This is a genomic window from Streptomyces sp. NPDC043812 (genome assembly GCF_056436245.1).
The window spans coordinates 1-53,481 of record NZ_JBWKCY010000007.1 but is presented as its reverse complement, the minus strand read 5'-3'; the positions used below and the strand labels follow the sequence as shown (position 1 = coordinate 53,481).

Genomic DNA, 53,481 nt, shown 5'->3' with positions numbered 1-53,481 from the left:
GGGCGGCCGGTTGACCCCCGGCCCGTGCCCCCGAGCGCCACGGCTTCACCGTGCGGCAGCGGACCGCCTGCGCGCCTCGTCGGCATCAGCCGGCCAGGCGCAGCCGGCGTCACATCCCCAGTGCCGCGACCGGCCCCATCACCACGACCGGGTCCTTGGCCGGGTCGAGTGTGCGCACCAGGTCGCGCATGTTCTCCCGCGGGAGCGAGACGCACGCCTGGGTGGGGCCGTTGTGGTCGACGTGGATCCACACCCCGCCGCCCTTGCCCGCGCCGAGCGGCCGCTCCTTGTCCAGAGGGCTCGTGCCCGGGATCCGGTTGTAGTCGATGGCGACGACGTAGTCGAACGAGCCTTCCAGGGGCTCACCGTCGAATCCGGTTCCCGACGCGACGAACTCCTCGTCCTGGTCGTAGGGCAGCAGCGAGCCGGGGTCGGGCAGCAGCCCGCCCGCATCGCCGAGGTCGAAGATGCCGATCGGTGTGCGCAGGTCTCCGGCCTGGTGGTCGTCGGTCCAGCCGTTCAGGGCGTTGCGTGCCGGCCACGGGCCGCGGACGGGCCGCCAGTGCTGCTCCGTGTCCTTCTCGTAGAGCACCGCCGTGGCCATGTTGCTGTCCTGCGTGTCACCGGACACGACCAGCGCCTGCCGTGTTTCGTTGCCGAGGCCGGAGCGGAACACCGGACCGAGTCCGGGGAGGGTGCCGGCCCGTGCGGCATGCCGCTCGACGTCGGCGTGCTTGTTGGAATCGGCGCCGGCCCGCGGCCGGGGGTCCGGTGCCGTACGGGACGGTTGGTCGGCACAGCCGGCGGAGCCGGCGAGGAGCAGTGCCACACACATTCCACGGGCCAACAGCCTCGTGGCTGCCTCGCTTACGGGCATGGGAGAGCATCCTCCGCGTTCGGGAACAGTGCGGCATGGGTACCCGGTCTGCGCCGCTGTCGGTCGCGTACTGCATGCACTCACTCCACCGGGGCATCAACCGGGTGCCATCAGCGGGTCTCGGCGTTCTCCGCAAGGGTGAGGTTCACGCCTGTCGTGGGGTCGAAGAGGTGCATCCTGGAGGTGTCGACCCACAGTTCGGCCTCGCTGCCCTCCCGGACGCGGGTGTCGCTGCTGAGCCGGGTGACGATCTGGTGCTCGCTGATGCCCGTCTCGCTCACCCCCGAATCGGCGGCCAGCTCCTCCAGTTCCGACGTGGCGGTGGGCTGCCAGTCGTCCTCCGTGAAGTAGGCGTACACATCGGATCCGAGGGATTCGACCACACCCACCGTGACGGTGAAGGCGACCCCCGCACGGCCCGGCTCGACCAGGCTCGCGTCCTCGAATGCCTCGGGCCGCAGGCCGGCGATGAGGTCGCGTGGGGCGTTCTGCCGTTCGAGGGCGCGCAGCACACCCGGTTCCAGGGCCAGTTCGCCGACGGAGGTGTGAAGCACGTTCTCCTCCAGCGTGGCGTGGAGGAAGTTCATGGCGGGTGACCCGATGAATCCTGCGACGAAGAGATTGCGCGGCTCGTCGTACAGATGCTGGGGAGTGCCGACCTGCTGGACGACTCCGCCACGCATGACGACCACCCGGTCGCCGAGCGTCATCGCCTCGGTCTGGTCGTGGGTGACGTAGACGGTGGTGGTGCCGAGCCGCTGCTGGAGGCGGGAGATCTGGGTGCGCATCTGCACCCTCAGCTTGGCGTCCAGGTTGGACAGTGGCTCGTCCATGAGGAAGGCCTTCGGGTCGCGGACGATGGCCCGGCCCATGGCCACGCGCTGGCGCTGGCCGCCCGACAGGTTGGCAGGTTTGCGGTCCAGATGCTCCGTCAGGTCGAGGATCCGTGCCGCTTCCTCCACCTTGCCGCGGATCGTGGCCTTGTCCGTCTTCGCCAGGCGCAGCGCGAAGCCCATGTTGTCGCGCACACTCATGTGGGGGTACAGCGCGTAGCTCTGGAAGACCATGGCGATGTCGCGGTCCTTGGGCGCCTTGTCGTTGACGACCTGGCCGTCGATGCGCAACGTCCCCTCGGTGATGTCCTCGAGACCGGCGATCATGTTGAGGGTGGTGGATTTGCCGCAGCCGGACGGACCGACCAGGATGACGAACTCCCCGTCGGCCACGGTGAGATTGACGTCGCGCACCGCCAGGGCACCGTCGGGGTACCTCTTGGTGATGCCCTCGAGAATGATCTCGGCCACTGGTCGGTGCTCCTTGTCCTGACGGCCGGCTGATTGCCGGTCAGCCCTTCACGGCGCCGGAGGTGAGTCCGGCGACGATGCGCCGCTGGAACAGCAGCACGAAGACGATGATCGGAATGGTGATCACCACGGCCGCCGCTGCGATGGAACCGGTCGGCTGCGCGAACTGGCTGCTCCCGGTGAAGAAGGCGATTGCCGCGGGAACCGTCCGCGCCGCAGTGGTCGAGGTCAGAGAGATCGCGAAGAGGAAGTCGTTCCAGCAGAAGATGAAGACCAGGATCGCCGTGGTGAACACACCGGGGGCGGCCAGCGGGGCGATCACCAGCCGGAACGCCTGGGCGGGAGTGGCGCCGTCGACCTTCGCCGCCTTCTCCAGGTCCCACGGGATCTCACGGAAGAACGCGGACAGCGTGTAGATCGCGAGAGGCAGGGAGAAGGTCATGTACGGGATGATGAGCCCCAGCCAGGTGTCGAAGATGCCCAGGATGCGCTCGATGTTGAACAGCGGGGACACCAGCGAGATGGGCGGGAACATCGCGATCAGCAGGGACATCCCGACGAGCAGTCGTTTGCCGGGGAACCGCAGCCGTGCCACGGCGTACGCCGCCATGGTGCCGAGGACCACAGCGATCACGGTCGCGATGAGCGCGATGCCGATGGAATTGATCAGGGCGCGGGTGAATTCGGACGTCTCGAAGATGCCGCGGTAGTTGTCCCATGTCCATTCGGTCGGGATGAAGTTGCCGTCGGTGATCGTCGACGGGGCCTTGAACGACAGCGCCGCGATCCACCACACCGGGAACAATGCGTAGGCGATGACCACGATGTTGGTGACGGTCCAGCCCGTCGCATGCCGTTTTCCTGCGCCGGCCATCAGCGTCCCCCCTCTTGAGAGCCGGGGGCGGAAGCCCCGAAGAGTTTGATGAACACGAAGGCGATCAGCGCGACACACAGGAAGATGAGCACCGAGATCGCCGACCCGATACCGAGGTTGAGCGCGGTGAAGAGGTTGTCGTACCCGAGGATCGACACCGAGCCCGTCCCGTGCGCGCCCGAGGTCAGGATGTAGATGTTGTCGAAGATCCGGAAGGCGTCCAGGGTCCGGAACAGCAGTGCGACGAGGATGGCCGGTTTCATCAGCGGCACCATGACCAGGAGGAACCGCTGCCAGGCGGTGGCTCCGTCCACCTGCGCGGCGCGCAGGGTCTCCTCCGGCACCAGGGCGAGCCCGGCGAGCAGGAGCAGCGCCATGAACGGGGTGGTCTTCCACACCTCGGCCAGGATGATCAGTCCGATGGCCGGCCACTGCTCTGTCAGTGGGGCGTCGCCCGACGGCAGCAGCGCGGCGAGATATCCCGTGTCGGGTGTCCAGGCGTACTGCCAGGAGTAGGCGGCGACCACGGTCACGATGCCGTACGGCACCAGGATCGCTGTCCGTACGGTGCCGCGGCCGAAGATCGTCCGGTGCATGACCAGGGCGAGCGCGAACCCGAGGACGAGCTCGACGGTCACGGAGACGGCGGTGATGACCAGGGTGACCCAGACCGCCTCCCACCAGAACTCGGAGGAGAGCACGGCACCGTAGTTGCTCAGCCCGACGAAGTCGGCCCGGCCCGGGAAGCGGAGGTCGTAGCGTTGCAGCGACAGGTAGAAGGCGTATCCGATGGGATACGCCGTGACGGCGACCATGACCACGACGGCGGGCGCACACAGCAACCATCCGAGCCGCCGCTCCTGGCGTGCCCCCTCGGACATCGCCTCGGACCTGCCCGGTGCGGGGGCAGCTGCAGTGGAGTGTGCCGGGGCCGGTTGGTTCACGGGATCAGCCCCTTGGACTCGAGGGCGTCCTCGATCTGGCCTTCGATGAGCGCGACGTCGCTGCGCGGCTGGATGGCCGAGGGCGGCGAGAGGGCGTGCGAGATCGTGATGGACACGTTCTGATAGGCAGGGGTCTTGGGGCGGATACTGGCGTTCTCCAGGGCGTCGAGCACTGCGGATGCGAACGGGTAGTCCTTGGCCAGCGCGGGATCCGAGTACAGCGAGCGCAGCGTGGGCGGCAGTCCGCCCTTGAGGGCGGCGGCGATCTGGTTCTCCCGGTTGCGCAGGCACAGGGCCGCCTCGAAGGCGAGCTTGGGATGGCGGGAGAAGGCACCGACGGCCAGGTCGATGCCGCCGATGGTGGGCTTGGCGGGCCGGTCGGGCTCCACTCCGGGGTAGGGCGCCCAACGGAAGTGTTCGAACAGGTCCGGGTTGTTCGCCTTCATCGACGGATAGACGAACGGGTAGTTGAGTTCGAAGGCGGCGGCGCCCGATTCCATCGCGAGCCGGTTCTGGTCCTCCATCTGATTGGACAGGGACGGGTCGGCAGCCGGTGATCTGGCGAGATCCCGCATGATGGTGGCCGCTGTGACGGCGGGAGGGCCGAGGGAGGGTGCGGTGGCAGCGGCGTTGAGGATCGAGCCGCCCGCGCTCTCGACGAGCGTGTTGAACCAGACCGTGAGCCCTTCGTACTGGGCGCCCTGGATCTCGACGTAGTGGGGCTTGCGCTGCCGGGCGAGGTCGCGCGCCATGGTCAGCATCTCGCTCCAGGTCTTGGGCGGCCTGGGCACGAGATCGGTGCGGTACCACAGCAGTTGGGTGTTGGTGTTGTAGGGGACGGCGTAGAGGCGCCCCTTCCAGGTGGCCGTCTGCAACGGCACGTCGAGGGTTCCCTCGGTGGCACGCCGCCGGTTCTCGCCCGTCCACGGCAGGATCCACTCGGCCTCGGCGAACTCGGCCGGCCACGTGACGTCGAGTCCGATGATGTCGACGGTGTCGTCCTCTGCTGCCAGCCTGCGGACCAGCTGCTGGCGCTGGCCGTCCGCGGTGCGTGGCAGCTTGTTGTACTCGATGCGGTACCGCCCGCCGGAGGCGCGGGTGCAGTTGACCGCGGCGCTGTCCAGCGCGCCCGAGTCGTCGGGGAAGTTGTACCAGTTGAGGGTGACGGTGCCGGATTCCTCGGAGCCGCAGCCGCTCAGCAGCACGGCGAGCAGCGGCAGCGCCGCGAAGGCCCGCAGCATCCGTGCGGCGCCGGACCGTCGCCGGCACATGGGGTCGGGCCGTGCGGGGTGGGTTTCTGCCGCCGCACGCTCCACGCGATTCACGCCCCTCCGGTCCGGTCAGGATGTCGGGCCCGGGCCCGGGCCCGTTCGGAAGTCCTGTGCCGCCGACCGTAAGGGGCTCGGCGCGGCGGCCCACGGCCGCGGTCACGTGTCGCGGCAGCTGTCACCCGCACGGCGGCCCCGGGTGTCGGACCGCCGCGGGCGCGGGTCGTGGCGGTAGGGTCCGGACGGCCTCTACCCCGCCCGAGGTCCGGAAGGTCCGCCCGTGCAGCAGCCGTTCCTCGCGTTGTTCCTCAGCCGTCTGTTGAGCAGTCGCTGGTGGCGGGCGTTCCATGTGAGGGCGGCTCTGTTCGTGTCGCTCGGGGCCGGGGCCGTCCTGGTGGCGGGTTCCGCCCTGACTGTCACTGCCGAGGAGGGCGCCGAAGGCGCGACCATCACGTCGTTCCCGAGGGCGCTGTGGTGGTCCGTGGAGACGGCGACGACGGTCGGGTACGGGGACATGTATCCCGTGACCTTGTGGGGCCGGGTCATCGCCGCCGTGGTGATGCTGGCCGGGATCACCGCCTTCGGCATGGTCACCGCGGCTCTCGCGACCTGGTTCGTCAGCAGGGCGCAGCAGGACGCTCATGCCGTGGGCTCGGCCGTGCACCGGGTGACCAAGGAGGGGGAAGTGGCGGTCCATGGCGAACTGCAGGCACTGCACGAACGGTTCGACCGCGTGGAGCGGCTGCTCGCCGATCGGGACGAACGCTGAATCGGCAGCGGCCGGGCCGTGCCCGCCGGACACGCCCTAGGACAGCGTGATCTGGTACGCCTTGCGCAGCGTCCGGTGCACGGTCCAGGTGGTCCGGTCCCCCTCGCGCAGCACGCAGGCGTCGCCCGGGCCCACGTCGAAGGTGGCGCCGTCCGCTACGGCGATGGTGGCCGTGCCGCTGACGACGACGAAGAACTCGTTCGCCTCGGTGTCGGTCACCACGCCGGGTGTGATCTGCCAGATCCCACGCAGCTGCTTGCCGTCTGCGGACTCCCACAGGACCTTTCCCGACACTTCGGGGGTGCCGCTCACGATCTGCGAGGGGTCGAGAGGGTCGGGCTCGAGGTCGGCATCGGGGATGTGCACGGCGAAGGAGCGGAAGTCGTTCATGCCCGTGACGCTATGCGACAGCTGCGGCGACGGCACATGACCACAGTGTCGCGGAGCCGGGCGGGCCGGGCGACGAAGCGTCGGTACCCGGGACGGGCGGTGCCCGCAGGACACGCTGCTCGACACGTCGACGGCGATTTCCGGTTTACACCGGCAGGTGCGGGCTACGCGGACCGGCAGAGGTGTCCTGCTGTGCGAAGGAGGCGGCTTCGATGAGTGCGAAGGACACGTTGTCCGAGTACCGGCGCAAACGGGACTTCTCCAGGACGCGGGAGCCGCAGGGCGAAGCGCGCCGCTCCCGTGCGCAGCCCGTGTTCGTGGTGCAGATTCACGACGCGACGACGATGCACTTCGACTTCCGGCTGGAAGTGGAGGGCGTACTGGAGTCGTGGGCCGTTCCCAAGGGTCCCTCGGACGATCCGCACGAAAGGCGACTGGCCATGCCCACCGAGGATCATCCGATGGAGTACCGCGATTTCGAGGGTGTCATCGCCGCGGGTGAGTACGGCGGGGGAACCGTGATCGTGTGGGACGAGGGAACGTACCGCAATCTCACCAGCGACCGCTCGGGCGACGAGGTGCCCCTCGCGGACGGTCTGCGCGACGGTCATGTCTCGTTCTGGCTGGACGGCACCAAACTGCACGGCGGCTACTCCCTCACCCGCCTCCGCCGGGGCCAGGACGACGCGTGGCTGCTGGTCAAGCGTGCCGACGAGCGAGCCGGCCGGCACGGCACCACCGACCCGGTGCGCGCCCGGTCGGTACGCAGCCGACGCACCCTGAAGCAGGTGGCCCGGAACGCGGAGGCGCAGGACTGACCACCGGCCGATGCGTCCACGCGAATCCGCTCCCGACGGGAGGACCCATGACCCCCGAGACGGCCCGGCTGCACATCGGACGCCATGACGTCCGGATCAACCGCCCGGACAAGCTGCTGTTTCCCGACGACGGCATCACCAAGGCCGATCTCGCCGACTACTACGAGACGGTCGCCCCGCTGATGCTGCCCCATCTGCGCGGACGCCCGCTGATGATGGTGCGCCACCCCGATGGCATCGCCGGCAGTCACTTCGTCCAGAAGGACGTTCCGGAGCACTTCCCGGACTGGGTGCACCGCGCCGAGCTGGCGAAGGAGGGCGGGACGGTCACCCACGCCGTGTGCGACAACCGGGCGACGCTCGCCTACCTCGCCGGCCAGGCGTGCATCACGCCGCACCGGTGGCTGTCCCGGGCCGACCGGCCGGACGAGCCCGATCTGCTGATCTTCGACCTCGATCCGCACGAGGACGGCTTCGAGCCGGTGCGAGAGGCGGCGAAACTGGTCCGCTGCCTGCTCACGGACGAACTGGTGCTGCCCTGTGCCGTGATGACCACCGGCTCGCGCGGACTGCACGTCATCGTGCGGCTCGACCGACGTGCGGGCTTCGACGACGTGCGCGCCTTCGCCCGCGACGTGGCGGGCCTGCTCGCCGCCCGTCACCCCGACCGGCTCACGACGGAGCCGCGCAAACAGGCCCGGCGGGGCCGTCTCTATCTGGACGTCCAGCGCAACGCCTACGCCCAGACCGCGGTCGCCCCTTACGCCGTCCGCGCGCGATCCGGTGCTCCTGTGGCCGCGCCACTGGCGTGGGCGGAACTCGACGACCCGGACCTGCATGCCCAACGCTGGACGACGGCGACGATCGGTGAACGGATCGCGGACGACCCGTGGCACGACGCGTTGCGCCGCGGGCGCGGCCTGGGCCCTGCGCGCCGCCGCCTGGAGGCCCTGCGGAACGCGGAACCGGGACCGACTGCGTGAACAGCGGCGCCCGCCGATCCGGTCGGATCGGCGGGCGCCACCGGTGTCGTCGGCTCCGTCGGCCTGTACGGCAGCCCTGCAATGTCAGATGCGGCCGCGCGCAAGCCTGGTCAGCGGTCCGGTCGGCGGTTTGGCTGTGGAACGGCCCAGGGCGAAGGCGGCGCCGGCGACGCCTGCGACACCCGCGGCGGCACCTGCCGCAACTGCCTTCCTGTGCTTCACGACCGTCCAGGCGGTGGTGGCCGCCGACGCGGCCTTCGTGGCGCCGGCGGTGACAGCCTGCTGGCCGCTGTGGAGACCGGCAGCGGCCGCCTGGCCCACGCGCTTGGTCGCATCGCCTGCCGCTCGTGCGCCCGATGCCACCGACGTCCCGGCGTCCCGTGCGGACGACTGTGCCGTCGCGGCGGCCGCCTTGGCCTTCTCCGCGCTCTGCTTGCCCGCTGCCCCGTTGGCCGCCGTCGCCGTCCGGGCCGTGCCTTGGGCGGCCTGCCGACCGGCGGCAGTGGTGGTCCTGGCACTCGCGTTCTTCCTTCCGGCGGTGCCTGAATTCTTGGTCTTGCCACTTTCTGCAGTCATGTCATGCTCCTTGCCGTTCAACTCGACGGGAAACAAGGCGATTTCCTCAGCCGCCGCCCTCCCTGGGAAGCAGGGACCCCAGAGGTCCCAGATCCAGATTCAGATCGTCCATCGACAGGCCGTATCGCTCGCACAACTCGTCCATTCGCTCATGCAGGATCATCAGCGTGATTCCTATGTCTTCCTCCTGGTCCTCGCTCAGATCACCTGCGTCGACCCGGTGCATGGCCGTGCGCTCCATCAATTGGCGCAGCAATTCGACGATGGTGAGGACGAGTTTGATCAGGTCCCGTTCCACCGTTTCCGGATCGGTTTTCAGCCGCTCGCGGATCCCCGACTCCGTTCTCTGCGTCACTCCGGCCTCCTTCGGCGCGGTTCCGTGAGACACCGGGTCACCATGGCGCCGGCTCGTCCGAGGTGATCGACCGGATGACGGCCCGAAGGTTGATGTGCACCAGATCGACGTCGGCGACGGACAGGACAAGATCACCTGTGAGCACCGCACCCCCGTTGAGAAGGCGGTCCAGGAGATCGATGAGGGCAACGGGCGGTCCGGTGAGTGAGTCCCTGTCGTCGAGGGTCCTCAGGTCGAGCGGGCTCCGGCGGTCGGCTTCCGTGCTCATCCGGTTCCACCGCCCTCGTCCGCCGCCTCATTCGCGAACGAGTAGGGCGCCCAAGGGCCGGTGACCTCGATGCGCACGCCCGGAATGTCGAGAGCCAGCGCATCGATCGCTGCCCGGAACCGGTCCTGGCCTGCGAGCGGCACGAGATACGCCTCGTTGGCGATGTTCTCCCCCCGCTGGGCGGACAACTCCCCCTGCTGCGGCCGGTGGACGACCCTGGCCCGGGCCAGATGCTCCGCCACCCGTACGGCTTCTGCCGCGACGGCCGCGGCCGCCCGTTGGACGTCCAGGCTGCCGCGACGCTCCGCCCGGCGCTGCTGGAGATAGGCACGGCCCGGGGAGCCGGCGGTCGCGGGCGACGCTGCCGGTTTCGCAGGCGCGGCCGCGCGGGGGTCGGCATAGACCTTGAGCCCCAACTCCACGTGTTGGTCGAGCCGTTCGAGCAGCTCACCGAAGTGCCGACGCTGCTCGCGCAGCATCGCGGTCACCCGGTACTCGTCCAGGTACACGGTGGCGAGTCGCATGGGCAGCACGGTCGTCTCGCGGAAGGCCGCGTCGACCACGGCGTGATGGGCACGGGCGACCGTTTCGAGCCGTGGCAGGTCCTCCATCAGGTCGTGCAGTCCCTGCTCTCCGAACGCGTCGGCCGGTACGGGCGACACCAGCGCGGCGAGGCCGTCGGCCGTGATCACCTCTGTCCGTCGATCCGCGATGCCGGTGACGAGGGGGGCCGCCCGGTGCAGTGCCGCGTCGTCGCGGCCCACCGCGTACACGTAGGCCATGTCCGTGGTGGCGCCTTGTGCGGGATCCGCATGCCTGTCCTGTCCGAGGCTCACTGTTCTGCTCGCCCTTCCTGCTCGGTGCCGCGCTGCTCCCGGTCCGTACGCGAAGAGGCCGCCGGAAGCCCGACTGCCGCTCGCAGTTCGGCGAGCTCTGCCCGCAGTTGCTCGTTCTCCTCCGCCAGTGCGTCGGCCGGGGCCCCCTGCCCGACGCCGTTCCGGCGCGGTGCAGGGGGCCGGGAGGAGAGCGAGGGGTCGTGCTCCCACCAGTCGATCCCCATCTCCTTCGCCTTGTCCACGGAGGCCACAAGCAGGCGGAGCTTGATGGTCAGCAGCTCGATGTCGAGCAGATTGATCTGAATGTCGCCCGCGATGACGATGCCCTTGTCCAGGACGCGTTCGAGGATGTCGGCGAGGTTGGCCGATGAGCCCTGCTGACCGTAGGGAGCGGCTCGCGGTGCTGTCGGTATGCGGCCGGCGAGTGAATCGGTCACGACGTCACTCCTGTCTGCGCTGTCGGTGTCCGCGGAGTCGGCATGCGTCGGTCATCGGCGGGCCGGTTCGAGTTCTTCGTCCATCTCGTCCTCGAGGGGCTCGTCGGCGAACTCGTCGCTGTCCTGCACGTCCTCGTCGGCGTAGGACTCCTCGTCCGTCCCGTCCCGGAGCTCGTCGTCCTCCGCCGGCTCCTCGTCCGCGGGGTCCGCGGACTCCTCCGGCAGCTCGTCGTCGTAGCCGTCGTCCTCGTCGGCCTCGTCCTCGTACTGGTCGGCGCCGTCCTCGTACTCGTCGGTGGGGCGGCCCTGCTCGTCGGCTTCCTCCGCCTCGATCGCCTCGTCGTGGCCGACCACGATCTCGCCGTCCCGGATCTCACCGCGCCAGCCGTCGGTGGCTTCGCCGCGCATCATGATGAACCTGCGGTACAGCTTGAGATCGAGCCGGGCGCGGCGGCCCTGAGCGCGCCAGATGTTGCCGGTCTTCTCGAAGAGCCCCTTGGGGAAGTACTCGAGGACGAGCAGCACGCGGGTCAGATCGTCCGTGAGGGGGTGGAAGGTCACCACGCCCTTGACCGTGCCCTTCGCACCTTCCGTCGTCCAGGTGATGCGCCGGTCCGGCACCTGCTCGGTGACGTTCGCCTTCCAGCTGCGGGTGGACTTGGCGACCTTCACCCTCCAGTTGCTGGTGGTGTCGTCCGCCTTCTCCACACTCACGACGCCCTTGGCGAACGTGCTGAACTCCTGGAACTGGGTCCACTGGTCGTACGCCTCGCGCACGGGGACACCCACGTCGATGTCCTCGACGATGGTCACGCTCTTCGACTTGCCGCCGCCCGCCTTGCGGCCCTTGCCGAACATTCCCTTGACCTTGTCCTTGAGGGTGTCCTTGAGGTGGGTGGCGCCCGCGGTCAGCGCCGCCTGCGCGGGCGACTTGCCCTCGCCGAGTGCCTGGCCCCCCTTGGCAAGGCTCTTGAGAGCCCCGCCGGGTGCCCCGCCCGGTTCCCCGAGCTTCGCGACACCCTCGCCGAGGCGCTGCCCGAGTCGGGTCACCGCATGCTCGGCGCGGGCCCGTAGATAGTTCTGCAGTTCTTCCTTGAGCCGGTCCGTCGCGGGATCACCGGCCACTTGGTCCTTGATCCTGCCGAGGGTGGAGTCAGCCATTGCCGTCACCCCGGCTCGTGCGTGAGGCGGTCGCCGCGGTCTTCTTGGCGCCGCTCGTGCGCTTGCGCGCGGCGGTGGAGGTCTTGCGTGCGCGGTCCCCGGTCGAGCGTGTCCGCGCCGACGCGCTGCGGGCGGCGTCGGCCGGCGCCTTGGCCTTTGCCTTGCCGGCACCCGACTTGGTGGCACGGGACCTGGCCGCGGACGACTTGCCCTCGGACGACGTACGTCGCCTCGCCGGCTCTTCGTCCTCCTGTGCGGCGTCGGGAGTGCGCTCCTCGGGCTCGTCCTCTCCCTCGTCCTCGTCCTCCGTGCGGTCGAGAGCCAGGGTGCGCTGGTGCAACGAGTCGGCCAGGCCTGTCGCCCGCTGGGTGAGTGCCTTGGTGGCGGCGGACTTTGTGGCCTCCACCAGTTCCTTGCGCACCTGGTCGTTGAGCGAACCGACGAGCGGTGAACCGGCGAGGAGTTTCCCTATGTGCCTGGGGTCCAGGTCCAGCTTCCTGCCTGCGAGGAACATGCCGAACCCGATGGCCAGTCTGGCCTTCTTCGTCCGTCCCAGCAGGTACCCGCCTGCCAGGGCGACACCGATCTTGACGTTGTTCATCTGCGTGCTCCTCGTTCTCCCTGTGAGGGTTCCTTTCGTCAGGGGCCGTTCCGCAGCCCCTGACGATGGGCCTCGATCTCCTCGAGGCGGTCGAGCAGTTGGTCCTCGCGCCGGTCGAACTCCTCGTCCCCGATGCGTCCGCTGGTGAGTTCCTGTTCGAGTTGCGCGAGTTCCCTGTGCACCGGCCCCGGGTCGTAGTACTCGCGCTCCGCGGCGAGCAGCACCTGATCGAGAACCCATGCGGTGCCGCGGACGGGCGCCAGCGGGAAGGTCAGAATGCCGGTGATGAGGCCCATGAAGGACACCTCCGGTGGTGCGGGGCGGGTTCAGACGAAGCTGTACGGCGGCAGCGGCCCGGTGAGCGTGACCGTGCTGGCGTCCCCGCGCCGTTCGGCATCCGCCGTCACGGCCTGCACGAAGCCCGTTTCGCTCTCCCGGCGCACGAGGAACGACGCGTTGATGAAGTGGTTCGCGCCGGGCTCTGCGACGGAGGAGCGCGCGGCGAAGGGGCTGAGCGTCTCCATCAGCTCGTCGGCCGCCCTTCTGCGACGTGCTGCCACCTCGTTCGAGATCGTCTCGCCGAGGGTGATCCGTTCGTCGTGGGCCCCGTCCGTGTCCCTGGTGCGCTCGTTTAGGCGGCGCACCTCTTCGGACTCGGCCACGATCTCGCGCAGCAGGTCGTCCTCGTCCCGGACGATCTTGACGTTGTACTCGACGTGGCCGTCGAGCTCGGTGAGCCGTTCCCGGTAGCCGGCTTCGTCCTGGTCGAGCGCCGCGACCACCTGGTCGTCGTCGAGCCCGAGAAGTCCGAACCGCATCGGCAGGGTCGCGCCGTCGCCCATCAGCTGTTCGAGAACGCTCTGATGTGCCATCACATCACGTCGTTTGGGCCGGAGTCCGGGCGGTGCGTCGCTGACGACCGCGGCCAGGGCCCGTGCGCGGACCGTCCGCAACGGGGACGGCGGTTCGCCGACGCCCCCGAGTCCGTCCAGGCGCAGGGGATGGTCGGCTCCGGTGATGGCGTACACGTAGGTCGTCACCGGCTACTCCTCCCGGCGCTGGGCCGACTGGCGGCTGCTGGACGTCTTGCGGGCGGGGCGCTTGCGCGGCTCCTCATCGGGTTCGTCGCGGTTGCCCTGCAACGATTCCGTGAATGCCTCCACCGCTCCGCTCAGCGCCCCTTTCGACTTTCCTTTCGCCCCGCTCTCGGTCATGTCGCCGACGATGTCGGTGAGCTGACTGGGTGCCTTGCGGCCCGATTCGAGATCGAGCCTGTTGCATGCCTCGGCGAATCGCAGATACGTGTCGACGCTGGCAACGACCACGCGCACGTCGATCTTCAGTATTTCGATTCCGACGAGGGAGACGCGCACGAACGCGTCGATGACCAGCCCTCGGTCAAGAATGAGTTCGAGTACGTCGTACAGATTTCCCGAACCGCCTCCGCTGGGCGGTGCTTGGGTCTGTTGAACGAGTGACACAGTGCGCTCCTTCCGGAGTTCGGATTCCGGATACCGGGTGCCGGCCGCGGTTTCCGCGGCATCGACCACACCGGTGCCCGTCGATGTCAGCGCCGGTCGATCTGCCCCCTGGCATACCGGCGCAGGCGTTCGTAAGCCAGGAGTCGGCCTTCGGCGTCGAGGGAGACGTGATAGGAAGCCATCACGCTCATGGTGTCCGGAACCCTTTCGAGTTCGACCACCTCCACCTGCGCCGACCACCCTTCGTCGGTGGCCTTGACCGCGGATACGGAGCCGGGCTCGCACTGGAGCAACTCCGCGAGCTGGGCCGAGGCACGGCGCATTGCGCCGGCAACATCGGTGCGCTTGCCTGCGGCTTTTTCGCTTTCGCTGTCAGTGGTGTTCATGATCCCGCCCTGTCGCGCCCCGGGCGATCCACCTTCGAATTCTTCTTCGGCCGCCCGCCGTGGCTCCCGATGCGCGTGCCCCTGCCGACCGAACATATGCGTGACTGAAGCGAATTGGGCGTGGCGCGGCAAGAGTGCACCGGATCGGACGCCCTCACCTCTTCGGCGATCCGTCCCAATGCCCCTCGCCCACAAGGCGGATGAAGGCACGGTCCGCCGGGCGAGCTCTCGGCCCCGCGCGCGGGATGACGCGCGCGTGGTGAACAGAACGGGGGGTATTCGCGGTTCAGGACGCATTGAAGGGGGCAGTCGTGGAAATCTCCGGAATCTTCAGCGCCTTGCTCATCGGTACGGCCGTAGGCCTGTCGGGACGGCTCGTTCTGCCCGGCCGACAGCACATCGGCGTTCTGTGGACGCTCGTCGTCGGAATCGCGGCGGCACTGGTCGGCTCGTTGATCGCCATGGGATTCGGCGTGGCGGACACGCGCGGCATCGACTGGACGGAGTGCCTCATCCAGATCGCGCTGGCAGCGGTCGGCGTCGCCGGGCTGGACCGTGCCCTGCCACGCACCTAGGGTCCTTCGTTTGGATCTTGCCGGGCTCGCGCGGCCCGGTACGAGAAGGACCCTGGGTGTGCTGTCCGGGCGGAGCGGGACGCCGGTGCCGGGCACCCACCGGGCGTGGCATCGGCACCGGTGTGGCAGGAACGGGCACCGGGGTGAAGCATGGGGAGCGTCAGCCTGGCAGCGGCCCGTGGCCTCGGGCTGCCCGGAGAGCGGGGAAACGTGCAACCACAGCGGGTAGCGGCGTCCGTCCCAGCGGCGGTGGGGCGGTAGGACCGTGAGCAGCCGCCCCGACCACCGATCGGCGTCCTCGTTCCTCGAGGGGGTTTTCGCCGCCCTCGGGGCAGGGGTGTACGTCACCGACGCCGAGGGCCGCCTCCTCGCCGCCAATCCCTGGGCGGGAAAGATCACCGGGCTTCCGCAGGACCGGGTGCTGGGCCGCGATCTGCACGACCTGCTGCACCGTGACGCCGAGGGCAGGAAGGTGAGCCGTACCGAGAACCCGATCCTGGATGTTCTCGCGAGCGGCCGCCCTGCCGAAGGCAACGACGAGTTCTTCCTGCGCGCGGACGGCACGGTGACACCGGTCATCTGGGCCGCCACGCCACTGAAACAGGAGGACGGGACGCAGGGCCTCGTCGTGGTCTTCCACGATTTCACGTTGCAACGCAAAGCCGCGGAGCAGACTGCGGCGCATCTGACGGCTCTGGAGGAGCTCACCACCCGGCTGACCACGGTGGCGGGAATCTCGGAGGTGCTCGTCTCCACCCTGGACGTTCCGGAGATGCTCAGACGGCTCGTGCGGCTGCTGGTCCCCGAAATGGCCGACTGGGCGGCAGCCGATCTGATCACGGCCGCGCAGACCGGGGAGGTCCGGCGTCTGGCCGTCCTCAGCCGGGACCGGAACGACACCGCATTGTCCCTGGAAGGCCCCTTGCCGCCGCTGCCGGAGGCCGCGCCCGGGGTCCTGGCACGCGTCCTGCGCCGGGCACGGCCCGCGCTCCTGGACGCGGACGAGCTGGCCGCCGAGGCCGCGTCGCCGTTCGCAGGCGGACACGGGGAGCTGTTCCGGCGCCTGGGTGGTCATTCGGCGGTGGTGGTCCCGCTGCACACCCGCCGGCAGGTCTTCGGCGCGCTGACGGTTGCTCGCACAGGCGATTCTCAGGGCTACACCGAGGCGGATGTGCTACTTCTGACCGACATCGGCCGACGCGTGGGGCTCGTCATGGACAACGCCCTGCTGTTCGACCAGCAGCGACATGTCGCCGAGACCATGCAGCGCCAGCTCCTCACGCCGCTGCCGCAGGTGAACCACCTGCGGATGGCGGCACGCTACCGGCCGGCGCAGACTGCCGCCGAGATCGGCGGCGACTGGTACGACGCCTTCCTCCTCGAGGACGGTGTCACGACCATGGTCATCGGGGATGTCGTCGGCCACGATCTCAAGGCCGCCGCGCACATGGCGGAGGTGCGCAACATGCTGCGCGCCCTGGCCTGGGACCGCCAGGAGCCACCGAGCCTCATCATGCGGCGCCTGGACGAGGCCATGACTCACACCAGTGACGCCCCCATGGCCACTGCCGTGTTCGCCCGCATCGAAGGGCCCGACGGCGGCCCGTGGGAAGCGCACTGGGTCAACGCCGGTCACCCTCCGCCGCTCCTGGTCACCGCTCAGGGCCAGGCCCGCTACCTGGAGGACGGTCACGGACCCCTGCTGGGAATGAGTTCCGCCCTGCACCTCGGTCTGGACTGGCCCGACGCACGCCAAAAGCTTCCGCCCAGCTCCACGCTGCTGCTCTACACCGACGGACTGGTGGAGAGCCGCGACCGCCCCATCGACGTCGGAATGGCCCACCTCCGGCAGCACGCCGCCGCACTTGCAGGGCGCGACGTGGAGGATTTCTGCGACGATCTGCTGGAACGTATCGACCCGAGCGGGGACGACGTCGCACTGCTGGCGCTGCGCCTGCCCGCCGCGGGCGAGGGCGCCGGCGAGGACGAGCCTGCTCCTCCGTCGCTCCATGCACACAGCCCGGCCGCCCCCAACCGGGCGGCGCCCGGCTCCCTCGTCGAGGACTCGCCCGTGCGGGACGCGTCCGGTGACAGCCACGTGGACAGTCCGAGCCCCGAGGGCAGACCGCCGCTCACGTGATGCGGTATCCGGCGTTGGTGAATACATGAATCCATGGGCACCAGCGCGGTCATCGTGATCGACATGATCAACACGTACGAACACGCCGACGCCGAGCTGCTTCTCCCGTCCGCGGGGAAGGCTGTTCCCGCCATCCTCCGGCTCATCGAACGGGCCAGGCACGACGACGTCCCGGTGATCTACGTCAATGACAATTTCGGAGTGTGGCGCTCCCACCACGGCGAGATCGTCGACACCGCCCTCGCCGGGCCGCACAGGGAGCTCGTGGAGCCCGTCCTGCCCGACGACGATTCCCTGTTCGTCGTGAAGGCACGGCATTCGATCTTCTACGAGACGCCCCTCGCGTACCTGCTGTCCCAACTTGCCGTGGATCACGTCGTGCTCTGCGGTCAGGTCACCGAACAGTGCGTGCTGTACTCGGCACTCGATGCCCATATCCGGCATCTGCGGGTCACCGTGCCGGACGACGCCGTCGCGCACATCCATCCGGAACTGGCGGATGCCGCGCTGGAGATGATGCGGCGCAACATGAACGCGGAGATCGTCAGCGCCGACGCGGTCGAGTTCGGGAAGCGAGTTCGGGAAGCTGTCTTCCGCGCGTGAGGACTAGACACCGACGCAGGCCGCCGCGCAGGGCGGCTCCACGTCACTCCTCCTCGTCCTCGTCCTCCTCCTCTTCCTCGTCGAACTCTTCGTCCTCGTCGTACTCCTCCGGCTCTTCTCCCTCTTCGCCGTCCTCCTCCTCGTCCTGCACCTCGCCTGCCTCGTCCTCGTATTCGTCCTCCTCGCCTTCCTCGCCCTCCTCGGCCTGCTCGGCCTCCTCGTCCTCCAGCGCCTCCTCGTGGGTGCGAACCACCTCGCCGTCCCGGATCTCGCCGCGCCAGCCCTCGGGCTCCTCGTCGGTGAACGTGACGTACCGCTGGAAGTGCTTGAAGTCCAGCCGCAGCCGCCGGCCTTGGGCGCGCCAGATGTTGCCGGTCTTCTCGAAGAACCCGGAGGGGTAGTACTCGACGACGAGCACGATCCGCGTGAGGCTGGGCGCGAGTTCGTGGAACGACACGCATCCACGGGTCGAGCCCTTCGCCCCCTCGGAGGTCCACACGATGCGGTCGTCCGGCACCTGTTCCTGAACCGTCGCCTTCCAGCCTCGGGTCGAGGGTCCGACTTTCACCTTCCAGTCGCTGGTCGTCTCGTCACCCTGGGAGACGCTGCGCACACCCTTGGTGAAGCCGCTGAACTCCTCGTACTGGGTCCAGTGGTCGTATGCCGTGCGGATCGGCACTCCGACATCCAGCACTTCGACGATGTTCATCACCTTGGTGGTTCCCGCCTTCCGGCCGCCCCCGCCTCCGCCTCCGTCTCCGCCCCCGAACAGGTCCTTTGCCTTGCCGACCACGCTGTCCTTGATGCCCTTCGTCTTCTCGCCCACGAGCGCCTTCAGCGGGGAATCGCCCTGGAGGATGCGCAGGCCGGCCTTCGGAAGGGTGCCGCCGTTCTCGGCGACGTCGAGGAGCTGGTCCGTCAGATCCGACAGTTTGTCGCCGGCTTTGTCGGCCAGGACTTCCACCTGAGCGCTGAGATGGTCGATCAGCTCGTCACGGAACTGCTCCAGCCCCGATGCCTCGTCGCGGTCGGTTTCGCGATCTTTGGTGGCCATGGCCCTACCTCCGCCGCGTCGCCGTCTTCTTGGCCGGCGCCTTCTTGGCCGGCGCCTTCTTGGCGGCAGTCTTCTTCGCCGCGGCCCTCTTTGCGGGTGCCTTCTTCGCCGCGGCCCTCTTTGCGGGTGCCTTCTTCGCGGGCGCCTTCTTCGCGGCAGTCTTCTTCGCGGGTGCCTTCTTCGCCGCCGCCTTCTTCGCGGGTGCCTTCTTCGCGGCAGTCTTCTTCGCCGCGGCCTTCTTGGCCGGCGCCTTCTTGGCAGCGGCCTTCTTCGCCGGAGCGGGACGCTTGGCGCCCGTCGCGCGGCGCGACGCCGTCCTGGACGTACGAGTGCCTGCACCGGCGCTCTCGCGGCTCTTGCGGCGCGGCCGTTCCTCCTCCTCGGGCTCTTCCTCCTCCTCGGGCTCTTCCTCTTCCTCTTCCTCCTCCTCTTCTTCCTCTTCCTCCTCCTCGGGTTCCGTCTCCTCCTCCTCGCCCTCCTCGTCGGTGTATTCGTCGGCATCGCCGCCCTTCGGCGGTTCGCCTTCGTCCTCCTCGTATTCGTCCTCGTATTCGCCCTCGTCCTCGTCCTCCTCCTCGCCCTCCTCGCCCTCCTCGCCCAGTTGGAGCGTGCGTTCGCGAAGCGAGTCGGCCATGTCCGAGAGCTTCCGGTCGGCCGCGGCCGACAGCGCCTTGCGACCCGCATCAAGGAGTTGGCCCCGCACCTGATCGTTCAGATCGGCGACCTGCGGTATCTCGCCGAGCCGCTTCACGCCCTCCGTGATCAGCTGCTGAGGGTCGAGCCCGAAGCGGCGGCCGGCCAGATAGGTGGCCATGGCGAAAGCGAGGCGCCCCTTCTTGGCCCGCCCGAGTGCGTATCCGCCCGCGACAGCGCCCGCCAGGGCAATTTTGGTCGTGTCTTTCATGGACTGGTCCCTTCGGAAGCGCAAGAAGCCCTCTGACTCCAACGCTCCTTGCACGGCCCGCATTTGGTCGGCGTTCGCACCTCGATACGCCGCGGGACGGTTGCGGACCGCAACCCGTCGGCGTCCGCCGATTCGCCCGTGCGTCGGCGAGTGCACCCGATCGTGATGGGTTAAACGCCCCTATATGATGGAATTCTATGTTCATGCGTTGAATGTGGCTTCCGCTCCCAATCATCGGTGACGTCATGGCCGCTGAAGAACCCGCCAAACGCCGGACCACCGGCCGCAGCACCCGCCGGGACACCGCCGGCAGGTCTCGACAGGGTTCGGGCAAGGACAAGGCGGCTCGTGCCATGCGGTCGGCCGCGGAGCAGCTGCAAGAGCTGCTCGGTCGGGCCCCCGAATCCGTCTCCGCGCTCAAACCCACGGAAGACGGTTGGGAAGCCCAGGTCGAGGTACTGGAACTGGAGCGCATCCCCGAGACGACGAGCGTGATGGCGAGCTATCGCGTCACGCTGGACAAGGAAGGCGATCTGGTGGGTTACGAGAGGACGCAGCGCTATACACGTGGGCAGATCGACCGTCGGGGCTGAGACGCACCTGTCGGGTGAAGGGAGGCACCATGACCATGGTGCCGCAGAGCGGCAGCAGCGTTTCCCGAGGCGGTTCGGGCAATCTCTACGACGTCCTTGAACTGATTCTCGATCGCGGGCTCGTGATCGACATTTTCGTGCGCGTCTCCCTGGTGGGGATCGAGATCCTGAAGATTGACGCCCGCATCGTCGTGGCCAGCGTCGACACCTATTTGCGCTTCGCAGAGGCGTGCAACCGGCTCGATCTCGAGTCCGGACGCAAGGCGCCCGCCCAGCTGACCGACATCGTCGGGGACACGGTGGAGAGCGGCGCAAAGGGCAAGTCGAAGGGAGCCCTGACCGGCGCCGTGGACGCGGTGACCGATTCGGTCAAGAGCGTCACCGGTCGTGACGAGGACGACGACGAAGAGGACGAGGACGAGGACGAGGACGACACGAGGGAGAAGGAGCCCGTGGAGCGGCGGCGGCGGCCCGCCCGGCGGACCTCGCGTCGCGAAAAGAGCTCGCCCCGCGAGAAGGAATGAGCCATGGCCGTCTACATCTACTCGATCACCGACAAGGAGCACCCGCTCCGTCTCGACGGACTCGTCGGCGTGGGCGAGTCGCCGTCACCCCTGCGGGCAGTGAGCGGCGGGCCGCTCTGCGCAGTGGTCAGCGACGCCCCGGACGACCTGCGGCCGAAACGACGTGACCTCGGCGCCCACCAACAAGTCCAGGAACAGCTCATGGTGGACGGCACGGTGCTGCCGCTGCGGTTCGGCATCCTGGCTCCGGACGACGAGGCGGTGGGCCTGGCCCTGGAGGAGCGCGTCGAGGAGTACACGGACAGGCTGAAGGCCCTGGAGAACTGCGTGGAGTACAACCTCAAGGTGTCGCAGGACGAGGAGACACTGCTGCGGCAGATTCTCCAGTCGTCGCCACCCGCGCAGGAGCTCAACGACGAGATCCGCAGCGGTACGGCCGGCCCCGACGCGCCCGTCAGGCTCGGCGAGATGATCGCCGCCGAGGTGCAGGCGCGCCAAGAGGCGCTGGCCGCCGGGGTGATCGAGGCGCTGCGTCCCTTCGCGCGCGACCAGGAGTCGTCCGACCCGACCGGCGAGGACTTCCTCAACGTCTCGTTCCTCATTTCCCACGACCAGGAAGAGCTGTTCCTCACCACCGAGTTGAGCGTCGCCAACCAGGTGGGCGACGACGTCCGGTTCCGGCTGAACGGCCCGCTGCCCCCGTACAGCTTCGTCTGAGGAGTCGTCATGGGCCTGCTCACCCACCTTCTCACCCTTCCGCTGGCACCGGTGCGCGGTGTCGCGTGGGTGGGGGAACGCGTCCTGGAAGCCGCCGAGGACGAGTACTACGACCCGGCGCCGATTCATCGCGAACTGGCTGAACTCGAACGGGAGCTGGTCGCCGGGGAGATCGACGAGGAGACGTTCGACCGCCGCGAGGACGAACTGCTCGACCGGCTGGACGAGATCCGGGCACATCGTGCCGGCGAACAGCCGTGACCCGCAACGGAACACGAGGCCACCACCGTGACTGAGCCCCCCGCCAACAGGCTTGGCTCCTATCCGACCAGGGCGGCCCCGCCCTATGCGCAGGGTTCCTCCGCCAACCTCGCGGACATCCTCGAGCGGGTGCTCGACAAGGGCATCGTCATCGCGGGTGACATCCAGATCAATCTGCTCGACATCGAGCTGCTGACCATCAAGCTGCGTCTCCTCGTCGCGTCTGTGGACAAGGCGAAGGAGATGGGCATCGACTGGTGGGAGCACGATCCGTCGTTGTCCTCCCGGGCCCGCGGTGAGCGCTCGCTGTCCGAGGAGAACAGGCGCCTGCGGGCCGAGATCGACGCCCTCCGCAGGGGGGACACCGCGCTTCCCGAGGGCGAGGCCGAGGCGGAGGTGGAGGCCGAGTCGGAGACCCGGGAGAGGCGCCGGCCGAGGAGCCGCCGCGATGAGTGAACCGGTCACCTACGCCTACGCCGTGGCCCACAGCGCCGACGGCCTCGACGCATACGCGGCCGCGCTCACCGGTGTGGCGGGCGCACCGGTCGCCCTGCTGACCGGTGCCGGCGACCCGACCCTGGTGCTGGTCGTGAGCCGTGTGGCCGCGGAGGACTTCCAGGAGGACGCACTCAAGCAGCACCTCGAGGACCTGCAGTGGCTGGAGGCGGTCGCCCGCGCGCATCACGGTGTCGTCGACGCGCTCGCCACGCGTACCACCGTTCTTCCACTGCGCCTGGCCACCGTCTATCTCGACGACGAGCGGGCACGGGATGTGCTCGACGGCCGGTCGGCCATGTTCGCCGCGCAGTTGGCGCGTGTGGCGGGGCATGTCGAGTGGGGCGTCAAGATCTACGCCGACCCGTCCGCGGCGGCCCCCGCCCCGGCGCCGACGCCCGCGGCGGATCTCTCCCCGGGACGCGCCTACCTCCGCGACCGCAAGGCGCAGAAGAGCGTCCGGGACAGCGTCTACCGTTCCGCGCAGCAGGCGGCCGAGCGGGTCGAGGCGACGGCGCGCCGGCGCGCGGCCGGTCACGCCCGTCACCGGGTGCAGCAGGGCGACCTCGCCGGTGCACCGGACGAGAACGTCGTCAACGACGCCTACCTCGTGGCGGCGGAGCACACGGAGGCGTTCCGCGCGGAGGTGGCGCAGGCGGCCGACGGGCTCGACGGTGTGCGTATCGAGGTCACCGGCCCCTGGGCGCCGTACTCGTTCGCGACGGCCCCCGACGCGGACGTCGAATCCGTGGAGGGCGGCGCACCATGACCACGTCCGGCGGGTCCTCGTCGGTGGACCCGCTACCGGACCGGCAGGTCGCGCTCATCGATCTCCTCGACCGGCTGCTGAGCGGTGGGGCCGTCCTCACCGGTGACGTGGTGCTGTCGATCGCCGACGTGGACCTCGTACGTGTGTCGCTGCGCGCCCTGATCGTTTCCATCGGCCCGCAGAATCCGTCCCCCTGGGCCATGCCCGCCCACCCGCGAGACGACCATGACGAGTGACGGCCCGCTCCACCCCGCGCAGCGGTTCGACGAGGTCGCGGACGCCGCGGCGCGTGCCTTTCGGCTGCTGCCTGCCACGCCTCATGATCTGTCGTCGCGCGCAGAGCCCGCACGAACGCCGTCGCGCCGTATCAGCGCCGATCCTGACACGGTGGAACGGGACCTGGTCCGGCTGGTCCTCACCCTGGTGGAGCTCCTGCGCCAGCTCATGGAGCGCCAGGCGTTGCACCGGGTGGACCAGGGCGACCTCACCGACGAGCAGGAGGAGCGCCTCGGGGCGACGCTCATGATCCTTCACGACCGCATGACGGATCTGTGCGCCCAGTACGGGCTGACGATGGACGACCTCAATCTGGACCTGGGGCCGCTCGGGACGCTGCTCCCGCCGCCCGACTGAACGGCGCGCCCTTCCCCGCACGCGGGGGCGTTTCCTCCGGCCCAGGACGGTTACCCGGCCACCATGAACACTTTGCGGAAGGCGGACGGCGAAGCTTCCGCCATGAACGGAACGATCAGAGCGGTGCAGCACCTGCTGCCGTCCTCGGCCGGCCCCGGCAGGGTCCTTCGAGGCATGGACCGGATCGAACGGGCCGCCGAGCTCGACGGCGTCGCCGACGCCGTGCAGCGCGCTGTCCGGGCGCTGCCCCTCGGGCGGGGCCGGGACGTGCTGCACGGGCGCTGGCTGGGCCATCCTGTCCATCCCCTGCTGGTGCAGGTGCCGATCGGCTCGTGGATGTCGGCGGCCGTGCTCGACCTGATGCCCGGGCAACGGCGCGGGGCGCGCGCCCTCGTCGGTCTGGGGCTCGCCGCCGCTGCTCCCGCGGCGTGGACCGGCTGGGTCGACTGGGCGGAGCTGCAACGCCCGCAGATGCGCGTGGGGATGGTGCACGCGGCGGCCAATCTCACCGCGGTGGGGTTGTATGCGGGATCGTTCGTCGCCCGCACACGAGGATCGACCGGCGTCGGCAAGGCCCTCGGTTTCCTGGGCCTGGCGGTGGTGAGCGTGGGCGGAGCGGTCGGCGGGCATCTGGCGTACCGGCAGGCTTCCAACGCCAATCACGCCGAATCGGTCTCCCATCTCGTGACACCCGCATGGCACGACCTGGGTGCTGCCGGGGACTTCCCGGCCGGTCACGCGGTCAGGCGCCATGTCGACGACGTGTCCGTCGTGGTCGTCCGCGAGAGCGGGGACAGTGTGCGCGTGCTGGCGGACAGGTGCAGCCACATGGGCGGACCGCTGTCGGAAGGGGAGATCTCCGACGGCTGCGTACGGTGCCCCTGGCACGGCAGCGTCTTCCGGCTGTCCGACGGGTGGAACGTGACCGGGCCCGCGACCGCCCCACAGCCTGCGTTCGAGACACGCGTCGTCGACGGCCGTGTCGAGGCGCGGTTGCGGCACCACGAGAGGGATGCCCGTCCCGGCGCGGCGGACGAAGCTGCCTGACCTCGCACGGCGGTCGGCCATCCGTGCAAGGCCACGAGGCGTCCGGCCCCGTCGGCACGAGAGGCGGGCGCGCGGCTCTCGCCATTTCGGGTGGAGCCTGGCCGGATCGGTGAGCGATCACCGCGGCGGTGGCAGGCATGGACCGGGCGCTTCCCGGCGCCCGGGCAGTCGGCACACACAGAAGGAGACCTTCCATGGGCCATGGTGGCAACGTCATCGACGAGCTGTCCGCGGACCACAGGGAGGTGGAGGAGCTGTTCGCGCGGATCGAGAGCCATCCCGTGGGCGATCCGCGCAGGCGCGACCTCGCGGACCAGCTCACGAGAGAACTCGTGCGGCATGTGGCGGACGAGGAACAGCACTTCTACCCCGCCGTACGCCGCTTCGTGGACGACGGCGACGACATGGCCGACAAGGAGATCGCCGAACACGCCGAGGTGGCACGCCTGTTGAAGGACCTGGAGAGCTGTCCTCCGGACGACAACAGGTTCGAGACGCTGATGTCCATGCTCAAGACGTCCGTCACTTCGCATGTCGCCGACGAGGAGAACCGGCTGTTCCCGTTGCTCGTCGAGTCGTGCCCTGCCGAGGCGCTGGACCGCCTGGGCGAGAACATTCGCGCGGCGAAGGGCTAGGTCCGGTCCAGAACTCTCCGGCCCGCACCTGCCAGGGGCACCCACGGGGGTCTCCGGCGGGTCGGCCGGGGCCACGACACCTCACCCGGTCGATGACTGCGACGTCCCGACCTGGGCTCACCACGGTCGGTGACGCTTCGACGTGCGCCGCACGCGATGCCTTGCTTCGCTGATGGGGCCCGCTCTCCCCCATCACGAAGGAGTGATCATGAGCGTTGCAGATGAGTCCCGCGGCCGTGCCCAGCAGATTCGCCGGAAGGTCCAGGAGATGGAGCAGGCCGCCGAGCGGAGCTCCGACCCGCAGGAGCGGCAGCGGCTGCAGGAGAAGGCGCGCAAGCTCCGCGAGCAGAGCGAGCAGCACGAGGCCAGGCGCACCGAGGACCTCGACCCCCTGATGTGACCCGCTCGCACCGCATGATGTGAGCCGGTCGCAGGCCCCGGCCGATGGCGTTCCCGCCCTTGCCCTTCCGTGTGGGCGGGAAGCCATCGGCCGGTTCTGTTTACGCATGCGCGTCCGGGCCTTCCCCCCAGATCGTTGAAAACGGACATTTGGGGTACCCGCGCAGCGTGAGAGAGAAGTGACCCCCTGACCCACCTCATCGCAGCAGGGAAGGCGACATGAGGGCTCTGACCTGGCACGGAAAGCGTGACGTGCGCGTCGACACGGTCCCGGACCCGGTGATCACCGAACCGACCGACGCCATCGTCAAGATCACCACGACCGGATTGTGCGGGTCCGACCTGCATCTGTACGAACTGCTCGGCGCCTACCTCGAAGCGGGCGACGTCCTGGGCCACGAACCGATGGGCGTCGTCGAGGAGGTCGGATCCGAAGTCACCCGGACAAAGCCCGGCGACCGGGTCGTCGTCCCGTTCAACGTCTCCTGCGGAACGTGCTTCATGTGCAGTCAGGGGCTGCACTCCCAGTGCGAGACGACACAGGTGCACGAGTTCGGAAAGGGTGCGGCCCTGTTCGGCTACACCAAGCTGTACGGCCAGGTGCCCGGCGGGCAGGCCGAGTATCTGCGGGTGCCGTTCGGTGACCAACTGCCCATTGCTGTCCCGGAAGGACCGCCGGACGAACGGTTCGTCTATCTGTCCGACGTGCTCCCCACCGCGTGGCAGGCCGTGGAGTACGCGGCGATACCCCCCGAGGGCAGCGTGGCAGTGCTGGGTCTGGGGCCGATCGGCGACATGTGCACCCGTATCGCTGCCCATCGCGGCGCGGGACACGTCATCGGCATCGACCTCGTTCCTGAGCGGCTGGAACGGGCGAAGGCCCACGGTGTACGCACCTTCGACATGGAGCAGTACGGCGACAAACTGGTCGAGGCGATTCGCGACATCACCGGCGGGCGGGGCCCCGACGCCGTCATCGACGCCGTGGGCATGGAAGCGCACGGAACCTCCGTGGCCAAGGGCGCACAGCAGCTGACGACGCTGCTGCCCGACGCCGTCGCCACGCGGCTGATGGAACGCGTGGGCGTCGACCCGATGTCGGCCCTCCGCCTGGCCATCGAGCTCGTGCGCAGGGGCGGCACCATCTCCGTGTCCGGGGTGTACGGAGGGATGGCCGACCCCATGCCGCTGCTCACCCTGTTCGACAAGCAGATCCAGCTGCGGATGGGCCAGGCCAACGTCCGGCGATGGGTGGACGACCTGCTGCCGCTGCTCACCGACGGCGACCCGCTCGGTGTGGAGGACTTCGCCACGCACATCATGCCTCTGGAGCAGGCGCCGGACGCGTACGAGATGTTCCAGAAGAAGCAGGACGGTGCCGTGAAGGTGCTGTTCACCCCATGAGCGCCACGGGCACCGGTCATGTCTACGCCCCGCAGGCAGACACACATCTGCTGGTGGAGGCGCTCGCCGACGCGCCGCCCCGGGCGGGCGCGGACGTGCTCGACATGTGCACGGGCAGCGGGGTTCTGGCGCTGGCTGCGGCGCGGCACGGGGCCCGGGTGACTGCCGTCGACATGTCCGCGCGGGCTGTCACAGCGGCCCGGGACCACGCCGAACGGGCCCGTGCTGCTGTACACGTGGTGCACGGTGACCTGTTCGCGCCGGTGAACGGCCGCGAGTTCGATCTGATCCTTAGCAATCCGCCCTACGTCCCCGCCCCGGAACACCGTCCACGGCACGGGCGCGCTCTGGCGTGGGACGCCGGCCCCGACGGCCGGGCAGTGCTGGACCGTATCTGCGCCGAAGCGCCGCACATGCTGCGCAGCGGCGGGTTCCTCCTTCTGGTGCAGTCCGCCCTGTGCGGCACTTCGCTCACGCTGGGGCAGTTGCGCCGGCAGGGACTGCGGGCCGAGGTGGTGCGGCGCAGGCGGATCCCGTTCGGCCCGGTGATGTCCTCACGTGCCGCATGGTTGACCGGCCGCGGGCTCATCTCCGCCGCCGACACGACGGAAGAGCTGGTGATCATCCGTGCCGAACGTGCCCGATGACCGCACGCCCCGGCGGATGACGCTGACCGGCGACGGTCCGCTGCTCGTCGAAGGGCCTGTGGAACTCACTCTCGACGACGGCACCGTCGTCCGGTCCGACCGGTTCGTCGTGGCGATCTGCACCTGCCGCCGCAGCCGCACCTATCCATGGTGCGACACCAGCCACCGTGCCCGGAGCAGGTCATGACCCGCCGTGGGACAGCCGCCACGCCCGCGTCCACACCCGTTCGGCCCCGGCTTCCGCAACAGCGAGGGGACTTGTCGCGGGCACTGCTGACCTCTCTGCGCGGACCCGTCGGCGGGCGGCTGCCCGATCCCACGGCAGCCTCCGGGGTCGCGCCGTACTCGGACGATCTCCAACTCGCCCTCTACGTCTGCTACGAGCTGCACTACCAGGGCTTCGACGGCGTCGACGCGGACTGGGAGTGGGATCCGGAACTCCTGCGACTGCGAGGCGCGTTGGAGCGCCGCTTCCTCGAGGCGCTGCGCGCCGACACGGCGGGTCATCCGGATCTGGGGACGGCTCTCGACGGCATCCTCGTCGAACCGGTCGGCGGCACTGGGGTCTCGTACTTCCTGTGCGACGAGGGCACGTTGGCACACCTGCGGGAGTACGCCGCCCAGCGTTCCCTCTACCACCTCAAGGAGGCCGACCCGCATGCCTGGGTCATCCCGCGGCTGCGGGGCAGGAGCAAAGCGGCCTTCGTCGCCGTCGAGTTCGACGAGTTCGGTGCCGGGCGGGCGGAGCGAGTGCACGCTCAGCTCTTCGCCGATCTTCTGCACGACCTGGGCCTGGACGCTTCCTACGGCCGCTACCTCGACGCCGTCGGCCCCGAGATGCTGGCCACGGTGAATCTGATGTCGCTGTTCGGGTTGCACCGCGCGCTGCGCGGAGCGCTCGTCGGGCATTTCGCGGCGGTGGAGACGACGTCGCCCCCCGCCTCGCGGCGGCTCGGCCGGGCGATGCGGCGTACCGGCGCGGGTCCGGCCGCCGAACACTTCTACAGCGAGCACGTCACCGCCGACGCGGTCCACGAACAGGTGGTGCGCCGGGACGTCATCGGCGGGCTGCTGGCCGAAGAGCCGGCGCTCGCGGCGGACATGGCGTTCGGGATCGCCGCGACGGAGTGGGTCGAGGACCGGTTCGGAGCCTCGCTCATGTCCGCATGGCGCGACGGGCGGACGAGCCTGCGCGCGCCGCTCGGCGACGGATCGACCACCGGGGAACAGCAGCCGGCCCGTGCCGGGAAGACAGGACCGAAGGAGCAACGTCGTGGCAGCACGTCATGAGAAGGACGATCCGGTCACTCGGCACCCGCGGCCGGAGTTCGCGGACCAGAATCAGCCGCATCCCGGCTGGACCGGCCCCATGGATCCGCCGCCCGATCACGGCGAGGACTCCTACGAGGGGCATGGACTCCTGGCCGACCGTGTCGCCGTGATCACCGGCGGGGACTCCGGGATCGGCAGGGCCGTCGCCCTGGCCTATGCCCGAGAGGACGCCGACGTGGTGTTCACGTACCTGTCGGAGGAGAAGGAGGACGCCCGCGAGACATCCCGGCTGATCGAGGACGCGGGCCGCGAGGCGGTGGCCGTGGAGTGCGACATCCGCCGGGAGGAACAGTGCCGGGGGCTGATCGACACCGCCGTCGACAGGTTCGGCAGGATCGACATCCTCGTCAACAACGCGGCCTACCAGATGTCGCAGCCCGACGGCATCCAGGCCATCACGACCGAGCAGTTCGACCGGGTCGTGCGGACCAACCTCTACGGCATGTTCTGGCTGTCGAAGATGGCGCTGCCCCATATGCCCAGGGGCGGCAGCATCATCAACACCACGTCGGTCCAGGGCTACAAGCCCAGTCCCCATCTCCTCGACTACGCGATGACCAAGGGTGCGATCATCACCTTCACGCAGGGTCTGGCGCAGATGGTGGCCGAGCAGGGCATCCGCGTGAACGCGGTCGCGCCCGGCCCGGTGTGGACCCCGCTCATCCCCGCCACGCTCCCGGACACCGTGGAGTTCGGCAAGCAGTCACCGCTCGGCCGTCCCGCACAGCCGGCGGAAATGGCCCCGGCCTTCGTCTTCCTGGCCTCGCCCCGCGCGAGTTACATCACGGCGGAGATCGTCAACGCCACCGGCGGCACCCCCCTCCCGTGAGCGGCGGGCCCCGTCACCGTCCGCTCGGCGCGGGGCCGCGCGGACAAGGCAGCACGGAGGAACACCGGGACCCGCTGATCGTCTACGCGAACTTCGCCTCCGACCTTGCGATCAGCCCGAGCGCCCAGGACCCGCTGACGGCGTGGGCGGAACAGGCGCCGCGCAAGATCTGGCTGACCCGTCCGGGGGACGTACTCGTCTCGCCGGCCCCGTTGAGCGCTGATTTCCGGCGTTACGCGGAAGAGACGCTCGGCCTGCCGCGCGATTCCGTCGAGGTCCTCACGGCGCCGCCGGAGCCCGGCCTTCTCATGGGGGACACCGTCCGTCGGGGCGGCTTGGTGAGCACGCTCCGTGCGCTCGCCGCCGAGCGTCCCGGGGTCCGGCTGCTTCCCCTGGCTCTGGACACCTCCGCCGTCCGCCTCGCCGCGGAACTGGGCGTCCCGGTGGCGCCGTACGGCCCGGGAGGCCCGCCTGCGGAAGCACTGGCCGTGGCGTACCGGCTGAACACCAAGACGGGATTTCGTGGCGCCGCCGCCGAGTTGGGCATCCGGGTGCCGCCCGGCCAGGCGTGCACCGGCAACCGACTGACGCAGACGGCAGCCTCCCTGCTGGCACGCCACGGACGCGCCGTCATCAAGCCGGACCGCTCCGCCGGCGGATACGGACTGCGGTTCCTCACCCGCGGGGACGGGGGCGCCCTTCCCGACACGCTGCGGTCCGCGTGCGGCGGTTCAGCGACCGGTACCTGGGTGGTGGAGCAGTGGCTCGATGTCGCGAGGTCCGTCAGCGTCCAGATGGAGACGTCCGCGCGGGTACCGCGAGTGCTGTTCACCGGTGAGATGCGTACGACCGGTGGCGCCTTCACCGGGTACGTGTCGCCCCTGGAAGGCGCTGCCGACCCGCTCGTACACGAACTGGAGCGATGGGGAGCAGCCCTCGGAGAGCACCTGGCATCCCATGGATACGCGGGGCCCTACAGCCTCGATGCGGTCGTCGCGGACGGCGTGCTTTATGCGACGGAGAGCAATGTCCGCCGGACGGCCACCACCACCCCGTACGTCATGGCGGACCGCCTCGGCCGGCGGGCCGGACTCGCCGCTCCTGCCTGGCTCATCGGGAAGGGACGGTCGGCGAGGGCGCACACCTTCGCCGGCGTGCTGGGACTGCTGGGGACCACAGGTCTCGGCTGGGATCCGGGTCGCGGGGCGGGAATTGTGCTCTACGGCGATGCTCCCGCCGACGGACGGTCCTGGCGGTACGCGGCCATCGGGCCGGACGGCGCAGGCGTGGCGGAACTGGAGACGGCGCTGACGGAGGTCATGGAGCTCGGCCCCTGACCGCCGCCAGGGCACGTCAGGCAGCGAGCGGCGCGGTCGCCATACCCGCCCGGTCGCGCAGGCCGTCGAAGAACTGCTGCATCGCCTCCAGGGCGGTGTACCGCGGCTGCCAGTCCAGCTCGGCGCGCGCCCGTGAGCTGTCCAGCAGCGGAAGGCGCAGCACCGCGTCGAACAGGTCCGGTGACGCGCCCACCACACGCAGCCGCCACGCCGCGGACAGCGCTGCCCGTACCGGTGCCGAGGGGCAGCTCAGCAGCCGGGCGTCGAGGAGGCCGGCGAGTTCGACTGCGTTCAGCGGCGGATCGGCGGCGAGGTTGAAGGCGCCGCGCACGGGGCGCAGCACGGCCTCGCGGTAGGCGGCAGCGGCGTCGTCGGTGTGCAGGGCCTGGAAGGTGAGTCCCGGGAGGTCGGGGACGGCCGGCACGAGCGACGGGCGCACCAGCTGCGCGGGCACCAGTCGGCCGGCGAAGATCCGCAGCTGCTCGGCAGCGGCCTCCCGCTTGAAGAGGAACGCCGGGCGCATACGGACCACCCGGATGTCCGGGTGAGTCTGCTCGTAGGCGTCCAGGAAGCGTTCGAGATACGCCTTCTCCCGGCAGTAGGCCGCTTGCGGCCAGCCGTGCGTGGGCCAGCTCTCGTCCACGGCCCGGTCCTTGGGCCCCGGGGAGTACGCGCCCACCGAGGAGGCGTGGATCAGTGCCGGGACCCCGGCGGCCGCGGCCGCCTCGAAGAGACGGATGCTGCCGAGGACATTGGTGCGCCACGTGGTGACGGGGTCGTGGGTGGGCTGGAACTTCCAGGCGAGGTGGACGACGGCGTCCGCGCCGCTGAGGAGTGGTGCCAGGTCGGTGCCGTCGGGATCGATGTCCGCGGCAGTCCATGTGGTGCGGTCGGGCTGCCAGTCCGGGACCCGGCGTGCCAGGCCGAGCACCGAGGCCACCTCCGGCTGTGCGCTCAGCGCCTGGACGACGCTCGTTCCCACGTTGCCGGTCGCGCCGACGACCACGACCCGCAGGCCGTCCCTGCCGCCCGTGCCCCGGACCGCGCTGCCGTTCGTGCCGGTCGTCCCACTCATGTCGGCGCCCTTCCGCGGGGAGATGGCCCCCACGAGTGGGGGGTACCCGGCTCTCCGCAGCTCATGCGGCCCTCTCCCCCGTTGCGCGCTGCAGGTCAGGGCGGGTGCGCAGCGGTCACCCTGCTGGTTCGCAGCGTGGGGTCCGCTGCGCCCGGGACGGGACGGAGCGGGGACGTCCGCCCGGGGCGCAGGCCGCAGGTCCGGGGCGTGGCGTGGCGTACGAGATCATCGAACGCGGTCGGCACTGCACTTGCGGTCTCCGCGTCGTCACCATGGGTGAGCTGGGCGCTGATGCGGCGGCGGTCGAGCAGGTGCATGTCGACGGCTCGCGCCCGTTCGCGAGCGCTTCGCCGTCGAGGGCGCCGACAGGTGCCCGGCCGCCCCGGAAGCGACGTTGGGCCATTCGTGCTGTCATCGAGACGAAGGGCGCAACCCTGTCGAGGACGGGAGCACATCATGGCGGAGAACATGCGGGCCCGAGACATCATGACCGGTGGCGTGCAGTGCGTCGGCGCCCACCAGTCCCTGCACGACGCAGCGAAGATGATGCGCGATCTGGACGTCGGCTGTCTGCCCATCTGCGGCGACAACAACCGGCTCACCGGACTGATCACCGATCGCGACATCGTCGTCACGTGCTGCGCCGAGGGGGTCGACCCGGCATCCGTGCAGGCCGGTTCCCTCAATGCCAAGGTGCACTGGATCGATGCCGACGCCCCCGCGGGCGAGGTTCTGACGACGATGGAGGAGCACCAGATCAAACGGCTGCCGGTGATCGACGTCAAGAGCGGTCACCGCCTCATCGGCATGATCACCGAGGCGAATCTCGCGAAGAACCTCACGGACGAGCAGATCGCCGAGTTCGTTCACCGCGTCTACACGACCACCACGACGACGGCAGGTACGGGCTGAGGAGTCCTGCCGAACCAGGAACGGGGGAAACCGCGGCGGGGCGAGGCGTACTGACTGCCTGTCAGCGCCCGGCCATGGCAGGGGTGCGCCACCCCGCGCGGTGTCCGGCCGGCAGCCGAATTCGGTGAGCCGATTTTCGTGAACCACCCACGATGCGCGGCGAGAAGACGGAAAGACTGTTTGCCACGCCCTTAAGCGGAAAACAGTACGCGTAGGGATACTCCGTCATCGGAGGGCGAAATGATCATTCTCGGACTCATCCTTCTCATCATCGGTGCCGTGGCCGGCATCGGAATTCTCTGGACGATAGGCATCATCCTGATCGCGATCGGGGCGGTTCTGTGGGTCCTGGGCGCCGTCGGTCACGCAGTGGGCGGCCGACGTCACTACTGGTAGCAGCGCCACCTGATCGGTTCGGGACGGAGATTGCCCCCGTTCGGGCAATTCCCTCCGCGGCCACCGCAATTCGCAAGGTGAGGGCGGCAATTTACGATTCACCGCCACCTCACTCGCGTCAGTGCCCGTTTATGCCACGGCAGATCGGGAATCCGCCTTCTACGCGAGAGGCGAGAGGTGCTCTCATGAGTGCACACGAAAAGTCCAAGGCCAAGGCCGAGCAGGCCAAGGGCAGGATCAAGGAAGGCGCGGGACGCTCCGTCGGAAACGAAAGGCTGACTGCCGAAGGTCGGTCCGAGAAGACCAAGGGCGCGATGCGCGATGCCAAGGAGAAGACGAAGGACGGGGCACGGAAGGCACGGGACGCCATCAAGGGCGACTGAGCCCTTCCGCTCGCACCTGAAAGGGGCCCGGCTCACGCCGGGCCCCTTTCGTCGTCCTCCCCCGGCATCGAGGCGGCATCGAGGCCGGTTCTCAGCCGGTTGATTCATCGGGCTCGGGCCGCCCGGCGTCATCGTCGCCCGCGGGCGGATCCGAGCGGGGTCCCGCCCCGGCCTCGTCGATGTCCGGTACGTCGGGGGCGTTCTTCTCGCTCTCGCCCTCCTTTGTTTCGGCCTCTCCGGGCCGAGCGGTGGCCTCCTGTGTCCCTTCGGGCTCTTCCGGATCCCATGGATCCTCTTCCGTACCGGTCTGCTGATCGGGCATGTCCCGCGGCAGCGGATCGTCGGTGTCTTCGAAGCCTTCCGGCCTGTACTCTCCGGTCACTGTCTTTCACCTGTCCCAGGGGGTGGGGTGGTTTGTCGGGTACCCCTACGTGCGGCGATGACACGGGTGCCGCTGGACGCCGGGCGGGTGAATCTCGGACGAGCCGTCCAACACAGCATGTTTCGGCCCCGGTTCCCCGGTGTCGGTCACACAGGGGCGTGCGCGGGCCATAATTTGCCGGTGAACGACGATCAGGTGGTGCGTCCGGCCGGCGACGGCCGCCATCCGGACGGGAACCAGCCACTGCCACCACGCACGGTGTCCTGGCCGCACTGGCGCACGGACCACCCCGGCACCTCCCCCGACGGACATGCCTATCTGCTCGCCGCGCTGCGTATGACGGCACCCAGCGGCAGGAGCTGGCAGCAGCACCGCCTGATCGAGAACGACCGACTTCGCACACGGCTCGCCCCGCTGTTCGGCGCACTGCCGATGAGCCACTCGCTCCTGCAGGAGCCGCACGGCGGCCAGCACTGCCGTTACAGCGACCGCAACCTGCGCATCTGGCACGACTCGGATCCCGACCGCTGGCCGAACACTCTGTACCGCCGCCTGGAGGAAGCGGACGGACCGCGTTCGGGGCTGGGCGAGGTGACGGTGACGCTGCGGCTGGAGACCCGGGACGGACGGATCACCGTCGTCGATCGGATCATCGGCGAGTGCAACATCCGCGCCGACGGCCGCCTGCTGCTCACGCAGGCACCACATCACATCCCGGCAGCAACGGCGTGAACCGGCTGCCGGCTCAGGTCGTGTCAGGTCAGGTCAGGTCAGGTCAGGTCAGGTCAGGTCAGTCGCAGCGTGAACCAGGGGACGTCGTCTCCCGGCAGCAGATACGTCTCGACCTCGACGAATCCGTGGCCCTGCGCGAAGCGGAGTCCGTCCTCGTTGGATCCCCAGACGACCGTCTCGATCACGCTCGCGCCGAGCTCCCGTGCCTGCGCCAGCCCGCGCTCGTAGATCTGTCCGCCGAATCCCCGGCCGCGGTGCGTGGGGAGCACACGGGCGATCACTGTGGCCGTCGAGGGGTCGTCGGTGGGCGGGCGAACCGTCGAGCAGCCCACGAGGGCGTCGCCGAGGTACGCAACCTCCAGGACGTTGCGCCCGGCGCGCTCGCGCACCTCGTCGAGGGACAGGACGGCGCTGGGGATGATCAGGTTGTGGACGTGCTGCCAGTCGTGGATGGCGGCATCACCGTCCACCTTTTCGATGCGAAGGTCGGACACGGCGCCAGACAACCGCACACCTCACGGGGCGTCAACCTGATTCGGCAGCCGAGGGCGGCATGCCGTCAGGCGGTGGGCGTCAGGCGGTGGGCGTCAGGAGTGGGGCCCATGGAGTGGCGTCAGGAGGTGGGCTCCAGCCCGTCGAAGTACGCCTTCTGCGCCGGGTAGTAGTCCTCGAAGGCCGGTGCCGGGCGGGCCGCGCGGGCGGCGGCCAGTTTGTCGAGGTAGTACTCCCAGCCGGGGCCGATCTCCCCGATCCCCTCGCGGCCGGTGAGGTGCTGGACGAAGTGCAGTTCCGTCGTGCCCTGCGTCTCGCTCAGGCGCAGTTCCAGCGACCATCTGCCCGCGTCGTCCTCCGCCGTCACGGCGAGGAGCGTGGGGGCCTGGCATTGTTCGATGCGCATCTCGGTCCAGGGGGTGCCCTCCTCGAAGGCCAGCTGGACCCGGATCGTGCGGCCGGGTTCCGCGTCGCCCTGCCAGGGGCCGAACCACAGGGCGGTACGCTCCGGTTCGGTGATGCTCGCCCAGACATCGTCGGCCGGGGCGCGGAACGTCCGTGTGAGAACGAGATCGAAACCGTCGGCGGCACGCAGAAGCCGGCCTGTGGGACGTGGCGCTGTCGTCATGTCGGTTCCTCCGTCGGCTGTCGCAGTCGTGATGGTCCCAGCCTTCCGGGCCGTTGACAGTGCACGATGCCCTCGCCCGGCGCGTTGCGCGCCTCCCCGGGGACACCGGCGGCGTCCGCCAACCGCCCTCCCCGCAAAACAGTTCGCCTGCCGCAGGGCACCGTCCCTACTCTCGCCGGAGCGGGACTGCGCGCAGTCCCGCAGGTTGCGGAGCCGTGGCAGAGCGGCCCATTGCGATCGGCGTGGGGGCAGGTCCGCCCGCACGCCGACTGACGGGGCAGGGGCGGACCTGCCCTCCCTGTCCGCGGGTTCGAATCCCGCCGGCTCCGCAGCCGCACACAGCCGCGCCCACCGAGACGGTCAGCGGAGCGTGCGGCACAGCAGGGCGTCCGGGGTCCGCTGCGCACCCACGCGGCCCGTGTACGCGATTCCGGCGGCGTACTCGTCGTCCCGGCACTGGCCCTTGTACCGGCCGTGGGCGAAGTCGCCGCCGCGCGCCGCGGGCGGGCGGTTGTCGCCCCGGTCGAACCAGACGGTGCGGCCCGCCGTGCCGAGTGCCGTCGCAGAGTCGGCACACAAGGCCGCGGAGACGGCGTTGCCACGGACGCTGTAGCCGATGAGGAAGTGGCGGGCCGGGCACTGGAGTTTGGTGTAGCCGGAGGCCCAGTCGGCGCCCGCGGGCACGTGCCGTTCGTCGCGCACCACCTCGTGTCTGCCGCCCGCCGGCCACAGGCCGCGCGCACCCGTGTCGGTGCACAGGGCCCGGTTGCCGGTGTGGCTCAGCCCCGCGAGGCGCTGACCGTCGGGGCATGCGGCCTTGCGTGCGCCGGTGTCCCAGTCCCCCCGGCTGCGCATCGTCAGGGACTGGACGAAGTCGGCGTGGTCGGGGCTCAGCTGGGACCACCGGTCGACGGCGGGGACGTGGCCGGTGCGGCCGGCGGCGCCGGTCAGCCGGCGCCACGCGCCCGCGCGCCAGTCATCGCCGTCGTACACGCCGATCCGCCGTCCCGCGGAGTCCCAGTGCAGGAGGGCCCAGCCGTTGCCCTTCTTGTTCTCGTGCCAGCCCACCAGCGGCCAGTAGGCGAAGTCGGCGTCCGTCCGGACCAGATGGTCGACGAAGTTCTCGAACCAGGCCCGCTGTTTCGTGCCGGTCTCGTCCCGGCCGCCGATCCCGAACTCGCTGATCCACACCGGCGCGGTGAAATGCCGGTCGGTCTCGCCGCTCACGTAGAAGGCTTGTCGGTCCAGTACGGCGGACAGTTCGTCGCGGGTGAAGTCCCGGTATCGCAGGTCGGACGTCTCGCCCGTGCCGGTCGCGCCGGTGTGCCGGGGTCCGGTGTAGTCGTAGAAATGGGCCGAGTAGACGAGCTTGCGGGACCTGACCAGGGTGTGCGAGAGCCGCTGGACGGGCTCGAGCGTGGGGCGCTCGTGGGGGAAGCCGTCCACCGGAATGCCGGTCCAGTTGATCCCTTCGACGATCACCAGGAGGTCCGGATTCGCCTCCTGCAGGATGCGGTCGCCGAGTCGCTGCGAGGCCGCGAACCAGTCATGGCCGTCGCCGAGCCCCCAGTTGGGGTCGTCGAGGACCGAGCGCCGGACCTCGTTGTACAGGTCGGCGCCGACCACACGCGGGTTGTCGCGGTAGCGGCGCACCATGGTCAGCCAGTCGTTCTCCCAGGTCTCGGTGGTCCGACTGGCGTTCCAACGTTCGTTGCCGTCCACGCCGCAGCACCAACGGGTGGTGTTGGTGTGGTTGTTGAGGACGACCGCGAGTCCGGCATCGGTGAGCGCGTCGACGGCCGCATCGTAGATCTCCAGCGGCGTCCGGCCCCGCAACGCCGGGTTGGCGGCCACGGAGGCGTCCGTGACAGGGCGCGTGTCGTGCACCATCTCGTTGGAGAACGGGAGGCGGACGCTGTTCAGGCCCAGTTCCCGGAAGCCCGCGACGATCTCCGTCATCGGGGCGCGGTCGAGGCCGAGCGGGATGCGGTCCGACTTCTCCCCCGCATGGTTGTTCGCCGGGTCGTCCGGGCTGCCGGAGCCGGTCCAGGTGCCGCTCGCGCCGTGCCAGTTCCCCGACTTGAGCTTGAAGCGGTTGCCGTCGGCGTCGACGATGTAGCGCCCCCGAGTGCTCAGCGGAGGTGTCCAGTCCGCCGCGGCCGGCGGCAGGACGGGCGGGACTGCGGCGGCGGCAGGGGCGTCGGTGGCGGTCTGCACCAAGGGCCGGGTGGGCAGTCCGACGAGGCCGATCAGGAGTCCGCACACCGCGGCCGCGAGCACCGGTCTGAAGAACAATGCGGTCACGGCCGTCAACGGCCCATGTCCCTCACGCATGCCTGCCCACCCCTCGTCTTTGTCATGGCTGCGCCATCATGCCGGGCGCGCCACGGCACGAACAGTGCTGCGACGGGGATCTCCCGGGCGGGCCTCGCCCCGTCGGCCGACATGGCCGAGAACAGTCGCGCCGCGGGCGGGCGGCCGACGGCCGGCCGTCGCGGGCGTCGCACGGGCGCGAGCGTCGCCGGCGTCGCACGTGCGCGAACCTCGCCCGCGTCGCTGCACGGGCGCGGGCGTCGCTGCCGGCGCCATCCGGCCGCCGGCACCGGCCGGTCACCGGGCCGCACCCCTTCCATCGTGCGGCACGGCATTCCACCCGGCCGCGTTCTGCCACGTCAGCGGGGGTGAAACGGTTTCACCGTCCCGTTCCCCGCCGCGGGCGTTGCCCCCTGCCGGCCCCACCCCGCACTCTGAAGGCACGCCGCTCGCCGGAGCCTTCCGCCCCGGCCGTACGCCGCCACCGCTCGCCCGAGAAGGTGCCGCGTGCCCGGCGGCCTGACCATTGATCTGGGGGAATCATGAACGTCCGTATCCGTCCTGCTGCCCGTGCCGCCCTGGCTGCAGTCGCCGCCTGCGCGGCCGTGGTCGGCCTGCTCGGCGCGTCGGGGTCCGCCTCGGCCGCCACGACCTCGTCGCCGCGTTTCCTCGCGCCCGGCGAGCTGCCGCCGCACCCGACCTCGCCCTGGTACGCCGGCCCGGTGACGCCGGGGCAGCCCGACCCGCTGCCCATCTGCGTGGGGGAATCGCTGCCGTCGATCTCACAGCACCGCCAGTACGGTACCGAGTTCGACACCAGCGCCCTGCAGGTGACGGTCGTCGAGCGCAGCGTGCCGCGGGCGAAGGCGCTCGCCGCGCTCTGGAGGGACAAGCTCGCCGACTGCGCGGACACGCTCATGGAGCAGGACCCCGACGTCACGGCGACCGGCAGGTACTACGGCAGGCTGAACGTCGAGGAAGGCGCCCACGTCTACGGACTGCACACCGCTCACGCCTGGGGCGCGTCGGACATCGGGCTGTTCTCCGTAGGACGTGACGGCCGGACCGTGACGTTCGTCCGCTGGAGTCAGATGGGCAACTTCCAGCACGCCCAGGTCGCCGACTTCAAGAGGACGACCGTCAGGGCGGTCGCCAAGCTCCACTGATCCGGACTCCACTGACCACCGGCGGCCGCGTCCCGCGACACGGGGCGCGGGACGCGGCCGTATGCGGTGGCGGCAAAAAGGGTTCCTGCCCCTCCCCCACCCTGTGCTTCACTGGGCGCATGGGTTCTCACAAGCACTACTTCTTTCTCTGATTCCGGGCGCGGACGCAGCCCGAGCCGCGGCACCTGCCGACGGCTCCGCTGACGTTCCCTGATCCCCCGGTCCGACAGAACCCGCCCCCTGCGTGTGCTGAGGTGCCGCCGTGCACCCCCCCCCCGCAGGCATGTCATTTTCAGGGAAAGAACATGCGCGAACGCGCCCAATTGACCATGAAGGACGTCTCCAAGGCGTACGGAGACCGTGCCGTCCTCGACCAGGTGTCGCTCACCGTCCGGCCCGGCGAGCGGGCCGGAGTCATCGGGGAGAACGGCTCCGGCAAGTCCACCCTCCTGCGGCTGATCTCCGGCGCCGAGGCCGCCGACAGCGGAGAGATCACCATCAGCGCGCCCGGCGGGACCGGGCATCTCGCCCAGACACTGGCCGAGACCTTCCACGTCGGCCCCCGCCACACCGTTCAGGAAGTCGTCGACGCGGCGCTCGCCGAGCTCCGCGATCTGGAGCGGCGGATGCGACTGGCCGAGGCGGGCCTGGCAACCGCCGACGAGGAGGAGCTCGCCGCGTACGGGGAACTCCTCGCCGTCTTCGAGGCACGGGGCGGTTACGAGGCCGACGCCCGTGTCGAGGCCGCGCTGCACGGGCTCGGCCTGGCACGTATCGGGCGCGACCGTCGTATCGGCACGCTGTCCGGCGGGGAGCAGTCCCGGCTGGCACTGGCGTGTGTGCTGGCCGCCGCACCCGAGTTGCTGGTGCTCGACGAGCCGACCAACCATCTCGACGTGCAGGCCACCCGGTGGCTGGAGGAGCGGCTGCGGGCGCACCGCGGAACCGTGGTCGCCGTCACCCACGACCGCGCCTTCCTGGAGAGGATCGCCACGACGATCCTCGAGGTCGACCGGGACACCCGCGCGGTGACCCGCTACGGCGACGGATGGGCGGGCTACCGGGCGGCGAAGGCCGCCGCGCGGCGCCGCTGGGAGACGGACCATCAGGAGTGGCTGGCCGATCTGGCCCGCACCGAGGAACTCGTGGCCGCCGCAGGTCAGCGGCTCGCGACGACGGGCAAGGATCCGCGTCAGGGGTTCGGGAAGCATCGCCGTTCGCACGAGGCGAAGCTCTCCGGACGTGTCCGGGCCGCTCGCGTACGCCTGGAACAGCTGCGCGACGCTCCGGTGGCGGCACCGCCGGAGCCGTTGCGGTTCGCGGCGCGTCCCGTGTCCGGTGGTCGTGACGGCGTGCTCGCCGAGCTGGCGGGCATCACGGTGGGCGACCGCCTGCGGCTGGAGGGGTTGCGCGTGGAGGCCGGGCAGCGACTGCTGGTGACCGGCCCCAACGGGGCGGGCAAGACCACGCTGCTTCGTGTACTCGCGGGTGACCTCAGGCCGGACACGGGGACGGTGCACCGTCCGGAGCAGGTCGCGGTCGGCTACCTCCCGCAGGAGCTGTCCTCCCTGCCGTCGGGCAAGCCGCTCCTCGCGGCGTACGCGGCGGGGCGCCGAGGGCATCCGGAGGAGTACGCGGACGAGCTGCTCGGTCTGGGTCTGTTCCGCGCGGAGGATCTCGCCGTGCCCGTGGCCGCGCTGTCGATCGGCCAGCAGCGGCGCCTCGAACTGGCCAGACTGCTCAGCTCACCCGCGGACCTCCTGGTGCTGGACGAACCGACCAATCATGTGGCGCTGAGCCTCGTCGAGGAGCTGGAGACTGCTCTGGCGGCGTACGAGGGGGCGGTGGTCGCCGTCTCCCACGACCGGCGGTTCAGCAGCGGATTCGGCGGCGACCGGCTGGAGCTGTGCTCCGGCCGGGCTGTCGCCGCCTGAGCCGGGGCGGACCTTCCGTGACCGCGCGGGGGATTCCTGCCCGGGAATTCCCGCGCGGCCTCCCGCCGGCGACGCATGGGCGCGAGGCGGCAACGTCATCGGTGCCCCGCACGCGGGGCGCGGCCGTTGGGGTGAACGGCAGGTGCGGGCCACGGCGGGGATGCGGCGACCCGGCGGCGGCCGTTCACTGGAGGTCACAGCCCTGAATCACCGCCTGTCCCGCGCGTGAGGGAGGCCGTATGAGCGTTGACGCGGCACATCGCGGCGACTTGGTCCTCGGCGATCGCCGTGTCCTTCCCGGGTTCGGCATCCGGAGGCGGGCATCCCGGTCCGCGCCTTCCCCGTGCGCGCAGGGGAGCGGTGTCACATGACGGCGTACCGGAGCCCCGAGGAGCGCGCGTTGAGTGGAAGGGCCGCGCGGAAGGTCGTGCCGCGCTCCGCGCACGGAGCCTGGGTGCCGTCCGCCGACCGGGCCGACCCGTTGGACGTCCTGCGGCAGCAGGCCGTGCGCCGCGTGCCGGAACTGCTGCCCATCCGCTACGCGCGCATGGCGGACTCGCCGTTCACGTACCTCCGCGGGGCCGCGGCCGTCATGGCCGCCGACCTCGCCGCGCAGCCGCACAGCGGGCTCATGGTCCAGCTGTGCGGGGATGCGCACCTGCTCAACTTCGGCCTGTACGCCTCGCCGGAGCGGGCTCTGCTCTTCGATCTGAACGACTTCGACGAGACGCTGCCGGGGCCCTTCGAATGGGATGTGAAGCGCCTGGCGGCAAGCATCGCCGTCGCCGCGCAGGACAACTCCCATGACGACGCGGATGCCCGCCGCGCGGTGGTCGCCGGTGTGCGCTCGTACCGGAAGACCGTGCAGCGGCTCGCCGCGCTCGGTGAACTCGCCGTATGGTACGAGCGCGTGGACACCCGCGACGTCCTGCCGCTGGTGCGCCCGCGCGACCGCTCCCGCGTCGACGCGAGCCTGGCGCGAGCCCGGCGCCGGACGAATCTGCACGCGAGGGAGAAGCTCACCGAGGTCGTCGACGGCCGCCGTCGGATCGTTCACGACCCGCCGCTCCTCGAACCGGCGGTGGCCGCCGAGCGGGCGACGGTCCAGAAGGCCTTCGCCGACTACCGCTCGACGCTGTCGGAGGACCGGCGGCTGCTGTTCGACCGCTTCCGCGTCGTGGACGCGGCCCGCAAGGTCGTCGGTGTCGGCAGTGTCGGAACCCGTTGCTACATCGCCCTGCTGCAGGGCCGCGACGCGGACGACCCGCTCTTCCTCCAGATCAAGGAGGCGGAACCGTCGGTCCTGGAAGCCCACCTGGGACCGGCCGCACATGCACACGCCGGTCATCGCGTCGTGGCCGGACAGCGGATGCTCCAGGCGGCGAGCGACATCTTCCTCGGCTGGGTGACCGGCCCGGAGGGACGGCAGTTCTACTGGCGGCAGCTGCGTGACATGAAGGGCTCGGCCGATGTGTCCTCCATGCAGCCGCGCATGCTGCGGTCCTACGCGGAACTGTGCGGTACGGCGCTGGGCCGGGCCCATGCCCGTACCGGCGACCGCATCGCCCTGGCGTCGTATTTGGGCGGGAGCGACTCGTTCGACCGAAGTATCGGCGAGTTCGCGATGCGCTACGCGCGGCGGACCATCGCCGATCACGCGGCGCTGGCGGCGGCGATCGCGACGGGTGAGCTGCCGGCGGCCGCGGAGTTCTGAGCCGCTGCGGCTCGCGCTTGCGCGCTCTCCCCGATGGAGAGGCGGACGTCCGGGTCGCGGCCGATTCCGCACCGGGCGTCCGTGGCCGAAAAGTTGTGTGGAGTTTGTGCGTACGGGGTAACGAAGTCGTGTGCCCCGCACGGGTGGACGGTGCTCGACACACACTCGGCCGACCGCCACGGCGACGGCACGGCACGCCGATGAGCCAAGGATCTTCACAACTGTGCGACGGCTTCGCCGCCTGCGCACCACCCGCGACCGGCACCATGGGTGACTTCATCGGCCCGGCCCCCGCCGGGCACCGGGCAGGGAGAGACCCTTGCCGCGCAACGCATCTGTCCCACAGGAAGAGGACGAACTCCCGTGACCTCTCACAGCGGCACCTTCGGATCCGCCGGCGAGCGACTGCTGCAGGACCACCTCGGCAGCACGGAGCGGGCGGCCGGTTTCTACGGCCGCCAGGTGCAACCGCAGCTGACGCCTCAGATGCGGGACTTCATACGGCACCAGACCATGGTCTTCCTCTCCACGTCCGATGCCGCCGGCGAGTGCGACGCCAGCTTCCGCGCGGGCCCTGCCGGGTTCGTCGTCGATCTGGACCAACGCACCCTGACCTACCCGGAGTACCGCGGCAACGGCGTGCTCGCCAGCGCCGGGAACATGGCCGAGAACCCACATCTGGGCATGCTGTTCATCGACTTCACCCACCACCACATCGGGCTGCATGTCAACGGATCGGCGCAACTGCGCACCGACACAGAGCAGCGGCACGCCTTTCCCCACCTGCCCGTGGACAGTGCTCCCGGGCGCCGACCCGAGCTGTGGGTCCATCTCACGGTGGAGGAGGCGTATGTGCACTGCTCGAAGCACATTCCGCACCTGGAGCCCGCGCAGCGCCCGCGGTTCGCTGCCGAAGGCCGGCCCAAGGATGCCGAGTACTTCGTCACCGCACCGCCGGCCGTGCCGCCGACCAGGCCGGTCGGGCCGCTCGACCCGGCTCCGGCGACGGTGAGCCACCAGTACTGAAACGGCCTGCGTCTGCAAGTGGCCGGAGACACGATGGATCCCGCGCAGGCCGTGGCGTGTCAGGAGTCCGCGGAGGCCAGGGAGGTCATGACGGGCAGCAGCGAGGCATGGGGCGACGCCTACACGGCGTCGGGTGCACCCGCGGACGTGGTCGCCGCTGCGGTGCGCGGCGCGACGGCCTTCTCCGTGCCGCCCGCGCCGGAGGAGTAGGCCACGCGCGGCCCGCTCCCGGCCCCGGCCTTTCGTCCTGTCGGCCCTCAAAGCAGGGGCTGTTCGGTCCAGATCGTCTTGCCACTGCTGGTGTACCGGGTGCCCCAGTGCTCGGTGAGCTGGGCGATCAGGAACAGCCCGCGGCCGCCCTCGTCGTCCGCCTTCGCACGGCGCAGATGGGGAGACGTGCTGCTGGCGTCGGAGACCTCGCAGATCAGGCTCCGGTCCCGGATGATCCTCAGACGGATGGGCGGCTGGCCGTAGCGGATGGCGTTGGTGACCAGCTCGCTGACCACCAGCTCGGTGGTGAAGAGGCACTCCTCCAGGCCCCATTCGGACAGCTGCCGGGCCACGAGGTTGCGCGCCTCGACGACGAAGGCGGGGTCGGCCTCCAGATCCCACGAGGCGACCTGGTCCCTGCCCAGCGCACGGGTCCTGGCGACAAGGAGCGCGACGTCGTCCGGCGGGCTGGAGGGCAGCAGGGTCTCGGTCACCCGGTCGCTGAGCTCCTCCAGGGGGCGTTCGGGGTGGGACAGCAGACGACGCAGCTCCCTCAGGCCGACGTCGATGTCGGGATCGCGGGCCTGGACCAGCCCGTTGCTGTACAGCACCAGCAGGCTGCCGACGGCCAGGTCGAGTTCGGCCGACTCGAACGGCAGGCCACCGAGACCGAGCGGCGGCCCGGCGGGCAGTACGGGCAGGTCGAAGGTGCCGTCGGGGTGGACGATCGCAGGCGGAAAGTGACCGGCTCGGGCCAGGGTGCAGCGCCGGTCGACCGGGTCGTACACGGCGTAGAGGCACGTCGCTCCGGTTGCCGGGACGGCCCGGTGCCCGTCGTCGGCGCCGTCGGCCTCCTCGTCCAGACGTGCGACCAGGGCATCGAGCTGGGTGAGCAGCTCGTCCGGGGGCAGATCCAGATCGGCGAGCGTGTGCACCGCGGTGCGCAGCCGCCCCATGGTGGCCGAGGCGTGCATTCCGTGTCCGGGTACGTCGCCGACGACCAGGGCAACCCTGGCCCCGGACAGCGGGATGACGTCGTACCAGTCCCCGCCCACGTCGGCGTCCTCGCCGGCCGGCTGGTACCGCACGGCGGCCTCGACCGCGGGGAGCTCGGGAAGTCCGCTCGGCAGCAGGCTGCGTTGCAGGGACAGTGTGGTGGCGCGTTCCCGGGTGTAGCGGCGGGCGTTGTCGATACAGACCGCGGCCCGGGTGGCGAGGTCGGTGGCCAACGCGAGATCGTCGTCGTCGAACGGGAACGGCTTCTGCCACCGGTAGAAGCCGGCCACGCCCATGAGGACGTTCCTCGCCAACAGCGGCACCACGATCAGGGAGTGCGAGCGCGCGTCGCGCATCGACGCCGCCCGCTGCGGATCGTTCCGCAGCCAGGGCCCCTCGTAGTCGAGCCGTGCGACCAGTCGTGCCTGCAGGTCGGCCATGCACAGGGCGTGCGGTGATGCGGGGTCGAAGCGGCTCGACTCGCCCACGGCGAACGCGGCGCGCGCCGGGCCGTTCCACGCGGAACGGTAGGCAGCGCGCCTCAGCGTGACCCCTTCTTCCACCGGACCCGGCGTCGGCTCATCGCCCCGCACCACCGCGTCCAGCAGGTCCACCGAGACGGTGTCCGCCAGCCGCGGGACCGCGACGTCCGCCAGTTCCTGGGCGGTCCGGGTCACGTCGAGGGTGCTGCCGATTCCCAGCGTGGCGTCGTTGAGCAGCAGCGCGCGTTCCTGGAACCGCTGCCGGTCGGTGACGTCCACCAGGGACTGACACAGGCCCAGGACCTCGCCTGCCTGATTCTGGAGCCGGAAGGTGCCGGTGGACCACACGTGTTCGCGGTCCGGATCGGCCGGGGTGCGGCCGCGGTGCAGGACATCGTGCTTCGGCACACCCGTGGCCAGGACCAGGCGCATGGCCTCCTCGATCTCGGCGGCGTTCAGCTCGGGCAGCGCCTCGCCGACCCGCCTGCCGAGACGCTCCTCGACCGGCACGCCGGTCATGCGTTCCAGGGCGACATTGCGCCGCGTGCACCGCAGGTCGGAGTCGGCGATCAGCAGACCCACCGATGACTGCGTGAACAGGCCCGCGAGCACGGCCCAGTCCTCCTCCCAGCGGCGCATCCGGGCGGCCTCGATGGCCAGGATCAGCCAGTACGGTTCGGAACCGGGGCTGATGGAGGGGTATCCGCGTACGGCCAGATCCACGGCCCGCCCACCCTTGGCCTGTACGGAAACGACCCCGTGCCAGCCCTGTCCGGCACGCCGCAGCCCGCTCGCGGCCTCGGCGGCGCCCGCCACGGTGAGCAGGTCCACGGCACGGCGCCCCACGACCTCGGACGCCTCGAGGCCGAGCAATTGCGTGGCCGCCGCGCTCCACCGGACGAGAACCCCGTCGCCGTCGACGACAGCGGTGGCTGCCCGGTCCGCGTCGAACGGATCGGCCGAGGCGTCCTCCAGCGCGATGCCGCGTGGGTCCTGTGTCATCCGAGCCGTCCCCACCATTGGTGTTTTGTACCGAAATAGCCGTGTGCAGCGTATTCCGGACGGCCGCGGATCCGGGGGTACCGGGGCCGTGCGCCGCCGAACACGGGCGTGACCTGACGTCCGCCGGGCCGGAGACGTCCGGCTGGACGTGGGGTGGACGTGCGGCCGGCCGTGCGGAGGAAGGCCGGTGCCGGGCCGTCGTTGCGCGAAGCGGCGGCCGTGCTCCCAGCCGGCCGGCGGACCGTCCGGCAGAATCGGGGCATGCTGAGAATCGGATCCGTCGTCCTCGGCGTCTCGGACGTACGGCGTGCGGCCGCGTTCTGGATGCAAGCCCTGGACTACGTGGCGCGCGAGCAGATGGAGGACGACTGGGTCGTCCTCGTGCCGGCACGAGGGACCGGCCCGCAGCTGTCCCTCGGCCGCAGCGAGACCCCGCTCCAGGAACGTCCCCGTGTCCACCTGGACCTGTACGCCGGGGACGCCGTTGACCAGGCTGCCGAGGTCGAACGGTTGGTGGGGCTTGGCGCGGTCCGCGTCGACTGGGGTCCCTATCCGGGCGACGCGGACTTCGTCGTGCTCGCCGACACGGAAGGCAACCGGTTCTGCGTGATCGACACCGGGCGCTCGTGAGCGCAGGGGCAACAGGGGCAACAGGGCACGCGCATACCCGCTACCCGCCGTACTCGCGGTCGTCGACCGGCGCGTCGGGGCGTTGGGCGTCGAGCGATTCCCGATAGCGGACGCAGCCGCGCAGGAAGCGCGGCCACGGTGGCACGGCGATGTCGGGGTCGACGCGCTCCGGCAGCAGGTTCCACAACCGGGGGTGGTGCCAGCACAGATCGTGGCCCGTGCTGTCGCGGTGCGCACGGATACCCGCGCGCAACCGGCGCACCTCCGCGGCCAGTTCGTCACGGCCGAGCCGGTCCACGTCGTCGTCGAGGTCCATGGCGGCACCGTAGTCGCGCCCGGTGCACCGTGGACCGGTCCCGCGCCGTGCCGGGCGGAGTGGTTCACCCCGTCGGCACGGCGCATGGTTCGGCGCCGTCGGCACGGCGCGGTACCGCGTCACGGCCCGTTTCGGCACGGCGCGGTGCCGCGTCACGGCCCGTTTCGGCACGGCGCATGGTGCAGCGTGCACGGCGCATGGTTCGGCGTGCACGGCCCGTCGGCACGGCGGCGGGTTCCGGGATTCAGAGCGGCAGCCCCCATGCGGGTGCCGGCTCGTTCGGGGCGACCGGGCGGATCGTCGGATCGGGGTGGTCGCCCCTCGCTGTGATCAGCGCCGACTCGCCCTTCTTCAGCGGGATGCGGACCGCGCCGTCCGGGGCGTTCTCGTACGTCAGCCGCCGACCGTGCCGGTCGCGGATGTCGATCGGCCCCTCGATCCCGTGCCGTACGACACAGGGAGCGCCCGCCTCGCTGGAGATGCGGATCCAGCGGGTGCGGCCCTCCTCACGGGCCGCGCTCAGCAGGAACGCGCCCTGGGTGCGGAAGTCGTGGACGACGAGCTCCCGCCAGGCGGCCGGCAGGGCGGGGAACACACGGATCGTCCCGCCCCATGACTGACAGACCATGTCGTGCAGCGACTGCGCCGCGGACAGGGGCGTCTCGATGACCGGGCCCGACTCCTTGTACATGGTGTTGGCCTGGATGAAGCGGCTCATCAGCTGGCCCAGGTAGCCGAGGGCGTCCTCTCCCTTGCCCAGCAGGGCGGACATGGACGCCGCACCGGTGAACGTGTAGCCCTGGAGCGCGCCTTCGAAGCTCACCCAGTGGCCGAGGGACTTCTCGATCAGCGCACGTTCCTCGGGGGTACGGCCGGTGACCTCGTACAGCGGATAGACGGCGAGGAGATGCGAGTAGTGGCGGTGGGACTTCGCGAACGGCACACCGGCGCCGATCATGTAGCCGTTGGCGTCGGCCGGGTAGGGGACGAGCCGGGCCAGTACCTCCTGCCAGCGCCCGGACAGCGGATCGTCGATGCCGAGCGTGCGGGCCGATTCGACCAGCGTGCGGCAGCCCCAGCGCAGCAGCATCAGGTCGTAGTTGCAGTCGGGGGCGTCGACGCCGTACTCGGGCGAGAACGTCGGCGGAAGGTGCAGCTTGCCGTCGGAGCCCGGGGTCAGGAAGTGCAGGTAGTAGTTGACCGCTCTGCGCAGCAGGGGGAAGAGCACGTCGCGCAGGATCGAGGTGTCCATGGTGTGGCGGTAGGAGAGCCAGACGTTGTGCAGGGCCCAGGTCAGATTGCCGACCTCGGGGGTGGGCGGGTTCTGGCCGGGAATGCCGACACCGTAGCCGTTGCCACTGGGTGTGGCGCCGCCGTTGACGAGGCGGGTGTCGGTGGTGCGCGGGATCCCCGCGGAGTCGGACCGGTAGGGTGCGGCGACCTCGGCGGTCAGCTGGTCCCGGAATTCGCTCAGGGCCCGGGTGACGGCGTCCAGTTCGAGATGGTTCGAGCCGTGGATGAGCCAGTACTCCAGCTGCACGTTGAGGTTCCACCACGTGTTGGGCCAGGGGGTGGACTCGAGCCACGGACCGCAGGTCGCCATCACGGGGGCGTCCTTCCGGGCGGCGGCGGCTGTCTTGTAGAGCTGGATCCAGTAGAAGCGCTGCAGCCGGGCGTCGGGCAGCGAGAGGAAGCTCTTGCGGTAGTAACGGGCCCACCAGTCACGGTGCGGGCGCACGAGGACGTCGTACGGGGTCGCCGACGCCGTCCGCACCGTACGCAGGGCGCGCTCGCGGGCGGTCGTCCCCGGGAACGAGTGCGCCACGGAGACGCACAGGGTGCGCCGGCCGCCGTGGGAGTCGGTGCGTTCCCGCCAGGCGGTGACGTGCTGCCCGCCGGCGAGCAAGGGCTGGACGGCGGCGGTCATTTCGCCGCGCCGCTCGACGACGGCCGGCGGATTGGCCCGGTAGCCCTCGGGCAGGGGCCGGAAGGCGGCGCGCGGGCTGATGGCCTCGGCCGGCCGGAAGCTCCAGCGGAAGGCCTTCTCGCCCTCGCTCGGGGTGACTTCGACGGCGAGCACGGAGCTGGAGGTGTGCACGAAGGCGCGGAGCCGGAGAGTGCCGGCGGTGGTGGTGAGGGTGCCGGTCAGTTCGGCGTCACGCAGCCGCAGCCGCCAGTCGAGTGCGGTGACGGTGCCGACCGGTTCGAGGGTGAAGTGGCCTATCGGCAGCCGTGCGAGGCCGAAGAGCGAGCCGAACTCGGGGCGGTGGTCCTGGACTTCGGAGTGCTGGATGTTGAAGCGGATCGCGTTGCCGCCGTCCGGCTCGGCGTAGATCCCTGAACCGAGGCGGCCGTTGCCTAGAAACGGACCCTCGTACCAGGTCTTCGGCATCCGCCGCCAGACGAGGTCGGCGTCGTCGAGGACGGTGCGCCAGCTGTCCTCGGGAGCCCTGACGCCGGCGGCGGCACCTTCGTGCGCCTCGGGCGCCAGGGGCGCCGCCCGAGCGGGAAGAGCGCCGGCGACTCCCGCCGCGAGCGCCCCGCCGATCGCCGTTCCCGTCGCGAGGACGGTTCTTCTGGACGTGGCCATGACGCCTCCCAGGCGGCTCGTACGGACGGCAATTCATCCGAGCTATCTTTCGGTGGAAGGTAGAGAGGTGGCGGAAGTCAGTCAATACGGCGGAAGAGATCCGATGAGCCTCCGTGTATCCGTGTGCAGTTCAGGGTTGGTGACCCGCGGGCACTTGCGGCCGGGCGGGGTGCGCCTCCACGCCGCGCACCGTCCCGGTGCCTCCGGGACGGTGCGCGGCCCGGCGGGCGCCGCGACGCCTCGGGCTCGGTCCGGTCTCTCAGGGGACAACGGCGTACTGGACGATCGCGTCCTCGCAGGGGCCCTCGGCGAAGACCTTGAGCGCGTCCATCTCGGCGTCGTCGGCGTCGAGTTGCCGGCGCAGCTTGGTGGCGACCCACTCCGCGACGTACCGGCAGCGACGGTCCGGGACCGGCGGAAGCCAGTCGGCGGGGTCCTGTTCGCCCTTCGACCGCTGGGCGCGGACGGTGACTGCGGCCAGCGACGCGTCGGCCTTCAGATCGTTCGCGTACGCCTCACGCCGCGTCGCTGTCCAGGAGGCCGCGCCAGCTGGTGGGGGCGTCATCCCCAGTAGGCGATATTCGGAGCTGGAGGTCGTGTCAGGGGGAGTAGCCACGGTTCGCGCTGTGGACGCTGCTGATCTTGACTATCGGGCCCGGCCGCAGCCTGGTTGCATTCCGCCGCATCTGGCTTCTCGACTTCTCGAACTCGGCCATGCCGAGAAGGTGGAGTTCTGGGCCGGCCATGGGGGGTGGTTCTGCGCGCGGGAGTGGGCACTGCTGCTCGGCGAACAGGGCCGACAGGCAGAGGCACTGGAGATACTCGCCCCGTACCTCGCTACCTTTACATTACGGACACAGAATGCAGTGCCCTCAGCCGAGGAGCACGACGAGCAGTACAAAAGCACGTTGTCCCAAAGGAAAAGAATGATGCGCACCATGAAATACACCGTCTCCATCGAGATCGCCCTGCCGCGGGAGAAGGTGGCCCAGCTGCTTGCCGACCCGGCACACCTGCCGAAATGGCTGCGGGGCCTGGTGCTGCACGAGCCGCTGAATGGGGAGCACGGGCAGCTCGGCACCAAGTCGCGGGTCGTGATGCAGATGGGCCAGCGGAAGATCGAGTGCACCGAGACCATCACACGCCGGGAACCGGCAGACCTGCGCGAGATCCCGAAAACGAGCGCCGTTCACTTCGACCGCGAGATCGTCGGCGAGGGCATGTGGAGCGCCGTGCGCGACCGGCTGACCGAAGCCGGCCCGGAAACGACGCTCTGGGAGAGCGAGAACGAATACCGGTTCAGCGGCTTTCTGATGAAGCTGGTGGGACTTCTGATGCCCGGCGCCTTCCGCAAGCAGTCGCAACAGCACATGCAGGACTTCAAGGCGTTCGCCGAGCAGGGAAAGGACGTCCGCGAGGCGACGGACTGATCTGCCGTAACTGGCCAGGCGGCTGACGGCGTGGCGTGTTGATCTTCCTGTCGTTCGTGGATGACCGCTGGGGCAAGCTCCGCCGGCGCTGTCTGGAGATGACCGTTGCCGAAGGCGGCGAGGCCGGCGCTGCGGCGCGCGAAACGCTCCGCAGCCATCCAGGCATCCGTCCGGAGTGGCTGGCGATCCGGGACGGCCGCTGTAGTTCAGCCTGCCTCGGGGCCGCGAGCCACGAAGCGATCGCCCAGACCTGGTTCAGCGGCGGCTGTCTCCGGGCGCGAGCAGACTCGTCACCTCGGCGATCGCCTCGGCGGACGGCTTGAAGTACCGCCGGTCGATGGCTTCGAACAGCGGCAGCACCTCTTGGGCGGGCGCGGCGCCCGGGAGCGGAACGGCCGCGGCGGCAGCCGCCTGCGGTGCGGCCGTGCCCCAGGACTCCGTCGGACGGGCGAGGAAGTTCACCGCAGAAACGATGCGCGCGGCGGGTGCGGGGGCGCCGTACGCGTGAGGAATGCCTGCACGTCCCGGTGCAGGTGGTCCGGCAGCCCCGTCAGGTCCGTCACCAACTCGCGGAGCTCACCCAGCAGATCGGGGAGGAGCGTCCAGCCGCCGGCGTCAGCGGTGACGACCGCTTGCAACAGGTCGCCTTCTTGAAGTGCTCTCCCGGCTGAAGCCGGGAGATTCCTGCTTACCTTGCGGCAGCGGGCTTGACGCGCTTCGCGCGCATGACGACTGCCCTCCCGGCAGCCGGGATGAGCGCGAGGCCCGTCCGGTACAGGTGCAAGACGTTCCGGGCTGCGTTGTGGTCGGCGTTGCCCGACCAGCCGCAGTCCGGGTTCTTGCACACGAACACGGCCTGGGACTCACGGCTGCCGGGCGTGGCGGAGCCGCACGCTGAGCAGCGTCTGGAGGTGCCGGGTGCGGGGACCTTGTGCAGGGTGCCGCCGTGCTGGGCGGTCTTGTACGTCAGCATGGTGACTGTCCGGCCCCATGCCTCCTGAGCGATGGAGCGGTTCAGCCCAGACTTCTGGGCCACGTTCTTCCCCGGCTCTTCGATGGTCCCCTTGGCCGACTTGACCATGTTCGTGATGGTGAGTGCTTCGACCACGACGGTGCCGTATGTGCGGGCGATGGCGGTGGTCGTCTGGTGCTGCCAGTCCAGGGCCCGGCGCTTGGCTTTCGCGCGGAGTCCTGCGATCTGGTCGTAGGTGCAGTGCAGTCGGCGGCTGGTGCGTTCGCCGGGCCTGCGGTGCTGCTTGCGCTGCGCGGCGCGCTGCTCCAAGTGCAGGAGCTTGGCCTTCTCCTTCTTGGTCAGCCACTCGCGGTGCTCGTACGTCTCGCCGTCTGAGAGGGCGATGGGCACGGTGACGCCCACGTCGATGCCGACGTCCGGCCCCTGGTGGGGCTCAGGTTTGGCCTCCAAGGTCTGGACACGGAAGGCGATGT

Annotated in this window: 63 protein-coding genes, 1 tRNA gene and 2 pseudogenes; 35 read left to right on the top strand and 31 right to left on the bottom strand. The window is 70.0% G+C overall.

The window, feature by feature from the left end:
* Window positions 1-109: 109 nt before the first annotated feature.
* The 5 genes from AC067Z_RS12715 to AC067Z_RS12695 form a co-directional block, all read right to left on the bottom strand.
* Complete coding sequence (locus AC067Z_RS12715; protein WP_478789489.1) at window positions 110-877, bottom strand: hypothetical protein; 768 nt, start codon at window positions 875-877, stop codon at window positions 110-112.
* 110 nt (window positions 878-987) lie between these two features.
* On the bottom strand, window positions 988-2,181 hold the full coding sequence (locus AC067Z_RS12710; protein WP_478789488.1) for an ABC transporter ATP-binding protein: 1,194 nt from the start codon (window positions 2,179-2,181) through the stop codon (window positions 988-990).
* 40 nt (window positions 2,182-2,221) lie between these two features.
* A complete protein-coding gene (locus tag AC067Z_RS12705) occupies window positions 2,222-3,055 on the bottom strand; it encodes a carbohydrate ABC transporter permease (protein ID WP_478789487.1) in 834 nt (277 codons plus the stop codon).
* Entirely contained in the window at window positions 3,055-3,936 is an 882-nt protein-coding gene (locus AC067Z_RS12700; RefSeq protein WP_478789486.1) for a carbohydrate ABC transporter permease, read from the bottom strand. Before AC067Z_RS12700 ends, AC067Z_RS12705 begins: the two co-directional genes overlap by 1 nt.
* A 59-nt stretch (window positions 3,937-3,995) precedes the next feature.
* A complete protein-coding gene (locus AC067Z_RS12695) occupies window positions 3,996-5,324 on the bottom strand; it encodes an ABC transporter substrate-binding protein (protein WP_478789485.1) in 1,329 nt (442 codons plus the stop codon).
* 223 nt (window positions 5,325-5,547) lie between these two features.
* Here AC067Z_RS12695 and AC067Z_RS12690 point away from each other — a divergent pair, with 223 nt between their 5' ends.
* The gene (locus AC067Z_RS12690; protein WP_478789484.1) at window positions 5,548-6,036 is read left to right on the top strand and encodes a potassium channel family protein; all 489 of its coding nucleotides are present in this window, start codon (window positions 5,548-5,550) and stop codon (window positions 6,034-6,036) included.
* A gap of 36 nt (window positions 6,037-6,072) precedes the next feature.
* Here the strand turns inward: AC067Z_RS12690 and AC067Z_RS12685 are convergent, their stop codons facing one another.
* Complete coding sequence (locus AC067Z_RS12685) at window positions 6,073-6,426, bottom strand: cupin domain-containing protein (RefSeq protein ID WP_478789483.1); 354 nt, start codon at window positions 6,424-6,426, stop codon at window positions 6,073-6,075.
* A 212-nt stretch (window positions 6,427-6,638) separates the two neighbouring features.
* On the opposite strand from AC067Z_RS12685, the gene AC067Z_RS12680 reads away from it, so the two are divergent.
* Together AC067Z_RS12680 and ligD are read left to right on the top strand one after the other, a co-directional pair.
* Window positions 6,639-7,244 (top strand): DNA polymerase ligase N-terminal domain-containing protein, encoded by a 606-nt coding sequence (locus tag AC067Z_RS12680; protein WP_478789482.1) that lies wholly within the window; start codon window positions 6,639-6,641, stop codon window positions 7,242-7,244.
* Between the two features lie 47 nt (window positions 7,245-7,291).
* On the top strand, window positions 7,292-8,227 hold the full coding sequence (gene ligD, locus AC067Z_RS12675; protein ID WP_478789481.1) for a non-homologous end-joining DNA ligase: 936 nt from the start codon (window positions 7,292-7,294) through the stop codon (window positions 8,225-8,227).
* Between the two features lie 84 nt (window positions 8,228-8,311).
* On the opposite strand, the gene AC067Z_RS12670 is transcribed toward ligD, so the two are convergent.
* The 11 genes from AC067Z_RS12670 to AC067Z_RS12620 all read right to left on the bottom strand — a co-directional run bounded on the left by AC067Z_RS12670 (window position 8,312) and on the right by AC067Z_RS12620 (window position 14,328).
* Window positions 8,312-8,803 (bottom strand): hypothetical protein, encoded by a 492-nt coding sequence (locus AC067Z_RS12670; protein WP_478789480.1) that lies wholly within the window; start codon window positions 8,801-8,803, stop codon window positions 8,312-8,314.
* Between the two features lie 46 nt (window positions 8,804-8,849).
* Window positions 8,850-9,158 carry a gas vesicle protein K gene (locus tag AC067Z_RS12665; RefSeq protein ID WP_478789479.1) on the bottom strand — a complete coding sequence of 103 codons (309 nt, stop codon included), beginning with the start codon at window positions 9,156-9,158 and terminating at the stop codon, window positions 8,850-8,852.
* Between the two features lie 37 nt (window positions 9,159-9,195).
* The gene (locus AC067Z_RS12660) at window positions 9,196-9,426 is read right to left on the bottom strand and encodes a gas vesicle protein (RefSeq protein ID WP_478789478.1); all 231 of its coding nucleotides are present in this window, start codon (window positions 9,424-9,426) and stop codon (window positions 9,196-9,198) included.
* Window positions 9,423-10,208 (bottom strand): GvpL/GvpF family gas vesicle protein, encoded by a 786-nt coding sequence (locus tag AC067Z_RS12655; RefSeq protein ID WP_478789477.1) that lies wholly within the window; start codon window positions 10,206-10,208, stop codon window positions 9,423-9,425. The genes AC067Z_RS12660 and AC067Z_RS12655 overlap by 4 nt, the downstream gene beginning before the upstream one ends.
* 50 nt (window positions 10,209-10,258) lie before the next feature.
* A complete protein-coding gene (locus tag AC067Z_RS12650) occupies window positions 10,259-10,699 on the bottom strand; it encodes a gas vesicle protein (protein ID WP_478789476.1) in 441 nt (146 codons plus the stop codon).
* A 51-nt stretch (window positions 10,700-10,750) separates the two neighbouring features.
* Window positions 10,751-11,860, bottom strand: coding sequence for an SRPBCC family protein (locus AC067Z_RS12645; RefSeq protein WP_478789475.1), 1,110 nt, complete (start codon window positions 11,858-11,860; stop codon window positions 10,751-10,753).
* Window positions 11,853-12,461, bottom strand: coding sequence for a hypothetical protein (locus AC067Z_RS12640; RefSeq protein WP_478789474.1), 609 nt, complete (start codon window positions 12,459-12,461; stop codon window positions 11,853-11,855). The genes AC067Z_RS12645 and AC067Z_RS12640 overlap by 8 nt, the downstream gene beginning before the upstream one ends.
* Window positions 12,462-12,499: 38 nt before the next feature.
* The gene (locus tag AC067Z_RS12635) at window positions 12,500-12,757 is read right to left on the bottom strand and encodes a gas vesicle protein GvpG (protein ID WP_478789473.1); all 258 of its coding nucleotides are present in this window, start codon (window positions 12,755-12,757) and stop codon (window positions 12,500-12,502) included.
* Between the two features lie 30 nt (window positions 12,758-12,787).
* Window positions 12,788-13,501, bottom strand: coding sequence for a GvpL/GvpF family gas vesicle protein (locus tag AC067Z_RS12630; RefSeq protein WP_478789472.1), 714 nt, complete (start codon window positions 13,499-13,501; stop codon window positions 12,788-12,790).
* 3 nt (window positions 13,502-13,504) lie between these two features.
* Complete coding sequence (locus tag AC067Z_RS12625) at window positions 13,505-13,942, bottom strand: gas vesicle structural protein GvpA (RefSeq protein ID WP_478789471.1); 438 nt, start codon at window positions 13,940-13,942, stop codon at window positions 13,505-13,507.
* 86 nt (window positions 13,943-14,028) lie between these two features.
* Entirely contained in the window at window positions 14,029-14,328 is a 300-nt protein-coding gene (locus AC067Z_RS12620; RefSeq protein WP_478789470.1) for a gas vesicle protein GvpO, read from the bottom strand.
* Between the two features lie 311 nt (window positions 14,329-14,639).
* Here AC067Z_RS12620 and AC067Z_RS12615 point away from each other — a divergent pair, with 311 nt between their 5' ends.
* The 3 genes from AC067Z_RS12615 (at window position 14,640) to AC067Z_RS12605 (ending at window position 17,646) form a co-directional block, all read left to right on the top strand.
* On the top strand, window positions 14,640-14,903 hold the full coding sequence (locus AC067Z_RS12615; RefSeq protein ID WP_478789469.1) for a GlsB/YeaQ/YmgE family stress response membrane protein: 264 nt from the start codon (window positions 14,640-14,642) through the stop codon (window positions 14,901-14,903).
* A gap of 265 nt (window positions 14,904-15,168) precedes the next feature.
* Window positions 15,169-17,043 (top strand): SpoIIE family protein phosphatase, encoded by a 1,875-nt coding sequence (locus tag AC067Z_RS12610; protein ID WP_478789468.1) that lies wholly within the window; start codon window positions 15,169-15,171, stop codon window positions 17,041-17,043.
* Between the two features lie 33 nt (window positions 17,044-17,076).
* Window positions 17,077-17,646: a cysteine hydrolase family protein gene (locus tag AC067Z_RS12605; protein ID WP_478789467.1), complete on the top strand. Its 570-nt coding sequence runs from the start codon at window positions 17,077-17,079 to the stop codon at window positions 17,644-17,646.
* A gap of 43 nt (window positions 17,647-17,689) precedes the next feature.
* Here the strand turns inward: AC067Z_RS12605 and AC067Z_RS12600 are convergent, their stop codons facing one another.
* Both AC067Z_RS12600 and AC067Z_RS12595 read right to left on the bottom strand, forming a co-directional pair.
* On the bottom strand, window positions 17,690-18,700 hold the full coding sequence (locus AC067Z_RS12600) for an SRPBCC family protein (protein ID WP_478789466.1): 1,011 nt from the start codon (window positions 18,698-18,700) through the stop codon (window positions 17,690-17,692).
* Between the two features lie 4 nt (window positions 18,701-18,704).
* On the bottom strand, window positions 18,705-19,604 hold the full coding sequence (locus AC067Z_RS12595) for a histone H1-like repetitive region-containing protein (RefSeq protein ID WP_478789465.1): 900 nt from the start codon (window positions 19,602-19,604) through the stop codon (window positions 18,705-18,707).
* Window positions 19,605-19,849: 245 nt separating this feature from the next.
* On the opposite strand from AC067Z_RS12595, the gene AC067Z_RS12590 reads away from it, so the two are divergent.
* The 17 genes and pseudogenes from AC067Z_RS12590 (at window position 19,850) to AC067Z_RS12510 (ending at window position 31,226) form a co-directional block, all read left to right on the top strand.
* On the top strand, window positions 19,850-20,197 hold the full coding sequence (locus AC067Z_RS12590) for a gas vesicle protein GvpO (RefSeq protein WP_478789464.1): 348 nt from the start codon (window positions 19,850-19,852) through the stop codon (window positions 20,195-20,197).
* A gap of 29 nt (window positions 20,198-20,226) precedes the next feature.
* Complete coding sequence (locus AC067Z_RS12585; RefSeq protein WP_478789463.1) at window positions 20,227-20,721, top strand: gas vesicle structural protein GvpA; 495 nt, start codon at window positions 20,227-20,229, stop codon at window positions 20,719-20,721.
* Window positions 20,722-20,724: 3 nt separating this feature from the next.
* Complete coding sequence (locus AC067Z_RS12580; protein ID WP_478789462.1) at window positions 20,725-21,438, top strand: GvpL/GvpF family gas vesicle protein; 714 nt, start codon at window positions 20,725-20,727, stop codon at window positions 21,436-21,438.
* 9 nt (window positions 21,439-21,447) lie between these two features.
* Window positions 21,448-21,699, top strand: a complete 252-nt coding sequence (locus AC067Z_RS12575; RefSeq protein ID WP_478789461.1) for a gas vesicle protein GvpG — start codon at window positions 21,448-21,450, stop codon at window positions 21,697-21,699.
* Window positions 21,700-21,726: 27 nt separating this feature from the next.
* Window positions 21,727-22,155: a gas vesicle protein gene (locus AC067Z_RS12570; protein WP_478789460.1), complete on the top strand. Its 429-nt coding sequence runs from the start codon at window positions 21,727-21,729 to the stop codon at window positions 22,153-22,155.
* On the top strand, window positions 22,148-22,963 hold the full coding sequence (locus AC067Z_RS12565; protein WP_478789459.1) for a GvpL/GvpF family gas vesicle protein: 816 nt from the start codon (window positions 22,148-22,150) through the stop codon (window positions 22,961-22,963). Before AC067Z_RS12570 ends, AC067Z_RS12565 begins: the two co-directional genes overlap by 8 nt.
* A complete protein-coding gene (locus AC067Z_RS12560) occupies window positions 22,960-23,199 on the top strand; it encodes a gas vesicle protein (protein WP_478789458.1) in 240 nt (79 codons plus the stop codon). Before AC067Z_RS12565 ends, AC067Z_RS12560 begins: the two co-directional genes overlap by 4 nt.
* Complete coding sequence (locus AC067Z_RS12555) at window positions 23,189-23,596, top strand: gas vesicle protein K (protein ID WP_478789457.1); 408 nt, start codon at window positions 23,189-23,191, stop codon at window positions 23,594-23,596. The genes AC067Z_RS12560 and AC067Z_RS12555 overlap by 11 nt, the downstream gene beginning before the upstream one ends.
* Before the next feature lie 102 nt (window positions 23,597-23,698).
* Window positions 23,699-24,643 (top strand): Rieske (2Fe-2S) protein, encoded by a 945-nt coding sequence (locus AC067Z_RS12550; RefSeq protein ID WP_478789456.1) that lies wholly within the window; start codon window positions 23,699-23,701, stop codon window positions 24,641-24,643.
* A gap of 194 nt (window positions 24,644-24,837) precedes the next feature.
* A pseudogene (locus AC067Z_RS12545) lies at window positions 24,838-25,272 on the top strand (hemerythrin domain-containing protein); the annotation flags it as partial.
* Between the two features lie 214 nt (window positions 25,273-25,486).
* The gene (locus tag AC067Z_RS12540) at window positions 25,487-25,678 is read left to right on the top strand and encodes a DUF6381 family protein (protein WP_478789455.1); all 192 of its coding nucleotides are present in this window, start codon (window positions 25,487-25,489) and stop codon (window positions 25,676-25,678) included.
* Between the two features lie 218 nt (window positions 25,679-25,896).
* A complete protein-coding gene (locus AC067Z_RS12535; protein WP_478789454.1) occupies window positions 25,897-27,081 on the top strand; it encodes a zinc-dependent alcohol dehydrogenase in 1,185 nt (394 codons plus the stop codon).
* Window positions 27,078-27,728, top strand: coding sequence for a HemK2/MTQ2 family protein methyltransferase (locus AC067Z_RS12530; RefSeq protein WP_478789453.1), 651 nt, complete (start codon window positions 27,078-27,080; stop codon window positions 27,726-27,728). Before AC067Z_RS12535 ends, AC067Z_RS12530 begins: the two co-directional genes overlap by 4 nt.
* 16 nt (window positions 27,729-27,744) lie before the next feature.
* Window positions 27,745-27,915 carry a CDGSH iron-sulfur domain-containing protein gene (locus AC067Z_RS12525; protein WP_478789452.1) on the top strand — a complete coding sequence of 57 codons (171 nt, stop codon included), beginning with the start codon at window positions 27,745-27,747 and terminating at the stop codon, window positions 27,913-27,915.
* Complete coding sequence (locus AC067Z_RS12520) at window positions 27,912-29,018, top strand: iron-containing redox enzyme family protein (protein ID WP_478789451.1); 1,107 nt, start codon at window positions 27,912-27,914, stop codon at window positions 29,016-29,018. The genes AC067Z_RS12525 and AC067Z_RS12520 overlap by 4 nt, the downstream gene beginning before the upstream one ends.
* Window positions 29,002-29,889: an SDR family oxidoreductase gene (locus AC067Z_RS12515; RefSeq protein WP_478789450.1), complete on the top strand. Its 888-nt coding sequence runs from the start codon at window positions 29,002-29,004 to the stop codon at window positions 29,887-29,889. Before AC067Z_RS12520 ends, AC067Z_RS12515 begins: the two co-directional genes overlap by 17 nt.
* Window positions 29,886-31,226, top strand: a complete 1,341-nt coding sequence (locus tag AC067Z_RS12510; RefSeq protein ID WP_478789449.1) for a preATP grasp domain-containing protein — start codon at window positions 29,886-29,888, stop codon at window positions 31,224-31,226. The genes AC067Z_RS12515 and AC067Z_RS12510 overlap by 4 nt, the downstream gene beginning before the upstream one ends.
* Window positions 31,227-31,242: 16 nt before the next feature.
* Here the strand turns inward: AC067Z_RS12510 and AC067Z_RS12505 are convergent, their stop codons facing one another.
* The gene (locus AC067Z_RS12505) at window positions 31,243-32,301 is read right to left on the bottom strand and encodes an NAD-dependent epimerase/dehydratase family protein (RefSeq protein ID WP_478789448.1); all 1,059 of its coding nucleotides are present in this window, start codon (window positions 32,299-32,301) and stop codon (window positions 31,243-31,245) included.
* A 456-nt stretch (window positions 32,302-32,757) separates the two neighbouring features.
* On the opposite strand from AC067Z_RS12505, the gene AC067Z_RS12500 reads away from it, so the two are divergent.
* The 3 genes from AC067Z_RS12500 to AC067Z_RS12490 all read left to right on the top strand — a co-directional run bounded on the left by AC067Z_RS12500 (window position 32,758) and on the right by AC067Z_RS12490 (window position 33,992).
* Window positions 32,758-33,213 carry a CBS domain-containing protein gene (locus AC067Z_RS12500; RefSeq protein WP_478789447.1) on the top strand — a complete coding sequence of 152 codons (456 nt, stop codon included), beginning with the start codon at window positions 32,758-32,760 and terminating at the stop codon, window positions 33,211-33,213.
* A 240-nt stretch (window positions 33,214-33,453) separates the two neighbouring features.
* Entirely contained in the window at window positions 33,454-33,609 is a 156-nt protein-coding gene (locus AC067Z_RS12495; RefSeq protein ID WP_478789446.1) for a DUF6131 family protein, read from the top strand.
* A 185-nt stretch (window positions 33,610-33,794) separates the two neighbouring features.
* Window positions 33,795-33,992 (top strand): CsbD family protein, encoded by a 198-nt coding sequence (locus AC067Z_RS12490; protein ID WP_478789445.1) that lies wholly within the window; start codon window positions 33,795-33,797, stop codon window positions 33,990-33,992.
* A 91-nt stretch (window positions 33,993-34,083) separates the two neighbouring features.
* On the opposite strand, the gene AC067Z_RS12485 is transcribed toward AC067Z_RS12490, so the two are convergent.
* Window positions 34,084-34,374, bottom strand: a complete 291-nt coding sequence (locus AC067Z_RS12485; RefSeq protein ID WP_478789444.1) for a hypothetical protein — start codon at window positions 34,372-34,374, stop codon at window positions 34,084-34,086.
* Between the two features lie 180 nt (window positions 34,375-34,554).
* Here AC067Z_RS12485 and AC067Z_RS12480 point away from each other — a divergent pair, with 180 nt between their 5' ends.
* Window positions 34,555-35,106, top strand: coding sequence for a hypothetical protein (locus AC067Z_RS12480; protein WP_478789443.1), 552 nt, complete (start codon window positions 34,555-34,557; stop codon window positions 35,104-35,106).
* A 53-nt stretch (window positions 35,107-35,159) separates the two neighbouring features.
* Here AC067Z_RS12480 and AC067Z_RS12475 read toward each other — a convergent pair whose 3' ends face one another.
* Together AC067Z_RS12475 and AC067Z_RS12470 are read right to left on the bottom strand one after the other, a co-directional pair.
* Window positions 35,160-35,600 carry a GNAT family N-acetyltransferase gene (locus AC067Z_RS12475; RefSeq protein WP_478789442.1) on the bottom strand — a complete coding sequence of 147 codons (441 nt, stop codon included), beginning with the start codon at window positions 35,598-35,600 and terminating at the stop codon, window positions 35,160-35,162.
* 119 nt (window positions 35,601-35,719) lie between these two features.
* Window positions 35,720-36,226 (bottom strand): SRPBCC family protein, encoded by a 507-nt coding sequence (locus AC067Z_RS12470; RefSeq protein WP_478789441.1) that lies wholly within the window; start codon window positions 36,224-36,226, stop codon window positions 35,720-35,722.
* Window positions 36,227-36,435: 209 nt separating this feature from the next.
* On the opposite strand from AC067Z_RS12470, the gene AC067Z_RS12465 reads away from it, so the two are divergent.
* Window positions 36,436-36,555 (top strand) — tRNA-OTHER (locus AC067Z_RS12465).
* A gap of 31 nt (window positions 36,556-36,586) precedes the next feature.
* Here AC067Z_RS12465 and AC067Z_RS12460 read toward each other — a convergent pair.
* Window positions 36,587-38,560 (bottom strand): glycoside hydrolase family 5 protein, encoded by a 1,974-nt coding sequence (locus AC067Z_RS12460; protein WP_478789440.1) that lies wholly within the window; start codon window positions 38,558-38,560, stop codon window positions 36,587-36,589.
* A 521-nt stretch (window positions 38,561-39,081) separates the two neighbouring features.
* On the opposite strand from AC067Z_RS12460, the gene AC067Z_RS12455 reads away from it, so the two are divergent.
* The 5 genes from AC067Z_RS12455 to AC067Z_RS12435 all read left to right on the top strand — a co-directional run bounded on the left by AC067Z_RS12455 (window position 39,082) and on the right by AC067Z_RS12435 (window position 44,589).
* A complete protein-coding gene (locus AC067Z_RS12455; RefSeq protein WP_478789439.1) occupies window positions 39,082-39,705 on the top strand; it encodes a hypothetical protein in 624 nt (207 codons plus the stop codon).
* Window positions 39,706-40,010: 305 nt separating this feature from the next.
* Window positions 40,011-41,639, top strand: coding sequence for a ribosomal protection-like ABC-F family protein (gene abc-f, locus AC067Z_RS12450; protein WP_478789438.1), 1,629 nt, complete (start codon window positions 40,011-40,013; stop codon window positions 41,637-41,639).
* A 367-nt stretch (window positions 41,640-42,006) separates the two neighbouring features.
* Window positions 42,007-43,353: a DUF2252 domain-containing protein gene (locus tag AC067Z_RS12445; RefSeq protein WP_478789437.1), complete on the top strand. Its 1,347-nt coding sequence runs from the start codon at window positions 42,007-42,009 to the stop codon at window positions 43,351-43,353.
* 363 nt (window positions 43,354-43,716) lie between these two features.
* The gene (locus AC067Z_RS12440) at window positions 43,717-44,379 is read left to right on the top strand and encodes a pyridoxamine 5'-phosphate oxidase family protein (RefSeq protein ID WP_478789436.1); all 663 of its coding nucleotides are present in this window, start codon (window positions 43,717-43,719) and stop codon (window positions 44,377-44,379) included.
* A gap of 33 nt (window positions 44,380-44,412) precedes the next feature.
* Window positions 44,413-44,589 carry a hypothetical protein gene (locus AC067Z_RS12435; RefSeq protein WP_478789435.1) on the top strand — a complete coding sequence of 59 codons (177 nt, stop codon included), beginning with the start codon at window positions 44,413-44,415 and terminating at the stop codon, window positions 44,587-44,589.
* 47 nt (window positions 44,590-44,636) lie between these two features.
* On the opposite strand, the gene AC067Z_RS12430 is transcribed toward AC067Z_RS12435, so the two are convergent.
* A complete protein-coding gene (locus tag AC067Z_RS12430) occupies window positions 44,637-47,069 on the bottom strand; it encodes a SpoIIE family protein phosphatase (RefSeq protein WP_478789434.1) in 2,433 nt (810 codons plus the stop codon).
* 261 nt (window positions 47,070-47,330) lie between these two features.
* On the opposite strand from AC067Z_RS12430, the gene AC067Z_RS12425 reads away from it, so the two are divergent.
* Window positions 47,331-47,699: a VOC family protein gene (locus AC067Z_RS12425; protein WP_478789433.1), complete on the top strand. Its 369-nt coding sequence runs from the start codon at window positions 47,331-47,333 to the stop codon at window positions 47,697-47,699.
* 40 nt (window positions 47,700-47,739) lie between these two features.
* On the opposite strand, the gene AC067Z_RS12420 is transcribed toward AC067Z_RS12425, so the two are convergent.
* The 3 genes and pseudogenes from AC067Z_RS12420 to AC067Z_RS12410 all read right to left on the bottom strand — a co-directional run.
* Window positions 47,740-48,015, bottom strand: a complete 276-nt coding sequence (locus AC067Z_RS12420) for a hypothetical protein (RefSeq protein ID WP_478789432.1) — start codon at window positions 48,013-48,015, stop codon at window positions 47,740-47,742.
* Between the two features lie 244 nt (window positions 48,016-48,259).
* Window positions 48,260-50,605, bottom strand: a complete 2,346-nt coding sequence (locus AC067Z_RS12415; protein WP_478789431.1) for a glycosyl hydrolase family 95 catalytic domain-containing protein — start codon at window positions 50,603-50,605, stop codon at window positions 48,260-48,262.
* Between the two features lie 259 nt (window positions 50,606-50,864).
* Window positions 50,865-51,155: pseudogene (locus AC067Z_RS12410) on the bottom strand (HNH endonuclease); the annotation flags it as partial.
* Window positions 51,156-51,231: 76 nt separating this feature from the next.
* Here AC067Z_RS12410 and AC067Z_RS12405 point away from each other — a divergent pair.
* Window positions 51,232-52,035, top strand: coding sequence for an SRPBCC family protein (locus tag AC067Z_RS12405; RefSeq protein ID WP_478789430.1), 804 nt, complete (start codon window positions 51,232-51,234; stop codon window positions 52,033-52,035).
* A gap of 255 nt (window positions 52,036-52,290) precedes the next feature.
* Here AC067Z_RS12405 and AC067Z_RS12400 read toward each other — a convergent pair whose 3' ends face one another.
* The 3 genes from AC067Z_RS12400 to AC067Z_RS12390 all read right to left on the bottom strand — a co-directional run.
* Window positions 52,291-52,497: a hypothetical protein gene (locus AC067Z_RS12400; protein WP_478789429.1), complete on the bottom strand. Its 207-nt coding sequence runs from the start codon at window positions 52,495-52,497 to the stop codon at window positions 52,291-52,293.
* Window positions 52,494-52,673 (bottom strand): hypothetical protein, encoded by a 180-nt coding sequence (locus AC067Z_RS12395; RefSeq protein WP_478789428.1) that lies wholly within the window; start codon window positions 52,671-52,673, stop codon window positions 52,494-52,496. Before AC067Z_RS12395 ends, AC067Z_RS12400 begins: the two co-directional genes overlap by 4 nt.
* Before the next feature lie 50 nt (window positions 52,674-52,723).
* On the bottom strand, window positions 52,724-53,481 hold a 758-nt coding region (locus AC067Z_RS12390), incomplete at its 5' end, for an RNA-guided endonuclease InsQ/TnpB family protein (protein ID WP_478789427.1).

Bases quoted from the DNA above. Each gene is read 5' to 3' on its own strand.
- AC067Z_RS12550 (WP_478789456.1), top strand. From the start codon at position 23,699: ATGAACGGAACGATCAGAGCGGTGCAGCACCTGCTGCCGTCCTCGGCC.
- AC067Z_RS12530 (WP_478789453.1), top strand. From the start codon at position 27,078: ATGAGCGCCACGGGCACCGGTCATGTCTACGCCCCGCAGGCAGACACA.
- AC067Z_RS12605 (WP_478789467.1), top strand. From the start codon at position 17,077: ATGGGCACCAGCGCGGTCATCGTGATCGACATGATCAACACGTACGAA.
- AC067Z_RS12595 (WP_478789465.1), bottom strand. From the start codon at position 19,604: ATGAAAGACACGACCAAAATTGCCCTGGCGGGCGCTGTCGCGGGCGGA.
- AC067Z_RS12700 (WP_478789486.1), bottom strand. From the start codon at position 3,936: ATGTCCGAGGGGGCACGCCAGGAGCGGCGGCTCGGATGGTTGCTGTGT.
- AC067Z_RS12585 (WP_478789463.1), top strand. From the start codon at position 20,227: ATGACCATGGTGCCGCAGAGCGGCAGCAGCGTTTCCCGAGGCGGTTCG.
- AC067Z_RS12645 (WP_478789475.1), bottom strand. From the start codon at position 11,860: ATGGCTGACTCCACCCTCGGCAGGATCAAGGACCAAGTGGCCGGTGAT.
- AC067Z_RS12445 (WP_478789437.1), top strand. From the start codon at position 42,007: ATGACGGCGTACCGGAGCCCCGAGGAGCGCGCGTTGAGTGGAAGGGCC.
- AC067Z_RS12490 (WP_478789445.1), top strand. From the start codon at position 33,795: ATGAGTGCACACGAAAAGTCCAAGGCCAAGGCCGAGCAGGCCAAGGGC.
- AC067Z_RS12520 (WP_478789451.1), top strand. From the start codon at position 27,912: ATGACCCGCCGTGGGACAGCCGCCACGCCCGCGTCCACACCCGTTCGG.
- AC067Z_RS12715 (WP_478789489.1), bottom strand. From the start codon at position 877: ATGCCCGTAAGCGAGGCAGCCACGAGGCTGTTGGCCCGTGGAATGTGT.
- AC067Z_RS12460 (WP_478789440.1), bottom strand. From the start codon at position 38,560: ATGCGTGAGGGACATGGGCCGTTGACGGCCGTGACCGCATTGTTCTTC.
- AC067Z_RS12470 (WP_478789441.1), bottom strand. From the start codon at position 36,226: ATGACGACAGCGCCACGTCCCACAGGCCGGCTTCTGCGTGCCGCCGAC.
- AC067Z_RS12505 (WP_478789448.1), bottom strand. From the start codon at position 32,301: ATGAGTGGGACGACCGGCACGAACGGCAGCGCGGTCCGGGGCACGGGC.
- AC067Z_RS12455 (WP_478789439.1), top strand. From the start codon at position 39,082: ATGAACGTCCGTATCCGTCCTGCTGCCCGTGCCGCCCTGGCTGCAGTC.
- AC067Z_RS12565 (WP_478789459.1), top strand. From the start codon at position 22,148: ATGAGTGAACCGGTCACCTACGCCTACGCCGTGGCCCACAGCGCCGAC.
- AC067Z_RS12500 (WP_478789447.1), top strand. From the start codon at position 32,758: ATGGCGGAGAACATGCGGGCCCGAGACATCATGACCGGTGGCGTGCAG.
- AC067Z_RS12495 (WP_478789446.1), top strand. From the start codon at position 33,454: ATGATCATTCTCGGACTCATCCTTCTCATCATCGGTGCCGTGGCCGGC.
- AC067Z_RS12430 (WP_478789434.1), bottom strand. From the start codon at position 47,069: ATGACACAGGACCCACGCGGCATCGCGCTGGAGGACGCCTCGGCCGAT.
- AC067Z_RS12590 (WP_478789464.1), top strand. From the start codon at position 19,850: ATGGCCGCTGAAGAACCCGCCAAACGCCGGACCACCGGCCGCAGCACC.
- AC067Z_RS12660 (WP_478789478.1), bottom strand. From the start codon at position 9,426: ATGAGCACGGAAGCCGACCGCCGGAGCCCGCTCGACCTGAGGACCCTC.
- AC067Z_RS12670 (WP_478789480.1), bottom strand. From the start codon at position 8,803: ATGACTGCAGAAAGTGGCAAGACCAAGAATTCAGGCACCGCCGGAAGG.
- AC067Z_RS12685 (WP_478789483.1), bottom strand. From the start codon at position 6,426: ATGAACGACTTCCGCTCCTTCGCCGTGCACATCCCCGATGCCGACCTC.
- AC067Z_RS12425 (WP_478789433.1), top strand. From the start codon at position 47,331: ATGCTGAGAATCGGATCCGTCGTCCTCGGCGTCTCGGACGTACGGCGT.
- AC067Z_RS12705 (WP_478789487.1), bottom strand. From the start codon at position 3,055: ATGGCCGGCGCAGGAAAACGGCATGCGACGGGCTGGACCGTCACCAAC.
- AC067Z_RS12420 (WP_478789432.1), bottom strand. From the start codon at position 48,015: ATGGACCTCGACGACGACGTGGACCGGCTCGGCCGTGACGAACTGGCC.
- AC067Z_RS12620 (WP_478789470.1), bottom strand. From the start codon at position 14,328: ATGAACACCACTGACAGCGAAAGCGAAAAAGCCGCAGGCAAGCGCACC.
- AC067Z_RS12540 (WP_478789455.1), top strand. From the start codon at position 25,487: ATGAGCGTTGCAGATGAGTCCCGCGGCCGTGCCCAGCAGATTCGCCGG.
- AC067Z_RS12415 (WP_478789431.1), bottom strand. From the start codon at position 50,605: ATGGCCACGTCCAGAAGAACCGTCCTCGCGACGGGAACGGCGATCGGC.
- AC067Z_RS12680 (WP_478789482.1), top strand. From the start codon at position 6,639: ATGAGTGCGAAGGACACGTTGTCCGAGTACCGGCGCAAACGGGACTTC.
- AC067Z_RS12555 (WP_478789457.1), top strand. From the start codon at position 23,189: ATGACGAGTGACGGCCCGCTCCACCCCGCGCAGCGGTTCGACGAGGTC.
- AC067Z_RS12635 (WP_478789473.1), bottom strand. From the start codon at position 12,757: ATGGGCCTCATCACCGGCATTCTGACCTTCCCGCTGGCGCCCGTCCGC.
- AC067Z_RS12600 (WP_478789466.1), bottom strand. From the start codon at position 18,700: ATGGCCACCAAAGATCGCGAAACCGACCGCGACGAGGCATCGGGGCTG.
- AC067Z_RS12435 (WP_478789435.1), top strand. From the start codon at position 44,413: ATGGATCCCGCGCAGGCCGTGGCGTGTCAGGAGTCCGCGGAGGCCAGG.
- AC067Z_RS12535 (WP_478789454.1), top strand. From the start codon at position 25,897: ATGAGGGCTCTGACCTGGCACGGAAAGCGTGACGTGCGCGTCGACACG.
- AC067Z_RS12560 (WP_478789458.1), top strand. From the start codon at position 22,960: ATGACCACGTCCGGCGGGTCCTCGTCGGTGGACCCGCTACCGGACCGG.
- AC067Z_RS12525 (WP_478789452.1), top strand. From the start codon at position 27,745: ATGACGCTGACCGGCGACGGTCCGCTGCTCGTCGAAGGGCCTGTGGAA.
- abc-f (WP_478789438.1), top strand. From the start codon at position 40,011: ATGCGCGAACGCGCCCAATTGACCATGAAGGACGTCTCCAAGGCGTAC.
- AC067Z_RS12655 (WP_478789477.1), bottom strand. From the start codon at position 10,208: ATGGCCTACGTGTACGCGGTGGGCCGCGACGACGCGGCACTGCACCGG.
- AC067Z_RS12640 (WP_478789474.1), bottom strand. From the start codon at position 12,461: ATGAACAACGTCAAGATCGGTGTCGCCCTGGCAGGCGGGTACCTGCTG.
- AC067Z_RS12580 (WP_478789462.1), top strand. From the start codon at position 20,725: ATGGCCGTCTACATCTACTCGATCACCGACAAGGAGCACCCGCTCCGT.
- AC067Z_RS12575 (WP_478789461.1), top strand. From the start codon at position 21,448: ATGGGCCTGCTCACCCACCTTCTCACCCTTCCGCTGGCACCGGTGCGC.
- ligD (WP_478789481.1), top strand. From the start codon at position 7,292: ATGACCCCCGAGACGGCCCGGCTGCACATCGGACGCCATGACGTCCGG.